This window comes from Streptomyces sp. NPDC088354, from assembly GCF_044753585.1.
Classification (GTDB): Bacteria; Actinomycetota; Actinomycetes; order Streptomycetales; family Streptomycetaceae; genus Actinacidiphila.
This window is the reverse complement of record NZ_JBIVNJ010000047.1, coordinates 1-48,540: the sequence shown is the minus strand read 5'-3', so window position 1 is coordinate 48,540 and position 48,540 is coordinate 1. Positions and strand designations below refer to the sequence as shown.

The 48,540-nt window shown below is 69.6% G+C and carries 42 protein-coding genes and 3 pseudogenes; 11 read left to right on the top strand and 34 right to left on the bottom strand.

Features of this window, described 5'->3' with window-relative positions; all coding sequences use genetic code 11:
* Positions 1-512: 512 nt before the first annotated feature.
* From ACIP98_RS37225 to ACIP98_RS37170, 12 genes are all read right to left on the bottom strand, one after another.
* Positions 513-1,544, bottom strand: coding sequence for a hypothetical protein (locus tag ACIP98_RS37225; RefSeq protein WP_401980658.1), 1,032 nt, complete (start codon positions 1,542-1,544; stop codon positions 513-515).
* Between the two features lie 143 nt (positions 1,545-1,687).
* Positions 1,688-2,083, bottom strand: a complete 396-nt coding sequence (locus ACIP98_RS37220; protein WP_401980655.1) for a DUF5958 family protein — start codon at positions 2,081-2,083, stop codon at positions 1,688-1,690.
* Positions 2,080-2,736 (bottom strand): Fic family protein, encoded by a 657-nt coding sequence (locus ACIP98_RS37215; RefSeq protein ID WP_401980653.1) that lies wholly within the window; start codon positions 2,734-2,736, stop codon positions 2,080-2,082. The genes ACIP98_RS37220 and ACIP98_RS37215 overlap by 4 nt, the downstream gene beginning before the upstream one ends.
* On the bottom strand, positions 2,733-3,404 hold the full coding sequence (locus ACIP98_RS37210; protein ID WP_401980651.1) for a hypothetical protein: 672 nt from the start codon (positions 3,402-3,404) through the stop codon (positions 2,733-2,735). The genes ACIP98_RS37215 and ACIP98_RS37210 overlap by 4 nt, the downstream gene beginning before the upstream one ends.
* Before the next feature lie 143 nt (positions 3,405-3,547).
* On the bottom strand, positions 3,548-6,010 hold the full coding sequence (locus ACIP98_RS37205; protein ID WP_401980649.1) for a Helicase associated domain protein: 2,463 nt from the start codon (positions 6,008-6,010) through the stop codon (positions 3,548-3,550).
* A gap of 105 nt (positions 6,011-6,115) precedes the next feature.
* A complete protein-coding gene (locus ACIP98_RS37200; protein ID WP_401980647.1) occupies positions 6,116-6,940 on the bottom strand; it encodes a HEAT repeat domain-containing protein in 825 nt (274 codons plus the stop codon).
* Between the two features lie 110 nt (positions 6,941-7,050).
* Positions 7,051-7,413, bottom strand: a complete 363-nt coding sequence (locus ACIP98_RS37195) for a hypothetical protein (protein ID WP_401980645.1) — start codon at positions 7,411-7,413, stop codon at positions 7,051-7,053.
* 16 nt (positions 7,414-7,429) lie between these two features.
* On the bottom strand, positions 7,430-8,032 hold the full coding sequence (locus tag ACIP98_RS37190; RefSeq protein ID WP_401980643.1) for a hypothetical protein: 603 nt from the start codon (positions 8,030-8,032) through the stop codon (positions 7,430-7,432).
* 463 nt (positions 8,033-8,495) lie between these two features.
* Positions 8,496-9,716, bottom strand: coding sequence for a hypothetical protein (locus ACIP98_RS37185; RefSeq protein WP_401980642.1), 1,221 nt, complete (start codon positions 9,714-9,716; stop codon positions 8,496-8,498).
* Between the two features lie 555 nt (positions 9,717-10,271).
* Positions 10,272-11,489 (bottom strand): hypothetical protein, encoded by a 1,218-nt coding sequence (locus ACIP98_RS37180; protein ID WP_401980641.1) that lies wholly within the window; start codon positions 11,487-11,489, stop codon positions 10,272-10,274.
* 2 nt (positions 11,490-11,491) lie between these two features.
* Complete coding sequence (locus ACIP98_RS37175; protein ID WP_401980639.1) at positions 11,492-12,274, bottom strand: AAA family ATPase; 783 nt, start codon at positions 12,272-12,274, stop codon at positions 11,492-11,494.
* A gap of 6 nt (positions 12,275-12,280) precedes the next feature.
* Positions 12,281-13,708: a Mu transposase C-terminal domain-containing protein gene (locus tag ACIP98_RS37170; RefSeq protein ID WP_401980637.1), complete on the bottom strand. Its 1,428-nt coding sequence runs from the start codon at positions 13,706-13,708 to the stop codon at positions 12,281-12,283.
* Positions 13,709-14,203: 495 nt separating this feature from the next.
* Between ACIP98_RS37170 and ACIP98_RS37165 the strand changes: the two genes are divergently transcribed.
* Positions 14,204-14,749: a hypothetical protein gene (locus ACIP98_RS37165; RefSeq protein ID WP_401980634.1), complete on the top strand. Its 546-nt coding sequence runs from the start codon at positions 14,204-14,206 to the stop codon at positions 14,747-14,749.
* A 131-nt stretch (positions 14,750-14,880) separates the two neighbouring features.
* Here the strand turns inward: ACIP98_RS37165 and ACIP98_RS37160 are convergent, their stop codons facing one another.
* The 3 genes from ACIP98_RS37160 to ACIP98_RS37150 are packed head-to-tail and all read right to left on the bottom strand — an operon-like array spanning position 14,881 to position 16,153.
* Complete coding sequence (locus ACIP98_RS37160) at positions 14,881-15,498, bottom strand: hypothetical protein (protein ID WP_401980632.1); 618 nt, start codon at positions 15,496-15,498, stop codon at positions 14,881-14,883.
* Positions 15,495-15,713, bottom strand: a complete 219-nt coding sequence (locus ACIP98_RS37155; protein WP_401980629.1) for a nucleotidyltransferase domain-containing protein — start codon at positions 15,711-15,713, stop codon at positions 15,495-15,497. The genes ACIP98_RS37160 and ACIP98_RS37155 overlap by 4 nt, the downstream gene beginning before the upstream one ends.
* Positions 15,710-16,153, bottom strand: a complete 444-nt coding sequence (locus tag ACIP98_RS37150; protein ID WP_401980627.1) for a hypothetical protein — start codon at positions 16,151-16,153, stop codon at positions 15,710-15,712. Before ACIP98_RS37150 ends, ACIP98_RS37155 begins: the two co-directional genes overlap by 4 nt.
* Positions 16,154-16,364: 211 nt before the next feature.
* Between ACIP98_RS37150 and ACIP98_RS37145 the strand changes: the two genes are divergently transcribed.
* Entirely contained in the window at positions 16,365-18,863 is a 2,499-nt protein-coding gene (locus ACIP98_RS37145) for a Helicase associated domain protein (protein ID WP_401980625.1), read from the top strand.
* A gap of 87 nt (positions 18,864-18,950) precedes the next feature.
* On the opposite strand, the gene ACIP98_RS37140 is transcribed toward ACIP98_RS37145, so the two are convergent.
* The gene (locus tag ACIP98_RS37140; protein WP_401980624.1) at positions 18,951-20,216 is read right to left on the bottom strand and encodes an MFS transporter; all 1,266 of its coding nucleotides are present in this window, start codon (positions 20,214-20,216) and stop codon (positions 18,951-18,953) included.
* 59 nt (positions 20,217-20,275) lie between these two features.
* On the opposite strand from ACIP98_RS37140, the gene ACIP98_RS37135 reads away from it, so the two are divergent.
* Positions 20,276-21,280 (top strand): winged helix-turn-helix domain-containing protein, encoded by a 1,005-nt coding sequence (locus ACIP98_RS37135; protein ID WP_401980623.1) that lies wholly within the window; start codon positions 20,276-20,278, stop codon positions 21,278-21,280.
* A 139-nt stretch (positions 21,281-21,419) separates the two neighbouring features.
* On the opposite strand, the gene ACIP98_RS37130 is transcribed toward ACIP98_RS37135, so the two are convergent.
* From ACIP98_RS37130 to ACIP98_RS37105, 6 genes and pseudogenes are all read right to left on the bottom strand, one after another.
* Positions 21,420-22,094, bottom strand: coding sequence for a hypothetical protein (locus ACIP98_RS37130; RefSeq protein WP_401980620.1), 675 nt, complete (start codon positions 22,092-22,094; stop codon positions 21,420-21,422).
* Between the two features lie 662 nt (positions 22,095-22,756).
* Complete coding sequence (locus ACIP98_RS37125; RefSeq protein ID WP_401980619.1) at positions 22,757-24,166, bottom strand: replication-relaxation family protein; 1,410 nt, start codon at positions 24,164-24,166, stop codon at positions 22,757-22,759.
* A gap of 279 nt (positions 24,167-24,445) precedes the next feature.
* Complete coding sequence (locus ACIP98_RS37120) at positions 24,446-24,775, bottom strand: hypothetical protein (protein ID WP_401980661.1); 330 nt, start codon at positions 24,773-24,775, stop codon at positions 24,446-24,448.
* A gap of 41 nt (positions 24,776-24,816) precedes the next feature.
* A pseudogene (locus ACIP98_RS37115) lies at positions 24,817-25,626 on the bottom strand (replication-relaxation family protein); the annotation flags it as partial.
* Between the two features lie 839 nt (positions 25,627-26,465).
* Complete coding sequence (locus tag ACIP98_RS37110) at positions 26,466-26,924, bottom strand: type II toxin-antitoxin system VapC family toxin (protein WP_319666051.1); 459 nt, start codon at positions 26,922-26,924, stop codon at positions 26,466-26,468.
* Entirely contained in the window at positions 26,914-27,183 is a 270-nt protein-coding gene (locus tag ACIP98_RS37105; protein ID WP_319666050.1) for a type II toxin-antitoxin system prevent-host-death family antitoxin, read from the bottom strand. Before ACIP98_RS37105 ends, ACIP98_RS37110 begins: the two co-directional genes overlap by 11 nt.
* A gap of 162 nt (positions 27,184-27,345) precedes the next feature.
* On the opposite strand from ACIP98_RS37105, the gene ACIP98_RS37100 reads away from it, so the two are divergent.
* Entirely contained in the window at positions 27,346-28,485 is a 1,140-nt protein-coding gene (locus tag ACIP98_RS37100; RefSeq protein ID WP_401980616.1) for a Fic family protein, read from the top strand.
* Positions 28,486-28,606: 121 nt separating this feature from the next.
* On the opposite strand, the gene ACIP98_RS37095 is transcribed toward ACIP98_RS37100, so the two are convergent.
* The 3 genes from ACIP98_RS37095 to ACIP98_RS37085 all read right to left on the bottom strand — a co-directional run bounded on the left by ACIP98_RS37095 (position 28,607) and on the right by ACIP98_RS37085 (position 31,716).
* Positions 28,607-29,278, bottom strand: coding sequence for a DUF6193 family natural product biosynthesis protein (locus ACIP98_RS37095; protein WP_401980615.1), 672 nt, complete (start codon positions 29,276-29,278; stop codon positions 28,607-28,609).
* A gap of 1,298 nt (positions 29,279-30,576) precedes the next feature.
* Positions 30,577-31,230 (bottom strand): hypothetical protein, encoded by a 654-nt coding sequence (locus ACIP98_RS37090; protein WP_401980612.1) that lies wholly within the window; start codon positions 31,228-31,230, stop codon positions 30,577-30,579.
* 36 nt (positions 31,231-31,266) lie between these two features.
* Entirely contained in the window at positions 31,267-31,716 is a 450-nt protein-coding gene (locus tag ACIP98_RS37085) for a DUF6193 family natural product biosynthesis protein (RefSeq protein ID WP_401980610.1), read from the bottom strand.
* A 1,072-nt stretch (positions 31,717-32,788) separates the two neighbouring features.
* Here ACIP98_RS37085 and ACIP98_RS37080 point away from each other — a divergent pair.
* Positions 32,789-34,087, top strand: a complete 1,299-nt coding sequence (locus ACIP98_RS37080; protein WP_401980608.1) for a hypothetical protein — start codon at positions 32,789-32,791, stop codon at positions 34,085-34,087.
* Positions 34,088-34,220: 133 nt separating this feature from the next.
* On the opposite strand, the gene ACIP98_RS37075 is transcribed toward ACIP98_RS37080, so the two are convergent.
* The 8 genes and pseudogenes from ACIP98_RS37075 to ACIP98_RS37040 form a co-directional block, all read right to left on the bottom strand.
* Positions 34,221-34,754, bottom strand: a complete 534-nt coding sequence (locus ACIP98_RS37075; RefSeq protein ID WP_401980605.1) for a GNAT family N-acetyltransferase — start codon at positions 34,752-34,754, stop codon at positions 34,221-34,223.
* A gap of 700 nt (positions 34,755-35,454) precedes the next feature.
* A pseudogene (locus ACIP98_RS37070) lies at positions 35,455-35,990 on the bottom strand (flavoprotein).
* A gap of 386 nt (positions 35,991-36,376) precedes the next feature.
* Positions 36,377-36,967: a DUF308 domain-containing protein gene (locus ACIP98_RS37065; RefSeq protein ID WP_401980603.1), complete on the bottom strand. Its 591-nt coding sequence runs from the start codon at positions 36,965-36,967 to the stop codon at positions 36,377-36,379.
* A 44-nt stretch (positions 36,968-37,011) separates the two neighbouring features.
* Positions 37,012-38,631, bottom strand: coding sequence for a tannase/feruloyl esterase family alpha/beta hydrolase (locus ACIP98_RS37060; protein WP_401980601.1), 1,620 nt, complete (start codon positions 38,629-38,631; stop codon positions 37,012-37,014).
* 508 nt (positions 38,632-39,139) lie between these two features.
* Positions 39,140-39,814, bottom strand: a complete 675-nt coding sequence (locus ACIP98_RS37055) for a TetR family transcriptional regulator (protein WP_401980599.1) — start codon at positions 39,812-39,814, stop codon at positions 39,140-39,142.
* Between the two features lie 93 nt (positions 39,815-39,907).
* Entirely contained in the window at positions 39,908-40,726 is an 819-nt protein-coding gene (locus ACIP98_RS37050; protein WP_319665821.1) for an oxidoreductase, read from the bottom strand.
* A gap of 57 nt (positions 40,727-40,783) precedes the next feature.
* On the bottom strand, positions 40,784-41,536 hold the full coding sequence (locus tag ACIP98_RS37045) for an SDR family NAD(P)-dependent oxidoreductase (protein ID WP_401980596.1): 753 nt from the start codon (positions 41,534-41,536) through the stop codon (positions 40,784-40,786).
* A gap of 69 nt (positions 41,537-41,605) precedes the next feature.
* Positions 41,606-42,652: an aldo/keto reductase gene (locus ACIP98_RS37040; RefSeq protein WP_401980595.1), complete on the bottom strand. Its 1,047-nt coding sequence runs from the start codon at positions 42,650-42,652 to the stop codon at positions 41,606-41,608.
* A gap of 496 nt (positions 42,653-43,148) precedes the next feature.
* Here ACIP98_RS37040 and ACIP98_RS37035 point away from each other — a divergent pair, with 496 nt between their 5' ends.
* A complete protein-coding gene (locus tag ACIP98_RS37035; protein WP_401980592.1) occupies positions 43,149-43,628 on the top strand; it encodes a hypothetical protein in 480 nt (159 codons plus the stop codon).
* A 478-nt stretch (positions 43,629-44,106) separates the two neighbouring features.
* Here the strand turns inward: ACIP98_RS37035 and ACIP98_RS37030 are convergent, their stop codons facing one another.
* On the bottom strand, positions 44,107-44,673 hold the full coding sequence (locus ACIP98_RS37030) for a Uma2 family endonuclease (RefSeq protein WP_319665816.1): 567 nt from the start codon (positions 44,671-44,673) through the stop codon (positions 44,107-44,109).
* A gap of 276 nt (positions 44,674-44,949) precedes the next feature.
* Here ACIP98_RS37030 and ACIP98_RS37025 point away from each other — a divergent pair, with 276 nt between their 5' ends.
* From ACIP98_RS37025 to ACIP98_RS37005, 5 genes and pseudogenes are all read left to right on the top strand, one after another.
* Positions 44,950-45,480, top strand: a complete 531-nt coding sequence (locus tag ACIP98_RS37025; RefSeq protein WP_401980589.1) for a hypothetical protein — start codon at positions 44,950-44,952, stop codon at positions 45,478-45,480.
* A gap of 572 nt (positions 45,481-46,052) precedes the next feature.
* The gene (locus tag ACIP98_RS37020) at positions 46,053-46,565 is read left to right on the top strand and encodes a hypothetical protein (protein ID WP_401980587.1); all 513 of its coding nucleotides are present in this window, start codon (positions 46,053-46,055) and stop codon (positions 46,563-46,565) included.
* Between the two features lie 161 nt (positions 46,566-46,726).
* Positions 46,727-47,347, top strand: a complete 621-nt coding sequence (locus ACIP98_RS37015) for a hypothetical protein (RefSeq protein WP_401980584.1) — start codon at positions 46,727-46,729, stop codon at positions 47,345-47,347.
* 447 nt (positions 47,348-47,794) lie between these two features.
* Positions 47,795-48,040 carry a hypothetical protein gene (locus ACIP98_RS37010; protein WP_401980581.1) on the top strand — a complete coding sequence of 82 codons (246 nt, stop codon included), beginning with the start codon at positions 47,795-47,797 and terminating at the stop codon, positions 48,038-48,040.
* Between the two features lie 146 nt (positions 48,041-48,186).
* Positions 48,187-48,540 (top strand): annotated as a pseudogene (locus tag ACIP98_RS37005) (dehydrogenase); the annotation flags it as partial.

Here is a 48,540-nt window from a genome sequence, read left to right as displayed (position 1 = left end):
CCCGCGGAGCGGGTAGCACATCGCTGCGCGATGTGCAAGTGAAACCACCTCGCTTCGCTCGGTGGTGACGGACCGCTTCGCGGTCCGTGTACTCGCGGACTTCGTCCGCGAGTTGGGCCCGCTCTGCGGGGCTTGCCTCACTGTGTTCGGCCGGCTCTTCGAGCCGTGGTGGGCTTTCGCTTCGCTCCAGCCCACTTAGGGTCAGGTTCGCTTCGCTCTCCTGACTGGCCTTCGGCTTCGCCTGCGGCCTTGTGGCCCGCTGGCGCGGGCCAAGCTGGCTACGGGGAGCGGGCGGTGGGGTGCGTCTGTTTTCCGGGTGAGGCTATGGCTCTCCTGACGCCTCATCAGCATGGGATGTTCCCGATGTTCCGCTCGCGAGTACGAGTGCTTCCTTCGTTTAAAAGTTTCTGGGAATCCGAGTCTTCCCCTCCTCCCTGTAGAGGGGCTCCTGTGCCCGTTCCCGAGGCAATGCCAGCTGCTTCATACAAATGATTTGGGGTCTCGCAGTCCTATCACCCACCGTCGTAGATCTTGCGCAGCCACGGCTGCCGGACGGCGGGGAGTCGCGCAAGGGTGTAGCGGAACGGTGTCGAGTCGGGCCGGAACATCCCCCATGGGTGCATCGGGAGTGGATCGTCGCGCAGGACCCCGTCAGGCAGTCGGCCTGTCGCGGGCACGGGCAGTCCTTCGTTGGGGAAGGCCAGGTGCATCCACACCTCGGCCGCCAACGGCACGGCCCTCGCACTACCGGGCGGCTGCCACGCCTTCCCGGTCCGTGGATGCTGCGGAACCAGCAAGATGTCAGGGGTGGGTTCCGGAGCGGGCAGTCCGGGCCCGGCCAACGCCACCGTCTTCGCCGGTCGGCCCTGCCGGAGCAGCGCGTCGAGCGTGCGGCGGAACGTGTCCGCCACAGGGCCGTCCGGAACGGCCAGGGGGGCGCCGTCCGAGGCGGCTACCAGGTGGGCCAGTGTCACGCCGGCTGCTGCTGTCCATTGTGGGTTCCAGCCGCCGCAGGGGTCGATCGGTGGAGTGCCGGGTACCTCGGCTGCCAGCGCCCGCCAGTTCACTGTGTGTGGTGCGGCGTCCCGGGCTGGGGTGGGGCGGACGGCGCGCGGCGCGAACCGTACTTCCTGCCACAGTGAGCAGTCGTCGATGCGGGTCGCCACGGGCTGCCCGCACTGCTCACAGGCGAGATTCGGTCCGTCCCTTCCGTCCAGTCCGAAGCAGCAGCCATCGCAGCGCTCCGGGATCAGTACGGTGCCACGAGTGTCCCCGGGGGCAACGACGATCGCCCCCGGGTCACCGAAGGACAGCGCGGACACCGGCGCGAACACCCCTCGGGCTACTGCTTCTTCCTCGCTGATATCGGACCAGCGTCGCCATGGCGGCCCGGTCGGTTCCGGGTCGACGGCATACGTGCCCTGCTCCATGAGCGCCGGCAGGAAACCGTGCCCCAGCCTCAGGCGGCCATGCGCGGGGAACGCGACCTGCGACAACGGAACACTCAGCACAGCGTCACACTCGGCGCACACGAACACCGTCACACGCCCTCCCCCACCGCGGCGCCCAGCGCAGTATCCCGGCTCCACGGTCACCGGCCAACCGGTTTTCCGCCTGGTGGGGCTGATCCATTCTGGAGGAACCACTCGAGCTGGGAATTGCATTCAGGGGGTGCAGTGCTGGGCTGTTAGGCGACGGTCAGTCTGTGCCACCAGTGGCTGCAGCCGTCGAAGCAGAAGCGCTCACGGCGTCGCGCGTCGGCAATCGCGAGCACTGAGATCAGCAGCCTGAAGGCCTTGCGGCGTTCGTCGAGAGGCGCGAGGCCGGCGATCTTTCCTAGTTGCTCGTCGATCCGGCCTCGTGAGATCAGCACTGCGGGCGTATGCGTCGGGCGCAGCCCGGCACGACGGATGCTCTCCGGCGCGTCCTGGGCGACGACGCGCGCCTGGACGCAGTGATGGCGCAGGAACAGCAGCACCTCGGACTGCTCTTCTTGGCTGAGGCCGTTGAACCATTCGATGCCCTCTGACATCGGGCGCAGCCCCTGTGCGAGTTCGTTGAGCAGGACGTCGCGTTCGTTCATGTCTGCCTCCCGTGGGACGGACGCCGTTCCGCCGCGGTGATCAGGATTCCGAGCAGCACCGCCAGCTCGGCCGCGCCTTCGGCGTCGTCGGCCCAGCGGGTGGTCTGCAGTGGGTGGACCTGGTCGAGGAGGACGCCTTCGCGTGCCAGGACGAAGGCCAACGCCAGCATGGCCGCGCGGGCGTTGCCGTCTTCGAACGGATGGAAGAAGAGGATGTCGAGGTAGGTCCGGGCGGCGCGTGAGGGGAGGGGCAGATTCGGTTGAGCGCTTTCGGATAGACAGCGCTCGAACAGCGCCTGCGTATCGGGGGTGAGGCCGTAGCGCTCCTGTCCGCCCTTCGCGAAGGCCGGCATCGTGCGGAAGTCGACGAGGTCGTGGCCCAGTACGATCCGCTGCCACTTCGCCATGAGGGCGAAGGTCAGCGTCCTGCGCTGCTCTGCGTCGGCGAGGGCCAAGTCGAGGGCGGTCAGGACCCGGGCGGTTTCCTCGCTGTCACGGCCGCCTCGAGTTGCCATGAAGCAGTTGCGGAAGCTGTCCCGGGCCGGTGCTCCAGAGGCGGGGGATGCGCCGCGGCAGGATGGCCAGGAGATCTCCGGCCGGATGCGCAGCCAGTCGGCGAGGTTGTCCTTCGGTTGGCCGGGGCCGGAAGTCATCTGATGTCGCTCACGCCTGTGGCGAACCGCGAGCTCACCGCGTCGACCACCTGAGCGTCAGGTGCGATCCAACTGCCGAACCGGCCGCCGACCGCGTTCGTGACGATCTCCTCGGCCTGGGCCTCGTCGATGCCGTTGTAGGCGAGGAACCATCGGAGGACTTGCATGCAGTGCCCGTACCAGCCGCTCTCGGCCTGGGTGCGGTCAGCCACTACGGTGACCAGGCGGGTGCATGCTCGCTCCCAGTACCAGAGGTCCGTCGAGGTCACCGGGGTGTTCTTCGGCGGAGCCAGGTCCGCGAACCGTTCCGCCAGGTCCTTTAGCCAGCCGCGCCATTCCTGAAGGGCCGCAACAACCAGTGGGGCAGTCGCATCCGGGGTCGTCACGGAGTCGGATGAACAGCACCACGCCTCGACGACGCCTCCGTCGGCGTCGCCCTCACCGACCGACCAGTTCCATCCGCAAGCCCATCGGCCGTACCTGTCGGCCAGGAACTCGGTGACGGGATTCAACGTACGCCAGCGGTCCTCACGAGCGACTTCAGCGCTGGGCAGCAAGGGCGCGACGAGGCGCGCCAATTCCTCCGCCGCATCGTCGTCCATCTCGAACGGATGTCGAGCCGGATTCACATCTGCCCACGTCAAGGTATGTGCCCACAGTTCACTCACCGTCCCACTCTGCCTTGCTGGCCGCCCCGACTCCACTGCATATCGAGTGGCCGCCCCGTCAGCGGGTAACGATCTTCGGCTAACTGGGAAGCGATCTTCCACTGTCTCTGTCCCGCCTGGCCATCCCCATTCGTGAACACCCCTCAGGCGAACTGGCTGACGGGGGTCGTGTCGTCGGTCCAGTCGCCGTCGAACAGAGAGGCGATCAGGGCGGCGTGGTCGGCGGGGAGCTGGCCGGTGCGGTGCTTGGTGCGGGTCTTGGCGAGCCAGGGTCCGATTTTGACGGTGTCGCCGTCGACGAGGATCTCCTCGCGGGCGGTGGGGGGCCGGCCTTCCCGGGCGATGAACAGCTCGAGGAGCTGGACGGTCTGGGCGAAGGTGCGGCGGGCCTTGGAGGGCGTCTTGAGGGGGTTGGTGGCCGGGGTCAGGCCGAGGTCGGCCAGGAGCTGCTGCTGGCCGGGGTCGAGGGTGGTGAAGGTGGTGAGCTGGCGGTGGAGCCAGCGGCCGATCTTGACCGTGCCGATGACGGTGTCGGCTTGGAGATCGGCGGGGTTGTGGCCGGCGGCGAGGTGGGCGCGGAGCAGGTGGTATTTGCGGTGCCAGTCGGGGCCGTGGGGCAGGCGCCAGTGGGGGTCGATGGCGGCGAGGTCGGCGGCGCGGGCCGGGTCGAGCCGGCCGTTGGCGGCCAGCGAGCGCTGCTCGGCAAGGAACGTGCCGCCGGGGGCGGTGACGGGGACGGCGAGGTGGCCGTGCGCAGCGTGGTAGTCGGCGGCGGTGGTGAGCTGGGCGCGCCAGGTGGCGTCGTGTTTGTCCCAGATCATGTCGAGGGCGTCGAGTTCGGCGATCCAGGCGGCGTCGGCGGGGTCGTGGGGGTTGAGGCGGCCGGTGCGGCGGGCGTCGCGCATGCCGGTGATGAAGGCGCCCAGGTTGTAGCCGGTGGGGTCGGTGTAGTCGGTGGGGACGTCGAGGTGGGCGTGGTCGTCATGGAAGGCCTGGGCGGAGGCGAGGCCTTCACGGCGAGGGCGGGATTCGGCGGCGCGGGGGTCGAAGGAGACCAGATCCATGGCGCGGGCGATGCGTTCGGGCTGGACGGTGAAGTCGAAGTGCCAGCGGTGCGCGATCAGCTCGCGGGTCTCCTGCGGGAGGCGGTTGGTCTTGTTCGGGAGACGTTCGGCGATGCGATGGTCATGGCTGGCCAGCGCGGTGGCGATCGCCCAGACCGGCTCGTAGGGGGTGCCGAGGATGTCGGCCGGGTTCGCGGCCGGTGGGATGTAGGCGGGGATGACCAGGCTGGCTACCTTGCCGGCCTGGGCGGGCTGGCGCAGGGCGCGGCCGAGGGCCTGGACGACGCGGATGACGCTGCGGGAGACGTCGGCGAAGACCACCGCATCCACGCTGGGAATGTCGACGCCCTCGGCAACGACCTTGGCGTTCGCCAGGACCGCGCACGGGGCCTGCGCGAAGCGGGCGAAGACTGCGGCGCGCTCGGAGGGGGTGTGGTCTCCGTCGACATACAGCGTCAGCGGGTCCAGGTCCGGGCACAGCCCGGGAGCGGTGGTGCGCAGCAGGCGCAGGGTGTGGCCGAGCTCGCGCGTGAACCGCTTCGCATCGGCGACGAGCTGGAAGTACACCAGGACGCGCTTCAGGCCGTGTTCGGCCATGGTCTTCAGCACGGCCAGGTGCAGGGCAGTGGTACGCAGCGCATCCCCTCCCCCGGCCATGGGGGCGAGGCCGAGGCTGGGGGCGGTCGCCGTGGTGGGCAGGTTCAGTCGGGTCCGCAGCTCGTCGTCGCTGATGGTCGGCACAATCACCCGGTAGTCCGCCAGCACACCGTCAGAGACCGCCTGGGCCAGCGGATACTCGAAGATCTTCTTGCCGTAGACCGACTCGGAATCCATCGAATTCGCCGACGCATCCACATCCAGCTCCGCGGACCGGCGGCGGCGCGGACGGCGCACGTCCGCGGACTCCGCCAGATCCGGACCACCGAAAATCCGCGGCGTCGCGGTCATGTAGAGGCGGCGATCGGCCTTGATGCGGGTGTTGTCGTTGACGGCCGCCCACTTCTTGTCCGCACGGCCTGCGATGCGGTGCGCCTCGTCCATGACCGCCAGATCAAACGGCGGCACCGCACGGCCAGAGTGCTGCGCCGCCTCGATCTTGTCCAAGGAGTCATAGGTACACAACACTGTCACCGCGTCCAGGACGCCCGTGCCGACCGCGGACAGCACCGCCGCCAGGCCGGCAGCGTCGCCGGTGGAGCCCACGTTCGCCTCGGCCAGACCTGGGTGGGCCCGGGTGTCCATCGAACACACCGCCACCATCGCCTCGGCCCGGCCGTCCCTCCGCCACGCCAGCGCCGTCTGCGCGATCAAATCCAGCGTCGGCACCACCACCAAGGTCAGCTGCGACCCGAGCGTGCCCGCCAGCCGGATACCGACCAGCGTCTTACCCGTCCCACACGCGGAGACGTACAAGCCCCGCGTGCCCGGACGGCGCAGATGCCGCACAGCACGCTCAAGACCAGCCTGCTGATCAGGGCGCAACACAACCCGCCCTGACGCAGGATCCGAGGCGGCGGGGACGGTGGGGATGGTGGTGCTCATACGAGGCATTCTCCCGGGCCTGCGGGTGAGGTGTCCGCGTACCCGTTGAGGTGCTTCCTGCGGCAGCGACGCGTCCCCTGGTGCACTCCGCCCGGCCGTGTCCGATCAGTCGGTGCCCGCTGCGCGCAGCCGCTGGAGGGCTGCCAGCGCCGTCTCGCGCACGTACGCGTCCGGGTCTTCGCCGAGCCGTTCGAGGACGGTCACCGTCCCGGGATCGGGACCCGCCTCCGGCTGGGGGAAGCGGTCCAGGGCGATAGCGACCCAGGCACGCACCCGCGCCTCGCGGTCGTCGGCGGCGGCGCGGATCGCCGGCAGGGTCTGCAGACGCCGGGCGTAGCCAAGACTGTCCAGCACGCAGATCCGCACCTGCGGGGAGGAGTCGCAGAGCAGGCCGGCCAGCACATCGGCCGCGCGTGGGTCGGTGCCAGAATGTCCGGCGAGCGTGCCCGCGGCCGCGGCGCGGACCTTCTCGTCCGCATCTGTTGCGGCGCGGGCCAGCCATGCGATGTCGGCGGGGTCGGGGATGTAGCCGAGCAGCCAGACAGCCGTGCGCCGCAGGTCCGGGTCCCGGTCCCCGGTCCACGCCAGCAACAACGCGCGTGCCGAGGCGGGATCCTCTCGGACGAGGACGGTCAGGTCCGTGGTGAGGGAGTCCTGGTCATCGCCCAGGTCGCGGGCGTAGGCGCGTAGCAGCGCCGGGAGGGAAGTGCGGCCTGCCGTGCGCACCAGGAGCCTGGCAAGCACGACGCGGGCGTACCAGTTCCCCGCATCCACCGCGGCCGCGAGGTGCGCCTCCAGCGCAGGGACGAGAGCGGTGTCGCGGGCGGCCACCAGCCGCTGCTCGACGACATGGAGGGCGTCCACGTCACCGTCGGGGTCCGCGAGCCCGACGGCCAATGCTTCCAAGGCGGCCGCAGTCGTCTCGCCCATCGTTTCCCCTCCCCGCACCGTGCGCTCCGCCGCACGGAGCCGAGCGTAGGTGAGGGGTCGCCGAGTGCGCCACGGCAGGAGGACCGGTCACAAGTTCGACCGCGTGCAGGTCAGGCGTGGCAGCGGAGCCGGACGAGGATCGTGTCGCCGGGCAGGCCCGCGAGGTACGCCTCGCTGCCCGGCCACACGGTGGGTTCCGGACGGTCATGAGGGCAATGGTCCGGGTGGCAGGAGGCGTGGACGGCGTGGCTGCCGCCTTCCAGCCACCAGCCGTCCACGGTGAGCACGTCCGTGTCCCTCGGATCCGGGGAGGTGAACCGACGGATGTACTCGGCGCGCGTTCCCTGGTAACCGATCACAGGATGCTCGTCGGGATCGTCGTGTCCGAAGAAGGCCAGAAAGCCCATGTGGAGGCTGAAGGGGTGGTCCAGGTACGCCGCGATCAGCGGCTGGGCCCGGTAGGCGGCGAGCATCTCGTCCCCCCACCGGTCACCCGAAAATGCCTGCGGATCGTTCCGCCAACGCTCCACGAAACTCGCCAGGGAAGCGGCCGGCGGGCAGGGTGACCAGGCTGTGCCACAGGTCCCAGGAGGCGGCGGCCGCGCGCTCGGACGCGAGGTGCGGCTGGGAGAAGTCCAGCAGGGCCCGCGGTCCCCCGGCACACACGCCCGGAATGCTCGGACGTAGCCCGCCGTCACGCCCGGGGTTGTCGTGAATGAGTCGCGGGTCGTCCCAGTAGCCGGGCGCGACAGCGAAACCCAGACCGTCGCTGCCGCCCTGGATACGGCGTTCGTCCCACATCCCACGCTCCACGGGATTGTCGTCCGTGTCGCTGTAGAAAGGCGCGACAGCCCGCGCAAGTGCCCCCTGGATGTCATCCGCCGCCTCGGCCGGCAGACACACCGTCACCCGAACCCCCGCCATCCCGACCCCTCTTCCTGCCATCCCGGCGACCAGCATGATCGCACGCGTCGCCAGCACCGTCTGTGGTTGCCGGCATGACGACCTGACCACACGCCGGGCATGGCCAAGGCTCTCCAGCGCGCAGACCCGCACCCACGGAGACAGATCCCAGAACAGACCGGCCAGCACGTCAGCCGCGCGTGGGTCGGTTCGGGAGTGACCACTCAACGTGCCTGCAGCAGCGTCGCAGACCTTCTCATCCGGGTCGGCTGCAGCGCGGGCTGGCTACGCACAGTGCGGGCCTATAGAGGGACCGCACTGCGATGCACACCTCGGCCTGGCGGCGTGCGGCTCCGTGTGTGGAAACCATGGTGCCAGCGGCTTTCCTGGCGCAGCAGAACCGTCACGACGATGAGGCTCGTTGTGTCGACTACGCAGGCGCAGTCATGGAGCTGGTAGATGCGGCGGCCGCCGGGGTGATGGGGGCCGCCTCCGTAGGTCTGTTCGGGCGAGATGACGCATCGCAGTACTTCGCTCTCGTCAAAGCCGAGTTCTCGGGCCCGGGCCAGAGCGTGGTGGGTCAGCGTGACTCCGGCCTCGGCCCGAAGTCGCGCCAATGCGCGCTCACGCCGGGCCTCTCGACGCAGAGTGGTCATCGTGCTGCCTCGCCGTCCAACAGCGCCTTGACCGCACTGACGCCCCATACCCCTACGCGCTTACTCGTCGGCTGAGCCTCCCGGTTGAGGTGGTGGGCGATCTCCCGCAGCAGCCGCTTCTCGTTGCGGAGTTGTCCGGCTGTCTTCCGGGCGTAGTCGAGGGAGCGTGTGGCTTCAATGACGGTGTAGCAGTCGTGGACACGAAGAGCGGCGTAGAGTTTGGTGCCCTCCCTGAGGATGCGTTCGTGGACGGGCTCGTCGCTGACTCGGCTCACCAACACGCCCTGTTCCAGGACCCGGACGCCAAAGTGCTGAAGCCACGCGTACGTGACCTGCCGTTCCGCAGAGCTCGCGAAAACTTTGGGGTCTGTCACAAACACGGTGCGGAACAAGCTGATAGCGCTGACGATCTCCAGCAGAGACCGAAGGTGTTGGCGACCGGTATCCACGGTGTAGTACATGGCCCATGTGTGCTGGCATTGAGCCGCAAGGTCCTGGGCCTTGGCCATGCCAGCGCCCTGTTCATCCAGACCGAGAACGGCCATGCAGTCCAAGTCAGGCAGAGGATCCGGCCGTCCGCCTCGTCGGCGCTGTACGCCATCGACCTCGAGCGGGGGATGATCGGCGTAAAGGTAGAGCTCCTCGTCGTTGACCCGCCGCTGGATGATCTGCTTGGAAAGCTCATGATCCCCCCTGCTGCTCTGCCAGTAGTACCCGGCGTCGCTCAGAGCTTCAGCAGTGTCGGACAGGGTCAGGCAAAAACCCACGTGCAGCTTGTGGGCCAGGCGTACGAGTTCGTTCCTGCTGCGTCCGTCCCCGAAGACCATGTCCTCGCGAAGGCCGGCAATGCGACGGGGCATGAGCTCCCTACGTGCGGCACACGTCTCCTGGACCCATTCCTGCACGACGCGGTTCTCAACCGGCATGTCACGGCCAGGCACGACGGTTTCGCCCGCCACCACGAGAGACTTCCCTGCGGACGAGACCTCGTCGGATACGAGCGCTCGGGTCACGTGATCACCCAAGTGCCCCCAGCCCGGGACCTTCACGGCCTCGACGAGATCCGCCCGCACGCAGAAGAGGGCCTCGTGAAGTGCCGGCCGGTCCCCTGCTCCTGCCGACCGGAGCGACACGGCCTCCGCGCGGTCCAGGGGACCGATACGAGGAGCCCTGGCCGAACCGTCAGCAAGGCAGTACCCGAGTTCCAAAGCAGCCATGTGTTCCCTCCCAGTTGAACTGCGGCTGGAGGTGACTATGCCGTGTCCCTGCGTCCCGGCAAGCAGCTATCTCCGGTGCAAATAGATTCCGCTCTAAGATTCCTCATCGATCTCAGCAGAATTCCTACGCGACACTGCGGACGGAGAGAAACGCCACTGCCGCAGCCGCCATCACCGAGTTGGTTACCCGTCACCGCAGTCGCCAGCACGCCAGCGGCGCGCAGCACGCCGGCTCGCTCTGTTCCACGATCGAGAACCGTGTCAGCGCTCCTGACTCCACTTTCGTACCGTCAGAGGTAGTCGAGAGGTCAGTCGCGTTGCGGTTCGTCCCTACGAGACGAGACCGGAGCAGCCGCAGGCGAACTCGGCGGCCACCTCGGCGAATGGCTGTGCCGGAGCACGCACACCCCGCAGCCGACCGCGCTAACAGGACTGGCTCACGGTCGCAGGCATCCGCCCAGCGGATCAAAGCGGCGAGCCAGCGAAGCCGCGTACCCGGAGACCTCCTCAGAGCTGCCGTAGGTCATGCCGGCAATGCGAATGAGAGCGGGGAATTCAGCGACCCAGTGGGCGGATCGGGCGTTGTCCGTAGTCCGGGGGTGGCCATCCCTTTTTGTATGCGGCGATGGTGCGTCGGGTGTGGGGTGGCGGGTGGGGGCAGCCGTGCATGAGGCCGGGTTCTCGCATGGTCCAGGGCAGGGCGTAGTGGGCGGGGCTGAACGGCCAGATCGTCTCTTGCTGCTTCGCCGGGCGGCGTGAGCCTTTGCGTCGTTTGGGGCGGGGTGGCTGGGGTGGGCGGAGCTTGCAGCTTTCGGCGAAGCGTGTCAGGTGGGGCAGGCCGGTGCTGCCCAGAGGGTCGGTGAACAGCGGCCCGCTGGTGCCGGTGGCGATGCGCCATGTGTACGCGGCGGCGAGCAGTAGGGGTTGTGCCCAGGTGGGGACGTGGTGGGTCATGCAGCCTTGGCGTAGTCCGTCGTCGTGGAGGGTGAGGGTGGAGGCGTCGGGGGCGAGGTCGTGGAGGTGGGCGGTGTCGAGCTGGGTGGTGGAGGTTGCGGTGAAGATGGCGGTGGCGAGGTGGGCCGCGAGGTGCGGGTGGGCGGTGGCGGAGTGCAGGCGGTGGGCGACTTCTGTCTCGGTGATGGCCGGCATGACGGGTGGGAAGTAGTCGCGGTCTGCCGCCATGGGCGGGGTGCACGGGCAGGGGTCGGTGGCGGAGTCGAAGGCGGTGAGCGTGGTCAGGGCCGGCAGGTTGAGCCATCGGCCTGCCAGGGGGCGCCGCAATCCGCCGACTGGCGGTGTCGCGGTGGGCGGTTCCGCGTCGGGCAGGAGGGCGGTGGCTTCCGCCATGCGGTACGGGAGACCGGCCAGCGGGCGTTCCAGAGACCTGGGCAGGTGCGGGGTGTGGCAGACCAGCGTCAGTCTCAGGCCGGTGCAGCGGCGTAGCTGGAGCAGGGCGTTCAGGCGGTGGGGGGTGAGGAAGTGGGCGCGCAGCAGTGTCAGGTGGGTGGTGTGGGTGGCGAGGATCCAGGCTGCGGCCAGGGTCCAGGCTGGGGCGGTGTCGAGCTGACGGTAGCCGGTCAGGGGCACGGGTTTGCCGAGGGCGGCCAGGACGTCGTAGGCGAGGGTGAGGGCGGAGTCGGTGCCGGGGGTGGGGTGGACGGTGAGTCTTCCGTCCGCGGGGGCATGGGCGGCCAGGGCGGCGCGGGTGTGGACCAGGTCGTCTCCGGGGTCGAGGACGACGGTGATCGGGGGCGGGTTGTCGCAGGTCAGCATGGTCAGGCGAACTGCCGCGTGTTCAGTTTGCTGTAGACCCAGCGCAGCAGCTCCTCGTCCACCGCTTTGCGTCCGGTCTCTTTCATGCCGGCGATGAGGTGGTGGGTGATCTTCGCCCAGGCGCGGAAGTTTCCGTGTGCGGCTTCCTGGTCGCAGACGGCGATGAGTTCGGTGTCCGCGTCGGCCCATACGGGGTGGAAGACGGGGATGACGGTGAGGACCTCGTCCAGGGTCATGCCGCCGATTTCCTGCCAGGCGTAGACGCGGGATTCCAGCATCGGTTCGCTCTGGAGCATCTCGAAGCAGCCGTTGCCGCCGGTGAAGACGATCGTCAGGTCCGAGTCGGTGTCGTCCCACAGGTAGCGCAGGTATTCGAAGCACAGTTTGGACAGCCACTGTGCCTCGTCGCAGACCAGCACGCGCGGTTCCTCGAGTGCGCCGCGCAGTATCCGGTCGAACTCGATCGCGTGGGAGGGCGGACGGCCCTGGAGCCCCAGGGCGTGGAAGAGCTCGTGGCGCAGGTCCCGGGTGGAGGGGCGGGCCCGGAACTGGATCCGTCGGGTGAGTGTCGGTGCGAGTTCGCGCAGGGAGGCGTTGACCGCGAAGGACTTGCCGTTGCCGGCCTGCCCGTGGATGCAGATCATCGCTTTCGCCTCGATCGCGGCCCGGATGTTCTCCCTTGCGGTGAGCAGTGCCCGGGTGGAGACGATCTGGGCGCCGGGCAGGCGCATGAAGTGGTCCTCGCGTTCCCTGGGCAGGCGCCCCTTGCGTTCAGCGGTGGCCATCTGGTGTCACTCCTTGCCGTCCGGGGCGGGTGCGGTGCCGGTCACGTCCGCCGTGGGGGCCGGCGCGGCCCCCGGGGCCGGGGTGCGCCGGGCACCAGGGGCGGCGGGTGCCGGGCGTGGGCGGGCCCAGGTGGCGGGCGGGTCCCGGGGAGGGATCAGGTCGGGCAGGGCGCGGGCTGCCAGGTCGGTCGCCTTCGCACGGGCGATCTCGGCCCGGGCCTGCTGCCCGGTCTCGTGGCGCCGCGGGCGCGGAGTGCCCGGCGTGGTCTGGGCCGTGTAGCGGGTCCGGCGCAGCTTCTCCGCCGCCTTCAGGTCGGCTTTCAAGGCGCGGGCTTTCTTCTCCCTGACCGAGGCCAGTTCTCTGCGCTGCTCCGGTGTCGCCTCCTGCGCGAGGTAGGCGGTGCCCAGATGGCGGCCGGGCTGGTCGGTGGAGAAGACCTCGATGTTCCCGTCGTAGTGCGGCAGGTACCGCAGCCGGACCCGTGTGCCGACGTGTCCGACCATCCACGGCGCGATGTAGCAGCGTCGCCGCCACCTGATCCCGTTCGTCGAGATCTTCCGCACCCTGCCGTCGTCCTCCAGCGCGAAGAACGCCAGCAGCTTCTCGTCCACGTCTTCCAGCGGGGCCAGGTCCGCCTCCCAGGCTGCCGCCGGCGTCAGCCCCGGTGGAAGGCCGGTGGGCCGGTGCTGCGTGTTCCACCACCTCACCCAGCCCAGCAGCACCTCGACGAAGTCCGCGAAGGACAGCAGATCCTCCACCTGGTCGGGACGGTGAGCGCCCACGGGGCGGGCACGGCGGGTGTAGCCGGGAAGAGAGACCAGGAACATCCCCTCCACCGCATCGTTCAGCTGCTCGATCGTGCCCTTGCGGTACGGCGTGTAGGCCGGCAGGTCCTCCACCGGGACCGCGAAGGCGCCCAGCGCCCGCGACACCGCCCGGCACAAGAACTCCTTCCCGCGGTCCACCCGCACCACGGCCGGCAGCCCACCCCACGGCCCATGGGGACCGGCGCGGCTGATCCCTGTCCGCAGCGCCGCCAGCACGGCGTCGCGGGCCGGCTCGTGCGGAGTGACGGCCACCCCCACGATCACCTTCGTCGCGACATCGATGAACCACGTCACCCACGGGCACACCGCCCGGCCCTCGACATCCACCCGTACCGGGACCCGCTTGTGATCCCCCTCCCAGCACGCATTGCGACGCACCAGCGGACGCTTCCCGTACACGTCATGACCACGCCGGCCCGCCTCCCCCGCCCGCAGGCCAGCCCGCTCCCCCGCCGACAGATCCAGGCGCACCGCGCGCTGCAATGTCCGCACAGACGGCACCGCCCCCGCCTCGCCGGCTTCCTCGGCCTCGGCGACCAGTTCCCGGTGGACCGCGGCCACGTTCCCGCCCCACACCGCCAACCGGGCACGCAGATCAGCAGTCACCTTCACCCTCGAGCGACCGCGAGGGGACAGACGTCCTTCCCTGCGGCCGACGGCAACCCAGTTCCACACCGTCCGCAAGGACACGCCCAAAGCCGAAGCGACCAGCCGGGCATGGCCGGTGGTCAGCTCTCCCCTGGCGTCCAGCGCCAGCAGCCGGGCCACCGCACCCTCACGACCCGACCCCGCCCACCGGCCGGGAGGATCATCGTCACAGGCCAGGACCTGACCGGACACTACTCATCCCCTCCCCGGCGAATCGAGGCACCGCCCCACGTGGGAGATGTCCACGACCCGCCGCATCCAGGCCAACACGCCGACCCCCGCCACACGATCGAAGGCAATCCAGAAGCTGGGGTTGCGCCACCGACGACGCGTATGCCCGTCGCGGCCAGGACGAATTCCCTCACGTACGGCCAGCCCGATTCCCCACGCGGCAGTCACACTCAGTAGCCTCAGTGCCGGCTCGCGGACCTGGCACATGAAGGAGTTGAGGTCGTGGCACGTACCTGGCTGTCCATCCGAGTGGAACTGGTCTCCGGACACGGAGCACATCTATGGCCACGCCCCGGCCGGGTCCTGGCCGCCGCACGCTCGCACTCCTTCGCTCAGTTCGCCACGGCCATCGATCTCGCCTTCGGCCGCTGGGACCTGGCCCACCTGCACCTGTTCACGCTCTCCGACGGCACCAGGGTCAGCCCCCAGGACTGGTGGGACGGCGACGCCCCGGACAACACCGTGGACGGCCACGCCACCAAGCTCAACAGACTGCAAGCCGGCGAGCAGTTCGCCTACGTCTTCGACATGGGCGACGACTGGGCCCACCTCTGCACGGTGGCGGACAAGCACATCGATCCGCTCGACGAACTCCGCGAGGTCCCCGACCACCCGGTTCCCTACTGGGGCTGGGGCAGCCTCCCCGACCAATACGCACGCCGCTGGGAAGGAGACGACGGCCAGTCACCGATCCCGAAACGGCCAAAGCGCGGGCTCAGCGACCTGCCACCGATCCTGCCGTGGTGGGGCGAGCACCGGCGAGGATGACCTCACGTTCCGTGCACAAAGTGGCCATCAGCAGGGGAAGGGCAGCGGTCACAGAGAGAAATTGAGATGGCCACGAGCGGGAAAAGCCAACCGGCCGCTGACACGTCTGCCCTGGAGGGACCTGGCGTCTGTCAGCGCGGAACGGGCCGGATGAACAGCGCGTCCATGGGCTTGGTCACGTGCGGGCGCATGACCTCCAGCCAGCTCACGCCAGCGTCGAGACGGCGCCCCATGTGCCAGAAGCTGTTCCAGCCGAGATCCACGAAACAGCGTTCGGGCTGGCGGCGGCCGAACAGCCTCTTACCGTGCAGAACGACCCCGCCCAGGTCGATGCCCTGATCCTCCAGCGTGGCCAGCGCGCATGCCGCGGCCCGGCGCAGCGGACTGGTCTCCACCCACCGGCGCCTCACATGAAGGGCGGCTTCCTCGTCGGCGGGGAACTCGTCGCGGAGCGTGAGCGGCGTCACCGTGATGCGCCCTGCCTCATGACGGTTGAACAGCTCGATCCTCGCCAGCCTCGGGACAAGGCTTTCCATGCCTTCGAACGCCGCCAGCATGTGATCTCGCGGAGCCCGGCCCGCCGAAGGATCCGCTTTCAAAGAGGCCAGGCGCTCCCGGGCCAGTGCGAAAGACTCGCCCTTGCGCCACAGCAAGAACAACTCGAATCCCTCGGCGCGCAACGAATCACGCCCCCGGAACTGGAAGGCGATACCTCGGGTGCGGCCACGCAAAGCCTGGCGCATGCTCACATACGCATCGCGACCGTTGATGCGTGCAGCGACTCACCCAGCCACCGCTTGTCCGTGCCGTGCTCCACCACGACATCGACGTCCCCCGGATCCAGCGCGCCCCGCGCGTACGACCCGAACACGTACACCTCGTCCACCAGACCCAGCGGCCAACCGCCCTGCTCAAGACGAGCAATCACGTCCTCGAGCAGCCGAGTCGCCCGCTCCCGCTTCACCCCGGCACGCTCTCGGCGAAGGCAGCACGGAACTCCTGTGTCGTCACGAACACAGAACCCGGCACCGACCTGCGCCTGCCGTCCTGCAGCGTCTGCGACATCACCTCAGCCATGGCTCTCATCCGCTCCATCCGGTAGTCCTCGACGACCCCGGCGAACTCCTCCGGGACCTCCCGCCGATCCACCACCCCCGCCACGGCAACCTGCGGGTAGGAACCACCGTAGGTCTGCAACCGCGACCAGCCCAACGACCGTGCCGCCTTACGCATCGCCGAACGAATCAGCCCGACTCCGCCCAACGCCTCCGCCTCGTCGGCGCCCAGCCGCAACTCGTACGACCCACCAAACCCGCCACCGCCAGCCGGACACGACCGTCGAAGCAACGGAACCAAAACACCCACAAGACGCTCATGCCGCGGATCACCCGCAAATGAAGCCACCCACCGAGCGTAACCAAACCCCCACTCCCCCGAACCCCAAACCACCCAACACGCCCCCACACAACCGTCATTCACCCCACCCGCGAAACGACAGCCCCCTTCACCAACCCCACGACACCCCCCACACCCACCACCCCAACCCGCACCAGTGAAAACACACGACGCAAACCAGTGAAAAACAACCGTCGCTCATCAATCCGAGAAAGCAGAAATGGATCCGCTGCCGCATCAGGTCGAGGCGTCTGATGCGGCTATGCGAGCCTTGGAATTGGCTCCGGGTCAGGAAATGCCTGCGCAGGGTCTGCGGGCCCAGGTCATTGCGGCGACCGGTTCGGGAAAGACGTTCATCGGTGTTCTGGCCGCGCGGAAATTGCGGGCGGGCCGGGTTTTGGTGCTGGTGCCCACGCTGGATTTGCTGACGCAGATGGCGGCCGCGTGGCGTGCCGGCGGCCGTAGCGGGGCGTTCTACGGGATCTGTTCGCTGCGGGCCGATGAGGCCCCGTTCGCGTGCACGACGGACGTGGACGAGCTGGTGGCGTGGACGCACGGGCTGGAGACCGTCACGGTGTTCGCCACGTACGCCTCGGTGGGCATGGGCGCCCTCCAACGGGCCCACGCAGCAGGCCTTTCACCCTGGTCACTGATCATCGTGGACGAGGCGCACCGTACGAGTGGTCGGGGTTCGAAGCCGTGGGCTGCGGTCCACGACAACGCGCGGATTCCTGCTGATCGGCGGTTGTACATGACGGCGACGCCGCGGGTGTGGGAGGCGCCCGAGGACGGCGGTGCGGGGCCGGTGCTGGTGGCGTCGATGGAGGACGATCCGGAGGGGTTGTTCGGGGCGGTCGCTTACAAGTTGACGCTGTCGCAGGCGCGGGATCGGGGGCTGGTCGCGGCGTATCAGGTGGTGTGTGTGGACGTCACCGATCCGGAGCTCCAGGCGGCGGTGCTGCTGGGGATGGAGTCGCGTTCCGACACCGTGCGCGGGTCGCGTCTTGCGGCGCTGCAGACGGCTGCGGTGAAGACCGCTGCCGTCCGTGGCCTGCGCCGCATGCTGACCTTCCACTACCGCACGAGTGAGGCGGAGGCGATGGCGGCCGGGGTGCCGGCAGTCGCCCGACGGTTGTGGGAGGACGACCCCGAGACCTATGCGGAGCCTGATCGGGTGTGGGCATCGTGGTTGTGCGGGGAGCACTCCCCCACCCACCGGCGCCAGACCCTGGCCACGTTCGCCGACCCCGTCGGGGAAGGCAATGCCGGGGAGCTGGTGCCGATGCGACTGCGGCTGCTGAGCAGCGTTCGCGTCCTCGGCGAGGGCGTCGACACCAAAAGCTGCGACAGCGTGTTCTTCGGGGACGTGCGCGGATCGGCCGTCGACATCCTCCAGATCGTCGGCCGCGCGCTGCGCATGCAGCCCGGAGAAGGCAAAGTCGCCAGCCTGGTCGTGCCGGTGTTCCTCGCCCCCGGTGAAGACCCCGACGCCATGCTCACCTCCAAGGGCTACAACAGCTTGGCCAAGGTCATGGCCGCACTGCGCTCGCACGACACCGAGACCATCGAACGCCTGGCGGAGCAGCAAGCCCCCAGCCGCGCCACGAAGACGCCGGCTGCTGAGAGCGCCGCAACCGGCGGTCCGGGTGGCCCGGGTGGAGAAGGCGAGCAGAGCGGGGAGAGCGGTCTGTCGGCTCCGGCGCAGGGCCTGTTGTCGTTCTCCACGCCGCGTGACCCGGCGATTCTGGCCCGGTTCATGAGCCTGCGTGTGATCCGGCCGGAGAACACCTATTGGCGTGCCGGGATTCAGGCAGCAACCCGGTATGTGAAAGAGAACGGGGATTTGAAAGTCCCCTACGCTTTCGTCACGCCGGAGGACTGGGACCCCGCTGGTTTTCCTCTGGGAACGTGGATCGCGGATCAGCGGAGGTTTTTCAATTCGGGTGGAATGAAGCCGAAGCGGGCCGCTGAATTGGATGAGCTGGGCATGGTGTGGTCGCACTGGGACGTCGCCTTCGCCGAGGGATTGTCAGCGGCGGCACAGTGGGCGGCGGAGCATGGTCATCTGCTGCCGCCCGCCACGGCGGTCTGGAACGACTACCCGGTAGGGGTCTGGCTGAAGAACCAGCGGACCGCCGGACGGCTCGCGAACACCATCGAGCAGCGGCGCGAGGAAGGGCTGCCGGTCGGCTCCACCGCCGGCGCCCTCACCGAAGAACGCCGGGACGCCCTGGAGGCCATCGACCCGTCCTGGTGCCCGTCCTGGCCCGTGGCCTGGCAGCGCAGCTACCGGCTGTGCCGCAGGATCATCGAGGACCGCCAGCCGCTCCCGACCGAGCCGGGACAGGTGAGCGTGCAGGGCGAAGACCTGGGCGCGTGGGTCCAGGCGCAGCGCATCGGGTGGGAGCAGCTGCTGCCCGCGCAGGCCTGGATGCTTCAGAACATGCTCCACCTCACCCCGGCGGACCCCTCGGAGAGGCCGCAGACGCCGCGTACACAGGCAGACAAGTGGGCGATCAACCTCCGAGCCGCCCGACAGTTCCACACCCGCGAGGGGGCCTTGCAGGTGCCCCGGAAGCACGTCGAGCAGCTCACCGAGCCCGACGGGACAGTCACGGACATCAAGCTGGGCCAGTTCCTCGACAACACCCGCCGCAGAGCCGACAAGCTCACCCAGGAACGACGGACCGAACTCGACGCACTCGGCATGCGCTGGTAGCAGCCGCAGCACGCAGGAAGGGCTGGGCAGGGACCCCAGCCCAGCCCTTGCGCTACGAGAGCGCTGCTGCCGGGCAATGGTGCGCACCTACGTACTGACGGGTTCAGGGGGCCTGGTGGCGGTGCCGCCATCGACGGGGTTGCTGGCGCCCTGTCCGTGGGGCAGGCGGCGTACGGCCTTGGAGGCCAGAGGGGTCACGACCGCCGCGGCGTAGACGACGCCGGCCGCCGCGGCCACGTGGAATCCTCCGAACCGGTCGGCGAGCGGGGCGACGCTCAACTGGCCTGCGGGGATGGCGATGTAGGACAGCAGGTCGTCGATGGACGACACGCGTGACAGCGCGTGTGACGGGACGTGTTCCTGTAGTGAGGTGTCCCAGGCGACGGACGCGATGGAGGATCCCAGTCCGGCGGTGAAGGCGGCGGCGATCAGCCAGGGGGCGTGCAGGTGGGCGCCCAGCGCCAGGAGTGGCAGTGCGCCCAGCACGCTCGCCAGCTGACCCAGTCGCAGTAGGTGCCGGACGGTCAGCCGGTACATCAGCGCGCTCATCACCAGCAAGCCCACGCCACGGGCACTGAGCACGAACCCCCAGGCCGCCTCGCCATCGACTTGGCGGGTGAGCACAGGGCCCAGGATCTGCCAGGAGCCGACCTGCACCCCATTGACCACGCAGAAGGCGAGCGACACCATCCAGACCCAACGGATGCGGCGGTAGGCGGCCCAGCCACCGCGGATGTCGGTGAACAGACCCGGGGAACGGCGGGCAGTCGGTGGAGCGCTGAGGGGGGACAGCCGGGTCAGGCATGCCGCTGCGCACAGGTAGGTCAGCGCGTCGAAGGCGATGGCCGGCCCCCCGCCCCCCGCAGCTACCAGCACGCCCGACAGGCTCGGCCCGAGGATCTTCGTGGTATTGCGTACGGAGCTCAGGAGCGCGTTCGCCTGGCGAAGCCGGTCTCCCGGGACGAGTTGGGGCACGATGCCGCGCAGGGCCGGGGTGGTGAACGCGGCCAGGACGCCGTTGCTGAAGCCCAGGGCGGCCACCGGCAGCAGGGCGTAGCGGCCGGTCAGTAGCAGGGCGGCGACGGCGCCCTGGGTGAGGGCGCAGCCCAGGTTCGCGGCCGTCAGTACCGTGCGGCGTGGGAGGCGGTCGGCGGTGGCTCCGCCGACCAGGAGGAACAGCAGGAGCGGCACCATGTAGGCGGTCAGGACGATGCCGAGGTCGCCGGGGCTTCCGGAGGCGTCCAGGATCGCGAAGGCCAGCGCGACCGGCGCCATCGAAGTACCGAGCTGGGACACCGATTGCGCGGTGAAGAACCAGCGGAAGTCCCGTTGCAGGAGGAGTGATGGGAGCACGGGCTGGAGTCTGGGGAAGGCGCAGGCGCGGGCGCTATCGTTTCGGCGGGAGGCGAAAGATGACGCTGCTGCGGCTGAGTTCCCTGGCCCTGTCGCGGTCCCGGTTCTCGTTGTCGCCGCTGGCGGAGACCCTGGCGTCGATCATGGTGCTGAATGCGTCGTACGCCGATCCGTGGCTGGCTCCCTGGCGTGACCGCCACCAAGCGGCGTTCCGGGCGGGGTTGGACGCTGACCCCTTCGCCCGCGGCCTCGTCGGGCTGCTGACCTCCACCACGTGGATGCCCGGCCACGTGGTGATCCCGCCCACTGCGGGCATGCACACCACCATCGACAGCGAACTCGCACAGACAGCCCGTATACCCGACAGCACCGTGCGCTGCGAACTGGAGAAATCGGCGGCACACAGCTCGAAGGAGCACGACCTTCGCTGGCTGGCCGGGCGCGCCTTGGCCGCCAGGACCGCCGCCCTGTTCCGGCACATCTGGACCGCCCACGTCGCCCCGGACTGGGCCCGTCGCCGGGCACTGCTGGAACGGGACGTCACCTACCGGGCCGGGCTCCTGGCCGCCTACGGCTGGCCCCGCGCCCTGCAGCAGATGAGCCGCCGCAGCGCCTGGGTCGGCACCGACGCCATCCGCTTCAGCGACCGTCCCTCCCCCGACCGCGTCGTCGGGCAGGACGGCATGCAGTTCGTCCCGATCGCCGCGATATCCGCAGGCACGTGGCTGTGCGAGAGGCCCCCGGCCTCCTATGCCCTGGTCTACCCGGCCCGCGGAACCGCCCCCACACAAGCCCACCCAGCACCTGGCCAGGCCCTGGGACGCCTGATCGGCAAGGGGCGCGCCGCCATCCTCCACGAACTCAGGCGCCCGGCGACCACCAGCGAACTCGCCGCCCACCTCGGCCTGTCCCTCGGGACCGTCGGAGACCACCTGGCCGTGCTCCGCAATGCAGACCTCGTCGACAAGACAAGGATCGGCAAACGCGTCGTCTACCACCGCACCAAAACCGGCAACATCCTCGCCGCCCCCGCGACAACCCGAGAGGCGAGCGCACCTGCATAAGGCCAGGCCGGGACTCCGCACGGGTAGTACCCCAGCCCGACCCTTGTAGGGCAGGGGACAGCCAGGCCCAGCCTGTCGAGTTGTTGAGTGCCCTCCTGGAGGTCAGCCTCTCCACGGCAAAACCGTGCTCATCTCATGGTCAGTGCCCGGGGAGGACGCCCATTTCCTGCATGAGCTTGATGATCGTCTGTGCTGTTTGATCGGGATCCATGACCATCTGCAGATGCTCGCCCTCGATCGTGGCGACCGGCCATCCCCAGAGCGCGGCCTGTCCACGTTCCGCCTTGTAGGTATCGCCATAAGCCAGGTAGGCGCCGGGAAGGTCTTCCCGGTTCGAACCGTCCATGGAGTCTTCGAAGTAGGCCAGCGGCAGCCGGCGCATCTCCTGTTCGGCCCGCGCACGCGTCTCTTCGTCGGGAAACAACGCTGCGATGTCGTCCTGCCACCACTGACTCCACGGGGGCAGCAGCCCGTTCTCGTCCGTCTTGTCGGCCAGGAACGCAAGGGATGCCGCTGAAGACATCGGGAAGGACGGCGCACGCTCCGGAAGCCGTGCATCAACGAACACAGCCGCCGCTACCCGGCGGTGCCGCGAAAGCGCCGGGACATACAGCCCGGCATTGCTGTGGGGGACGAGGACCCAATCGACGTCCTCGTCCAACGCCCCCAGGAACTGCTCCAGCACCTCACGAGCGCAGCGCGGGGCGGGTCCCCGGTGTGCGACGGAAACGGCCTCCACGCCGTTGCGGGCAAGCGCCTGGGCCACGGGCTGCCAGACAGACGGCCCCAGCAACGGACTGGCAAGCAATGCCACTCGCCCACCCGGCGCTCCTGCCCGACGCACCGCACCAACACCCGCCACCATCCGCTCCCCCTCGCTACAGGCCACGCTTGCGCTTCAGCCCCCAACCCTATGACTGCACAGACGCTCAGAGCCTTTGGGCGTGACGCTCGCACGGCTTGGTCGTTGAGCACCGCGACTGTAAGTGCACAGCGAGGCCCCCGGAACTTCTCCCCGTGGTTCCCGGGGGCCTCGCGTCTGTCCGGGGAGCCCCCGGGCCGCCCCCGCCCGGCACGCCGGCCCGCTCTTGTGGAGCCCAGACCTCTCCCAGACTGTTGCTGGGAGAGGTGTCGCCGTCCGGTACCGGCTTGCCCACGGGTTCTGACCAGCAGCAACACTCCTCAGCCGGAGACGGGCGTTCCTACCTTCGGCGCTACCTTCGGTGCACCTGTGCACGCTACGGTGCAGGCCACCGTCCAGGCACCGGTGGAAGCTACCCTCCGGGACAGTTGTCGGCAGGGGCCGGAGTCCTCACCCGGTCCTGTCCTCGCGTGCCCTGTCCACAGTTCTCGCGCGGCCCGGCGGCGGCCCTGCTCGGCGGTTGCAGCTTGACGCTCGGCGTGTTCACGAGCGTGCGCGCTGGGCAAGCCCCCGGTGATGGCGAGCTTGCCCCGCGCGCGTTCGGCTTGCCCGGGTCAGGTGCGGAAGCGGGCGAGCCAGCGGCCGGCCTTGCGGGCGGCTTCGGCAGCAGCTGCTGCCTCTTCCTGCTCGCGGCGTTCGCGTTCGTCCTGTTCGGCCTGGAGCGCGGCGATTCTGGCGTGGCTTTCGCATTCCTCGCACAGGCTCGGGTGCCAGTGGGTGTTGGCCTCGGGGGATCTGCGGGCGGCTTTCCAGCGGGTGTCGGGGAACTTCGCCCCGCACTGCGCGCAGGCCGGGCGCTTGGCTTCGCGCTCGGCTGCCTTCTTCTCGGCCTTGCGTTGCTGTTCGGCCTCGGCTGCGGCCTGGCGGGCGATCTGTGCCTCCCGGGCGCGGGCGTGGGCGGCGTCTTTGCGGGGGTTGCCGATCGCGTCGGTCAGGCTCTGCATGTCGGTCCGGCCGAAGCGCAGGAACACTGGCCCGGTGGGGCCGTGCTTGCGCAGGTTGTTCAGCCCGGTCGCGATGATCGGGATCTTGCCGTCGTAGGTGTGGAAGCCGTCCTCCCGGTGCCACGTGCCCTGCCACAGGTGGCGGGTCAGGTCGGTCAGGCGGGGGACGGTGAGGTCCGGGTTGCGGGCGCCGATGCGGTGGAAGACCAGCAGCACCGGCGGGTGCGGCATGTCGTACCCGAGTTGGCCGCCCGGGGCGGGCCAGCGGGTCCGCCACATCGGCCGCTCCTGCCCGTCGGTGTCCTTCACCTGCCGTTGGAAGAACCGCGCGTACTTCTCCAGCTTGTCCGCGAGTTCCTCGGCGCTCTCGTGACAGTTGTCGACCTCGACGAACAGCAGCGGCACCCCGTCCTGCCGGGCGGTCAGCACGAGGTCGGCCTGGGCGCCGCCCCGGCCCGGCGCGTTCCACGTGCCCGTGGCCGGCAGCGGGACCTCGGTGGCGTAGGAAGTAATGTTCCCGAGACCAGGCGGGGACTTGACGGCGGCCTGCGCCGCGGCGAGGGCTTCGGGCGGCTCACCGGCCAGTAGGGCCACGTCCGGCCTCGGGCGGAGCAGGGCGATGACGGTCTCGTTGACGGACATCGGGTGTGGTGCTCCGGTGCTGCCCGCGCCGCGGGCCGGGCCCCCCATCTCCCACAGTGGGCGCCGCAGCTCGTGGGAGGCGGCTTCCAGGCCCTTGACGGTCAGGTTGCGTAGGGTCTCCCCGCCCGTGGTGACCCCGCCGTTCTCGGACAGGCCCTGTTTGCGCAGATCAGACAGCGCCCCGGCGTGCGCGGCGGTGCGGGCGGTCTTCCGCATCGACGGGGTCTCCTTGTCCGTGTGCCGGAACGACAGGTGCGGCGCGGCGATCCGCTGGATCTGATCGGCCGTGGCGACCTTCAACACCCCCAGCACGCGCAGCACATCACCCCGCAGATCGTTCGAGGACCCCGCCGGGTTCGTCTTGCGTCTGCCCGCCATCAGCACCGCCCCCTTCCCGTCGCGGCCGGCCCCCGGCCGGACGCCCCACCATCCCTACGGCCCCAGCGGCCCGAGCGCCCCCTGCGGGGCCCCGGACCCCCGGGAGCCCCAAGGGTCTCCTCCTCCACTGACAATAAAAAGGTTGTGACAATCCCGGAACCGCCCGATTTCGGGGGCTGACCAGGGGTTTCCTCCCCTCCCAGGGTGCGGGGCACCCAAGTGGGCACCGAAGGAGAACCCCAAGCCGCCCGGCCAGGAACCGCGGCGGCCCCACAGCGATCACCATGGGTTGTCCAGGGCGGTGGTGAGCGCCTCGTGGACGCTGTGGCCGAAGCGCCACCACACCGGGCCGTACGGGCCATCAGCAGCCAGCCGGTCCAAGGTGGTGGCCAGGACGGGCACCGTGCGGTCGTAGCCGCGCCAGCCGTCCTGCTTGCCCGAAGCGTCGGTGTACGGGCCGGCCTGCCAGGTGCCCTGCCAGTAAGGGGCCGAGAGGCGGGCGACGTCGCTGATGCGGCGTTGCAGTACCTGGGGGTTGACCCGTCGGGTGAAGACGATCGCCACCGGCGGGTAGCCCCGCGGCCGGAGTCCTCCCACCGTGTCGACCACAGCGGGACGGTGTCCCCTACGCCGTGGCCGTTCGCGGTGCGCTGGAAGAAGCGGTGGTAGCGGGCGATCTTGTCCGCCAGTACAGCTGCTGGTTCGGTGTGGTTGTCGACCTCCACGAACAGCACGGGCATCTGGTCCTGTGGTGCCGTCAGCACCGCGTCGGCCCGCAGGCTGCCCCTGCCGGGTGCTGTGAAGGTTCCGGTGACCGGGAGGATCACTTCGGTCGTCCAGCCGCGCAGGGTGCCCAGTCCGCGCGGCCGGTCGGTTACGAGCCGTAGCCGCGGCTGGAGTGGCGGGTCGGGCTCGGTGCCGGTGCCAGGACCCGCGCTTGGGGGTGTGGGGGCGGCCCCGGTGCCGGCTACGGGCCCGGCTTCGCCGGCGAGACGGGGGTGGCGGCGGGGGACGGGGTGGGTGGGCTGCGGTGGTGACTGGCGGAACGCGTCGATGGTGTCGGTCACTTTCAGCGCGTGCGCGGCGCCGGCTTTCGCAGCTTCCCGGGCGGTACCGCCCATCTCCCTGGGATATCGGCCGAGTTCGCCGGCGGCGGCCGCCAGCCCGGCCGTGGTCAAGTTCCACACGTGCTCGGCCACCGGCTTGCCCGACCGGCCGGGCCGGTTGGCCGACCCCACCGTCTCCACCAGCCCGGCCGCCTTCAGGTCCTTGCACGCGTTGCGGACCGTCTGCGCATCCGCCGTTCCCGGCAGCACCAGCTGTCGCAGCTGTCCGGCCGTTGCGACCTTCACCACCCCCAGCGCCAACAGCACCAGGCCCCGCACCCGGGCCGTCGACCCGTACGGCCACCGCCTGCTCCCTGTCACCCTGCTCCCCCTTCTCCCGCCGCCGCTTGACATCCCGACCGGCCGCCCGATGGAGGCCGCACCGGCTCCCCGGGCCGCCCGCGGGGCGGCGCGGCTGGCGGCCGCGCACGCACACCCCAGGGGGCCGGGCGGGCACCCAGGGCCCCATCGACAAGCCCCGCCACGACCACTCCACCACCCACCACTGACAGACAACGACACGAGCAAAGGGGCTGTCGCCGCCACCGCCGCCCGGCACATGCCCGCTGACCTGCACGAATACAGCACCGGGCAGGGAAGTTCACCGTAGGGGAAGGCGTAGGGGGCAATGTAGGGAAGAGTGCAGGGGCCGACAGACACTCCGGCCCGCCGCCCGGACACCCCCCGGGGCCCCCTCAACCGCGGCAGACCCACGGCAGGGACACGGCCACGGCGGCAGCCGGTCCGTGCAGGACCCGTGCTCCAGGTGCCCGAGGTGCAGTCGCGCAGCGGGCTCATGCCGCAGGTGTCAGTAGTGCTCGATCCCCCACAGCCGCATACAGAACCGACTGCATCTTCCGGCCCGTGACACGGGAGGACACAGGCGATCTCCACGACGGCAACGAGTCTGCGGCACGCACGGTCGCACCGGACAACACGCCCTTGACTCGCCCTCCCACGAGGAAACCCGCAAGCCCGTCGCGGCGTAAGATCCGCGTCAGGGGGGCGGCCGTGGAGCGGTGAGCTGCCGCCCGGCGCGGCGACCTGCGGTGGTGAGCAGACCAAACGCCGGACACCGAGGCTGCCGTTCCCGGCTGGGCATCATCGCACATGCGGCCACGGCGGCATCGCGCCCCTCCGGAGGAGGCTGAATGATCCGGGGCCTCGAACGACTGTGGTGGGCGTGCGGCCGTTCAGCGGTCGTGCAGTACCACGGGGCGGGTGACCGGAACGACGGTCAGCAGATCGTCCAAGCCCTTGAAGTCGTCCGGGTTGGTGGTGAACAACGGCAAGTCCTCAGCGATGGCGATCGCGGCAATCATCAAGTCGGCGACCCGACGCCGGGGTTTGCGGCCCGCCCCGATCACGGCGGCGCAGACCCTTCCGTAGATGCGCGCGGCCTCCGCATCGAAGGGAATGGGATCGAACTCGTTCTCCGCGCGCTGCAGCACGTCCATGCGTCGGCCGCGCTCGGCGTACTCGTCGTAGTCGTCCTGCTCGTTGTTCCTACGGACCTCGTGAGGGCCGGCCGACAACTCGGCCAGGGTAATGGCGCTGATCGCGACCTCGGCGGGCAGTTCTTCCGGGTCCACCCATCTGCGCAGGATCATGATGTTCGTGTCCAGCAGGCCTTGCTGATACTCAGCGGGCATAGGGATCACTCGGCTCCTGGTCCGCGGTGGCTTCCTGGTCGGCGCGAAACGCCTCCAGCGACACATCCGGGGCAGCCTTCGACATGGCAGTGAACTCGCCGCGGGGAACGAACCTGCGACGCCGCCGCAGCGGAACCAGCTCACCGATACGGTGACCGTCCCGCGTGACGACGAATGCCTGGCCGTCTTGGACAGCGTCCATGATCTCTTTTGACCTGGTACGCAGATCGCGCTGGGTGATCTCCGGCTGTGCTGTCATATCCCTACCGTACCCACCCAGTGCTACCTGGTGCCACCTCATAGCACCACGCCCCGGAGCGGCAGCGCACCGGCAAGGCGTTGCGAAGGCGGGCACAGCGGCGTCGTTGTGCGGGCGCCCCGCGGCCATGACGCAATGATTGCATCACTCTATTATTCCTTTATGTTGTATCCCACGCCCTCCCTCACCGGTGAAGACCAGCGAGTGCTCGGCGACATCGACCAGATGCGCTCGGCCCTGCGCCACCAGGTCCGCTCCACGACCAAATGGACTCAAGGGCTGCGCAAGTTCCTCACCGCCGACGCCGTGGCAGCATCCAACTCCATCGAGGGTTTCAAGGTCGCCACCGTGGATGTGGAAGACCTGATGGAGGGTGAGCGGGACGTCGAGGTGTCCGAGGAGAACCGACAGGAGACCCTCGCCCACCAGCGCATGACGACCTACATCCAAACGCTGCACGACTCTGGCGACTTCACCTACAGCAAGAGTTTCCTCAACGCCCTGCACTGGATGCTCCAAGGGCACCGCCACAGTCCGCGCAAACCCGCCGGACAGTGGCGTCGCGGCCCCGGCTACGTCACCGACGCCCGCGACCCGAGCATCGCCGCCTACACCGCCCCCGACGCCGAGGCAGTCCCCGCGCTCATGCAGGAACTGGTCGACTGGCTGGGCACCGACGACGCCAGCCACCCCCTGGTCCGGGCAGCCATGGCGCACCTGCATCTGGTGTCCATCCACCCATGGGCCGACGGCAACGGCCGGATGTCCCGCTCACTGCAGACCCTGATGATCGCGCGAGAAGGCGTCCTGGCTCCGGAGTTCTCCTCCATCGAGGCATGGCTCGGGCGGCCGGGCAACACCTGGGAGTACTACCGGGAACTCGCCCGGCGCGGCGCCCACTACCTGCCCGACCAGGACGTCGCCGGCTGGATCCGCTTCAACCTGACCGCCTATCACCAGCAGGCCCAGACCGTACAGGGCCGGCTGACCCGGGCCGGAAAAGTCTGGGAAGCACTCGCCGATTTCGCCCGGCACACCGGCCTCGACGAACGCACCATCACCGCCCTCCACGACGTCGCCATGGCCGGACGGGTACGCCGCTCCCGCTACGAAAGCGCCGAAGGCCTCAGCCTGCAACAGGCCCAGCGCGACCTGCGCGACCTGGTCACCGCCCAGGTCCTCACCCCCGTCGGCCGCACCCGAGCCCGCTACTACACCGCCGGCGACCGTTTCCCGCAACAAGCACTGGACATCTCCGCCACCCCCATGACCCTCACCGACCCCTACACCCCAACCGGCTGAACCGCCGGGAACCCGTCCCGCCGATCACGTCCCTGGTGTGATGCGTGCAGGCTCCCGGCGAAGCCCGCTGCAGCCAGGAGGCTGCCGCAGCCGTGGCGCACGGCTCGACCGCCGGACAGGTTCATCCGCCGAGCGCGACTGGAGCCAGACCGTCAGGCAGGTGGTGCACGGCCAGCGCCACAGCCTCCCGGGCCGTGGTGAAGACGCCCAGGTCCTGGCCGATGATGCCCCTGCCCACTCCGTACGTGCCATCGCCGTACGCGCTCAGGCACGGTCCGACAACCGTCAGCCGCGGGCGGGTCGTGGCCGACAAGCGCAGCGCCCAGTGGCTGGTGAACGGATAGAGCGCGCGCAGGGCCGGCCCGGCGTACGCCGCCTCGATCAGGGCCTGGTACGTCTCGCGCCAGACGTACTCCATTTCAGCCGCCTCCCGGCGCAGACTCCTCCACTGCGATTCCGTCCATCGCACCGGATCGCGGTCGGGCACCTCGAGCCACCCGGTCAGGTACACAAAGGGTGCCGCCCGACAGATCTCGTCCAGGGCCGCCCCGCCCGTGCCACGCCCGGGCGGCACGAGCCATCGACGCCAGGTCGCTCCGTCCGTCGTGCCGTCGATCAAGGGCAGGCCCTGGAACGATTCCGCGCCCCGGAGCGACCACCGGCGCTCCCAGGACCGGGCACTGATCTCCAGCGGTTCACGGTCCGGCACAGTGCTCGACACCACCGCATGGAGCAGATCCGAGAACCGGACGGGAACAACGCCGAGACGGCCTTCCGCCGCAGCCCGCAGCACTGCGGCAAGGCTCCAGTCGGCGGCCGTCCTCGGCGACCAGGATCAGGCGGCCGTCGGGCCTGGCCCCAGTCGCACTGATCTTCGCCCGGCCCGAGAAGTCGGCTTCCTGACGGAGGCGGTCGTCAGGAGTACGGAAAGCCGTGGGGCCGGGAAACTCGGACCCCACGGCTTTCCGTTCGATCGACCAGCGAAGCCGAAGCGCGTTACGCCGTGGGAGCGCAGATCACGTATGCCGTGTATTCACCGCCGCTAACGCCGGCGCTGGCAAACCAGCCGTTCGCAAGCTCGCCCGTGTTCGACCCGCCTCCATTGGTGGTCGGGATAGACGTCGTCAGCGGGTTGTGCGCCCCCGTACCAAACGATGCCGCCACCGCCCAGCGCAACCTGCCCCGCTGGGCAACTGACAGTAGCGAAGATGGCGGGTGACCCCACGACCACACGGGCGTTGGCGACACCCGGGGGCCCAGCCGGACCCGCTGGCCCAGTCTGGCCTGCCGGCCCCTGCGAACCGGGATCGCCCTTCGGCCCCGCAGGACCCGTAGGCCCCTGCGGCCCGACAGGACCTGTAGGCCCGGACGGACCGTCTGCTCCGGCGTCACCCTGCGGCCCAGCAGGACCGGCAGGACCGGCAGGACCGGCGGGCCCCTGTGGCCCGGCAGGACCGGGCGGACCCACCGGCCCAGGCGGCCCAGGCGGTCCCGGAGGACCGGGACGGCCCGGACGACTCAGGCAGTAGCCCGCCGGGTACGGGAAGAAGCGGCACGGGTAGAGGGAACCGCTGTAGGCGTGAGGCTCCGCCGCACGTGGCGTGGGGCGACCCTCCGCGTACGCCTCACCTGTCACGACACTCGATGCCAAGGCCACGACGCTCGCGGACACCGCCCAAAGACGCAGACCGCCCCGGCGACGCCAAAGGGGCGCCCGAGACACGGCTATTCGAGACAACGCGTCACCTCCAGGAAGGAGCTCGCACCACACGGCAGCGTCGCCACCAGGAGAGAGGAGCTGTCATGGACAGCAGCGAGCCCACACCAAGAATCGCCCCGAGTCGTTCGGTGTGCACATTCAGTAGTGAGGGCGGGTGATATCCCCAGCGGTAGGCCATAGCCACCTCGTCGTAGCCAGAACGCCAAGAACCAGCCCCTGGCCCCCGGCGGCCGCATGTGGACCTTCGCCGCCCTCCGCCAAACCGCACCCCTGAGCCCGCTACGACCCCCACCGGGACGGCAGGTGACGCCATACCGCCGCTCTGCAACCTGAGGGGGACCCAAGCCGCGCCGTAACAGGACCAGCCGAACTCACCGCTCCTGTCTGGCTTCCAGCTCCTTCTGGCGAGCAGCTTCGACATACCGGGGCGCGAACTTCACGTCGTACGCCTCGGGTACGTCGTACGGCGACCGCCAGAAGTCCGGGACGAAGCTGTCGCCGTCCTCGTGGCACAGGTGGCATGCCGCGCACCACTCGGTACGCCAGCCGTAGGCCACGGCGCGGACCCCGTCGAACACCTCGTCGAGCGGGCCGTCCACCCGGTACCAGCGGTGGAGCTCCCTCGCGCCGCACTGCGGACAACGCGCCGCAAGGTCCGCGGCAGCCGGTTCGCCATCGAAGACGGCCCGCCAAGCGGCCATCAACTCAGGCGGGACGAGCCGCCAGCCACCCGGGCCGACCAGCTCGAACCCGTCGACCTCGAACAGGTCCAGGCCCATGGCCTCGACGGCGCCGAGCATCCGGCACTCGCCCGTCTCCAGATCGACCCGAACGGGGCCGATACCGATCACCATCCACGACGGGTCACCGGTCTCCAGACAGCGGCGATCCTGATAGCCGAAGTAGGCCACCGAACCCACCACCGCCACATGCCCCTCGATCGGCACCAACTGCACGCGGGCATTGAGCGGATCCTCCTCCACGAAGGCCCGGGCCAGCTCCGCCGCACGTCCAACGCTGATCATCAAACCATCCTTGCAGGCCCCAGCAGTGGCAAGACATCAGGCGTGACGCCCGTCAGATGAGGTCCAGAACCCTGACCGGCCGGCCCAGTGGCTGGTGAACGGGTAGAGAGCGCGCAGGGCCGGCTCGGCGTACGCCGCCTCGATCAGGGCCTGGTACGTCTCGCGCCAGACGTACTCCATTTCAGCCGCCTCCCGGCGCAGGCTCCTCCACTGCGATTCCGTCCATCGCACCGGATCGCGGTCGGGCACCTCGAGCCACCCGGTCAGGTGCACAAAGGGTGCCGCCCGACAGATGTCGTCCAGGGCCGCCCCGCCCGTGCCACGCCCGGGCGGCACGCGCGATCGCCGCCAGGTCGCTCCGTCCGTCGTGCCGTCGATCAAGGGCAGGCCCTGGAACGAGTCCGTGCCCCGGAGCGACCACCGGCGCTCCCAGGACCGGGCACTGATCTCCAGCGGTTCACGGTCCGGCACAGTGCTCGACACCACCGCATGGAGCAGATCCGAGAACCGGACGGGAACAACGCCGAGACGGCCTTCCGCCGCGGCCCTCGGCGCGGCGGCGAGACTGCCACGGGCCGCGACGTCCGGATACAGGACGGAGGGGTCAACAGGGTTCGGTACGGATCGATTGTTCCCGAACCCCCGTTGCCCGGAACGGCTGCCTCGGTCGCCGAGGAGACGACGGGACTGGCGCTGCGCGGCGGGGTTCACCGTCGCAGACGAGCGGTCCGCGCACAGATCCGCACCCGCCGTCTCGCCGCGCCGGAGCGACGCCTCGGGCCTGTCACGGCCAGTGGTCCGGCAGGCAATCGACAGCCGCGGGCCGCCATGTCGCGGCGCCCGGCTCAAGGTGAGGGGCAGGCCGGGGAGCGGTGAGTTCCCGCCCGGCGCGGTGACCTGCGGTGGTGAGTGGACCCGGCTTCCTCACCGGTGACGTGCCGTCACTCACCGACTGCAGGTGATGCCGAATTGTGATCTGTCACCCCCCTTTTCGGTGAGCGAATCGGTGAGTGCCACCGGGCTTCATGGATGACACCCACCCACGTCGATGCGCCCGGGAGCCCGCATGGCCGCCGCTTCACGTCTGCCCGCCACCGTCACCGAAGCCCGCACCACCGGCACGGGCATACCCAGCCCGTACCGAAGGCCACTGGCGCTCGCCGTGCGGTCCGTGTTCGAACCGGACACCGGACCCGCCCGCACCCCACGCCGCAGACCCTCGCGGGGCAGACGCCTGCCCGTCGACGGCTCGTGCGAGCCTGGCCCGTCCGCACAACGGGACCGGCCCCTGTTGGCTCGCGATGCCCGGCCGGGACGAATTCCCGCGGCCCAGCAGGGCGCGGCTCCCACCGACCTCGAGCAGCGCGAGCTGACAGGCCCAGCCGCCGCGGGTCGTCACCCGGCGGGCACCACCGCCCGGACAACGGACGCCGGCGCAGGCGGCCGGACGGCGGCACAACACCGCGCCCCCGGGCGCGCACCACGGACACTTCCCCCACCGGGGACGGACGCCCCAGACACCCGATACGGCCACACCCGCGGGAACAGGTGACGGCCCGTGAGGAAACTACCCGCCCGGCCCCCACGGTTCGTCGCCGTGGACAACCGCGCCGTGGACGACCAGCGCCTGAGCGTCCTGGACGTCGGACTGCTCACCATGGCGCTGCGCCTGCCCGACAGGGCGGACTTCACCATCGCCGCCCTCGCCCACACCCGCAAACCCGGCCGCGAAGCCCTCACCAAAGCCATGCGGAACCTCGTCGCCTGCGGCTACATCGTCAAACTCAAAATCCAGGACGCCACCGACGGCACATGGCGCACCGAATTCTCCGTCTCCGGCCTGCCCCACCGCCGAGAAGACGTCCACCACCTCCTGGCCCACGCGACCGGAACACGGGCCGTGCGCGTCGAACCGGCCTGGCTCGACCCCCGCAACCGCCACATCCCCCCACCCGAGCCCGCCCCACCAGCACCAGCCTCGCCGGAACCGGCCCCCACCCACTCCCCCACCGCACGATCGGCCCCCCACCCGGCCACGACGGACCTGCCTGCCCCGGACTCCGCCAGCGACACCACCGAAGACGCGCAGGCCGGGCCGAGTGACGGGTTCCCGGCAGTCGGTGAACCGGCAGTCGGTGAACCGACGATCGGTGAACCGGCCGCCGGTCAGCCGACCACCGGAAACCCGTCGGCTGAAGAACCAAGACTGAACAAGCAAGACAGAACAAACTCCTCTCTCTCCTCCCCACCCACCGCGCCCCGGCACCCGACCGCCCCGGCACCGAAGAGACAGACCATCCCGACCGGACAAGCACCCCCAACCGGCCCGCCGTCCCAGCCTCCGCACCCCACCGGCGACAACACCGGCAACGCCGCCGGCAACGCGCCCGCAGCAGCCCGATCAGCACCCGGCAGCCCACAAGCAGCCGCTCCCGCCCCACACAGTCACACCCCCGGCACCGCCGACCCCGGCACGCCCACACCAGCAGGGACACCACCCGGCACCCCACACGCAGCAGCCGCCGCCCGGATCGCCGACGCCTGGACCACCGCCCGCCACCGCCACCACCACCCCGTCCCCGCCCTCGCCCCCGGCCGCATCGCCCACACCGCCCAAGTGCTCCTGGCCACCGGCATCCCAGAGCAGCTCCTGACCCAGGCAGCCACCGCCATGGCCCGCAAACCCACCTGGTACGACCTCAAACGCCACCTCGAACACTGGACACCCCCCACCACCCCCCAACCCACCACACACCCCCCACAACCCACCCACTGCACAGAATGCGACCACGGCTGGACCACCGACCCCGACGGCCGCGCCCGCAAATGCCCCTGCCGCACCCGGCACTCCCCGTGAACCGCTTATCGAGCAGTAACGACATCACCCGTCAATGAGTACGGGAGGCCCCCTCAACCACGGTCGGATGATGTTCATGAGTTCGGGAGACACCAGGTCTCTTGCCTGGACAGCACCGATTGGTCCGGTCGTATCAGAGCCGCCTCGTCGTGAACAGGGTGGTCCCGTGCACCGCGTCGACTTCCTTCCGATCGGTCTCGGTGAACCCGACCTTGGCCAGCACTCGGCGAGAAGCGGTGTTCCAGTCCCAGACCGTGGCCCACAGACGTTCGTACCCAGATGATCTCGCCCATTCCAGAACCGCCAGCGAGGCTTCGGTCGCGTATCCCTGACGCCAGACTCGGCGGAGCAGCTCGAATGCCAGTTCCGGTTCCCCTACCGACCCTCGCCCGCTGTCGACCAGCCCGCAGTAGCCGATGACGTCACCAAAAGCCTTCCGTTCGACCGCCAGCAACCCGGTCGACCACACCTTGTGGGTGCGGATCGAATCCTCGAGCTCTGCGACCGTGGGGTGTCCGTCGGCGCCGATTCGGCGGTGCGGCGGTACTCGTGGGTCACGTTCGGTCCACAGCTCACGCTGGACGACGGCCTCGGCTGCCCGCCAAGGTCTGAGCAGCAGGCGACTCGTCTCGAGGACAACCTCGCTGCCTGGCACGCCAACAGTCATGGCAGCAACCGTCTCACGGGCGAACGCGCAGTCGTGCCATGGGGCGCCGTCGGGCCTGCCGATCGTGGACGCTCGAAACGCGGGACAACCGAGGTCCATCCCTGAGCGCCGTCCTGGACCTGTGCACGCTCGGCTGTACTCGGCCGTCCCCAGTCGGGCACGTTGGCGTGCACGCCGACATCCCGCTTCACGAACAGGGCAGTGCCGTCACTTCTCCTCAAGATCTCCGAGCTCATTGACCACTAGCTGCCTCCGAAAACCGTCGACAAACGCTGTCCCCCGGACATCAACGAAGCCACCGTCAACGCCCCCTGGGCCCACCACACACCAGCAGCCACCGGCAATACGGCCCCGCACACAGCCGCCGCAGCCCCCGGGCCCACGAACGAACAGGACCCGCTGCACCGCCGGCAAACCCGCCCATCCGCAAGAAGACACGCCCAACCCCCTCGCGCAACACACCTTAACGAGCATCGCCGTGCGCAACGCAGCGCAGCGGGACCGCGCTCACCATGCGCAATCCCGAGGCCCCAGCCGCCCCGCCCAATGCGCATCGCAGGACACCCCCCTACACCGCAACACACAAACCCCCGACCCGGGCCGCCCCGGGCGCCGACCCGTCGTTACGGGCCGCCCAGTCAGCCGGCCCGGCGACCGCGAACGTGGCCGGGACCAGCAGTGCCACACCCGATGGGAACGGTCATCCCCCGACCAAAGCCTCCGCGGTATCCAGCGCCCGGTCCCAGGGACAGCCGACGGGCTTTCCGGTCCCGGGCCGGTTCGGGGCGAAGCCGCCGTCGCCGTACAACACACTCACACCCATCGCCCGCAACCTCGCGACGCTCTCACCGAACTGAAGATGCCGCGCACAGGCGGCATTCACACAAGGCACCGCCACCATCGGGATACCCCTGCCGATGCCTTCGGCAGCCACCCCCACCACAAAGTGGCGCGTGAGCCCCAACGCCCAGGAGTAAACCGAGTTGAACGTCGCCGGCACAAAGACAATGACCTCGGCCAGCGGCCAGACACCCGGCTCACCGGGCCGCCCTCGGACTGGCCACGCCGCCCGGTCAACGCCGCCAGCCCTTCCAGGCTGCCGTCCAGCCAGTCCGCCGCAGTCGGCGTGAGCCCCAGACACACGTCCCAGCCACGCCGCTGAGCATCGTCGATCACCCCAGCGATGTCGAAAACGGGCGGCGCGGCGCTGGCGAACAGGTACATGGTGCGCGTCATACCCCCCACCCCAACCCCCCGTGATCCATGACGCGCAACCGACTCTGCCCGAAGCGGTTGTCGGGGCGATCGCCGGTGCCACGGCGGATGCGGCGGGGACTGTTCCAGATGGCTGCCGGGTACAGAGGGCAAAGATGCCCAGAGGTGATCACGAGCACTCCGGTACACGCATTGCCGCCGCACGAAAGCTCGCCGGCCTGACCCAGCGAGGTCTCGCCCAGAGCATCGGCTACTCCTACAGTCTCGTTCATCAGGTCGAATCCGGTCACAAGCCCGCAGGCGGTGCTGCATATCCTGGGCAAGTGGGATTCACCGGCGTCACCACCGCAGACTCGTCGCCGGACCGCGCCGTGAGGCGCGAGCCGGGGACGGATGCGGTGGGACCGTCAGGCGGTTGGGGTGCGCAGTTGGCGGCTCTTCCAGCCCAGCAGCAGTGCCTGGAGTATGAACCACACCCCGCCGCCCGTGGCGTACGTCGACAGCACGTCGAGCGAGGGGCTGTCGCCCACGGCCTGGATGTTGTAGAAGACGCCGACCAGGAAGGACAGTCCGCCCGAGATCAGGGTCGGCCACTGGTTGCCCAGCTCGGGGCCGCGCCGCCGCAGGCCGACGACCGTTTGGGCTGCTCCGGAGACGACCGCCCAGGCGCCGAACACGTGGAGCACCGGCTCCACGCCGCCCGCTCCGGCGATGCCGACGGCGAGGGCGGCGAACGCGCTCAACACCCCGTTGAACGCTGTGACTCGGCGCTCGGAGCCGTCGGGGGTGGCGCGGTGGTCGATCAGCGAGGACACGGCGTCGATCAGCGGGTAGACGACCAGCAGTGTGATCGCCGGGGCGTCGACGGGGTCATGGGCACCGGCGAACACCAGGGCCCACACCACAGCCAGTACGCCGCGGCCCAGGTACAGCCTCAGCAGAGAGGAACGTTCTCCCGTCGCTCCCCGGGTCGGGGCGGTCGCCGTCTGCGTACTCATGGGGTTCGGCCTTTCTCGGATGGGTCGGATCGGTAGCGGCGAGGTCAGTGCCGGGGCGGGAGGAGGCACCGGAAGCTGGAGGCGACGTTCGGGTCTCCGTGCCCCTTGTAGCGGGACACCTCGGGGTAGCTGCACAGGTCACGGGTGACGCTCTGGCCGGAGGCGTCGACCAGGGCGGCGGGCAGGGTCTTGGGGGCCTTGCCGTGCTCGACCCAGGCGGTCAGCGCGGCAAGGCCGTCGGCCGAGCCGTCGGTGCCGTTCAGGCCGCAGTGGTTGGTGCCCGGGGCGAGGAAGAGGCGGTAGAAGTCGTCGACCCGCTCGGAGCCGCCCATCTTCCGCTCGACCTGCTTGCGGTACGCGACGGTGCCCTGGGTGGGGATGAACTGGTCCGCCTGACCGTGCCAGGTCAGCAGTTTGCCGCCGGACGCGCGGAAGCCGGACAGGTCGGGGTCGTCCGTGCCGATCACCTTGTCGTACTCGGCCTGGGACTGCTCGAACAACTGGGTGAACTGACGGTAGGTGATCTGCGAGAGGTCGAAGGAGGGATCCTTCTTCAGCCAGAGCCGGACCCACGCGGCGGGCACCGGGAAGGGGCTGCCCTCGACGGTGCCGTCGGGGCCGGTCGTGACGGCCGCGAGGCCCTTGAGGTCGGCCCCGATGGGGACGCCGTACCACAGCTTCTTGCCGGAGGCGGTGCGCGGGCCGTCCCAAATCTTGCGCACCACGGCCGCGTCGGCCGCCGTGACGGTCAACTCCACGCCGTCGCAGGCCACCTTGGTGCCGATCAGCCTGCGAGGGTCGAAGTCGCACCGCTCCGGGTCGTTGACCAGGCCGTCCCTGGCGCCGTCGAGCGAGTCGCACGCCTTGACGGCGGCATCGGTGAACGCGTCCAGCTCGCAGCCGGACGGGAAGGTCTTCTCATTGTTCATGACGACCTGCGGCCACAGGGTGGCGACCTCGAACTCGTCCCAGTTGACGGCGGGCGCGTCGGCGAGGATGCCGTCGTAGTCGTCGGGGTGTCGCTGGGCCTCCATGTAGCCCTGGCGTCCGCCGGTGGAGCAGCCGGTGAAGTAGGAGTAGGCGGCGTGCCTGCCGTAGACCGCGCCGACGACCTCCTTGCCGACGACCGCCGCCTCGTGCTGGGAACGGGAGGCGAAGTTCTTCAGCGGGGTGGTGCTGACCTCGCCGTCGCTGTTCAGCGCCCAGCTGACGTCGAGGGCGTCACCGACGCCGGCGTCCGTGGTGGTCGCCGCGTAGCCGTTCTTGACGGCGGTGCCCATGCCGACACCGTTGTCCCCGGCGAGGTAGGCGCTGCCGCCGAGCGCCTGGAAGCGGCCGTTCCAGCGCTTCTCGGGCAGCCAGGTGGTCACCGTGGCGTGGTCGCCCTCGCCCGGGTGGGTGAGGGTGACGGTCACCTTGCAGAAGGCCGGGACGCCGGTGACCTCGCCTCGCAGGACGCCGGTCCCCTTGATGGTGCCGCCCACGTCGCGGACCGCCGCCACGGCCTCCACCTCGGTCCCCGCAGGGGCGCGCACCGGCATGGAGGCGCAGTCGAACGGCTTGGCCGAAGCGGGAGTCGGGGTCTGTGCCGAAGCGGTCGGCAGGTACACCGCCGCGACCAGCGGCACTCCGGCCGCGATCGCGGTCAGAAGTTTCTTCTTCATCTTCATTGCTTTCACATCCGCTGAGTAGGTGGGCGCCCGACGCGGCGACACATGTGCGCATCACACGACGGGAAGGGCGAGGGCGGGTCCACGGGCGGGCTGCCCCGTGACCTCGGCAGGCGCCCCGAGACGGCTCGGGGCGTCGAGACCGATCCGAACGTATCACCGGTTGAGGTGGTGACGAAAGTGGGTGACGAAAGTGGGTGGGGTGCCAAAGGTGTGACCCACGGCCTCGATGCGATCCGTCCGGCGGCGCGCCGCACATCCGAGACCGGGTCAGGGGGTGGACCCGCCGGGGAGTAGCAGGTCAACTCGCCGGGCACGACCGGCGGGTGGGCCTCGCGGACGCTGGTGCGGTCGCCGCTGCGGCCCGGCCCGGGCAGGTCGCGGTCGAGGCGCATCCCGTGCCCCGGACACGCCCGCCCGACGGTTCGGCGCACGTCGAGACGGAGCTGCCGGAGCCGTTGACCCGGCTTGCCGGCCGATCCGCGCGGACCGGCCGCGGGCGTCAGCCCAGGGCCAGCAGACCGGTGACGGCGACGTGCAGGGTACGACCGAGCCGCTCGGCGAAGTCGACCCGCGTGTCGGCGAGTTCGGGGTCCCGCTGGGCCTCGGCGACCGCCTCCGAGGGGTGGGTGAACGGCCAGAGTCCGGCCGTGCACACGACGGTCAGGGAGACCAGCTCCCGGGCGGCCGCCGGCGTCAGTGCGGTGATGTTGCGCTGTACCAGATCCGCCAGTTTGCCCAGCAATCTGCCGTGGGCCAGCTTGAACTCGCGCGCCGACTCGGTGGAGAGGTTCCGCTCCAGTTCGGACCCCAGCGCGCTCAGCAGGTCGCACAGCAGGGACCGGCGGGCCAGGGACCGGGCCAGGGCGTCCGTCACGGCCTCCGGTGAGGCGTCAGCGTGAGCCCCCGCGGACGGGAGTTCGGCGGGCAGCTCCTCGATCCACTGCGCGAGGGACCGGTTGAGCAGCTCGAAGAAGACCGCTTCCCTGGTCTCGAAGTACCGCACGACGTTGGTCTTCGAAAGCCCGACCCGCCGGCTCAGCTCGCGCAGGCTGATCTCGCCGACCGGCATCTCCGCCAGGAGCTGTGTCGCGGCGTCGATGATGGCCTGCTTGCGGATCTCGCGCTGCTCGGCGCTTCGCGCCCGCTGGAATTGCGTCGACCGGTCGTCTGCCACTGTCACTTCCCCGGGAAGCCTTCGCGGCCCGCACTCGGCGCCGCCTGCCGTAAGCCTAAGCCCCGACCGGGCAGGCAGGTCCGATGCCGCGGGTCATACGGACTCGCTCACCTCACGCCACTTGGCGTCGGAGGCGGCGAGGGTCTCGGCCACGGCCCGGCCGACCCGGACCGCGTCCTTGCCGAGCAGCAGACGCAGCGGCGGCTCCTCGGACTCCGTGATGTCCAGCAGGATGTGTGCGACGCGTGCGGGGTCGCCGGTCTGGTTGCCGTCCGACGCCCGCTGGCGGGCGATCGCGGGTTCGACAACCGGCTTGTAGGGCTCGCTGACCGGCGGGGTGGCCATCGAGGAGCCTGCCCAGTCGGTGCGCATGGCGCCCGGCTCGGCGACGGTGACCTTGATGCCGAGGTGGGCCACCTCCTTGGCCAGGACCTCGGAGAAGCCGCCGACCGCCCACTTGGCCGCCTGGTAGGCGCCCAGGCCAGGGCCGCCCACGCGGCCGCCGACGGAGGAGATCTGGACGATGTGCCCCGAGCCCTGCTCGCGCATGACGGGCAGGGCGGCCCGGGTGACGTTGACGACGCCGTGGAGGTTCGCGTCGATCTGGTCGCGGAAGGCCTGCTCGGACATGTCCTCGACGGCAGCCATGTCGGCGTAGCCGGCGTTGTTCACGACGACGTCCAAGCGCCCGAAGGCCGCCACGGCCGTCTGCACGGCCCGCCGTGCGGCGGCGGCGTCGGTCACGTCGAGGGTGACCAGGCGGACCTTGTCGCCGTAGGTGTCGACGAGGTCGTTCAGGGACTCGACGCGCCGGGCGGTCGCGACCAGATTGTGGCCCGCCGCCAGGACCGCCTCGGCGATTGCGCGGCCCAGGCCGCGGGAGCTTCCGGTGATCAGCCAGGTCTTGCTCATGGTGGTACCTCTGTCTCTGTTGCTCGATGGGGAAAGGGGGGCGGGAGTCTTCGTGGTTCAGATCAGGAACCCGCCGTCGACCGCGAGGTGGGCGCCGGTGACGTAGGAGGCCTCGTCGGAGAGCAGGAAGGCGACGGCCTTGGCCACTTCCACCCCGGTGCCGAGCCGGCCGGCCGGGATGCCCTCGGCGATCTTCGCGACCTCGTCGGGGTTGCCCTGCTGGCGAGGCACTGGAACGACGCCGGGCTGGAGCTCGTTGATGCGGACACCGTGCCGTGCCCACTCGAAGGCCGCCGTGCGGGTCAGTCCGCGCATGCCGTGCTTGCTCGCGCTGTAGGCGGAGCGGGCGGACAGGCCGCGGTCGGCGAAGACGCTGGAGATGTTGACGATGGCGCCGCCACCGGCCTCCCGGATCGCCGGGATCTGGTACTTCATCCCGTAGAAGACGCCGGAGAGGTTGATTCCCACGGTCCTGTTCCATTCCTCCTCGGGGAGGTCGGGGACCTCGTGGAGGGCGCCGGAGGTGCCCGCGTTGTTCACGGCCAGGTGCAGGGCGCCGAAGTGGCCGACGGTCTCGGCGACAGCGTGCTTCACAGCGAGCGGGTCGCTGACGTCGGCCGGCAGGACGAGGGCCCTGCCGCCCGCTGCGGCGATCTGGCCGGCGAGCTCCTTCAGGGGTTCCTCCTGACGGCTCACGAGGGCGACGGCGGCCCCGCGGGCCGTGAGCAGCCGGGCGATGTCGGATCCGATGCCGCTGCCGGCGCCCGTCACGAAGGCGGTCCGGCCGGCGAATTGGTCGTCGAAGTTCATGATGTGTGCTCCTTGCCCAGGGGCGGCCGGTCGCGGCCGGGCCCCTGTGTGCGGTGTCCGGTGGGGACGTCAGCTTCCGGTGTCGTCCTGGAGGGTGTTGAGGGCTCCGTAGCGGGCGCCCTTGACCCGTACGGGGTCGAACACGGCGCCGAGGCCGGCCACGTCGTCGGCGCTGAGCCGGACCGAGGTGGCCGCGAGGTTCGCCCGGACGTTGTCCGGACGCTTGGAGCCGGGGATCGCGACGATGTCGTGGTGCTGGGCCAGCAGCCAGGCGAGGGCGATTTGGCCGGGGGTGGCGCCGGCACCTACGGCGAACCGCTCCAGCTCACGGACCAGCCGCAGGTTGCTCTCGAAGTTCTCGCCCTGGAACTTGGGCAGCGTCGAGCGGAAGTCGTCGCGGCCGAACTCGACTCCCCGGCGGAAGGCTCCGGTGAGCATGCCGCGGCCCAGCGGGCTGTAGGGCACCAGGGTGATGCCCAGACGGCGGCACTCCGGCAGCACCTCGGCCTCGACGCCGCGTTCCCAGAGCGAGTACTCGCTCTGCAGAGCGGAGACGGGGTGGACGGCGTGGGCCCGCCGCAGGATCTCCGTGCTCACCTCGCTCAGACCGATTCCCCGGACCTTGCCCTCGACGACAAGGTCGGCCATGGCGCCCACGGTGTCCTCGACGGGCACGGCCGGGTCCAGCCGGTGGTAGTAATACAGGTCGATCCGGTCCGTTCCGAGCCGTTTCAGGCTGGCCTCGCAGGCGGCCCTCACGTACTCGGGGCGGCCGTCGAAGAAGCTGCGGCCCTCGGGGGTGGGGCGCGCGGAGAACTTGGTCGCCACGACCGCCCGGTCCCGGCGGCCTTTGAGGGCCCGTCCCAGCAGTTCCTCGTTGTGCCCGAAGCCCGGCACCGGCCGGCCCGGGGTGGCACTGCTCGCCCCGTAGTAGTCCGAGGTGTCGAACAGCTCCACGCCCAGCTCGATCGCTTCCTGGATGGTGACGACTGAGGCGCCCGGGTCCGCCGCTCCGTAGAACTGCGACATCCCCATGAGTCCAAGGCCGACGGGCCGCACAGAGATGCCGGAGCTGCCCAGCGGCGTACGCGCTGCTGCTGTGGTGTCTTCGTTCACGCCCTGCCGCCTTCTGGTGAAGTCTGCCCCGCAGCCTTTTAAGAGGCCACTGGAACCTTATGCCTCCACAGTAAAGGTCCACTGGCCTCTTGTCTAGTTCTGGTGGCCCGGAGTGAGGTGCGCAACCCCGACCCGGGGTGTGTCGCTCGACCCCACCGGGCCGTGGCGAAGGAACGCCGACGGAGCCATCGGCCTATGGCGCCGCCTGGTCACCGACGGCCTGCATATCGCCTCGCGCGTGCCGCGGTGTGCGCGGCCGCATGCGCGGCGGTTACGGGTCTTGGCCATGTCCTGATGCCAAAGGCAGTTTCCGGCTGGGCGGTGGGTTACGCGTTCGCCGCAACGACCACCGGAGCGTGGTGGCTGGCTCGTCGCCAAGAGCGCAGTGCTCCAGCTGCAGGCGAGGGGTTGTTGGTCTTGTCGGGCGGGCATGGCTTCACATCAAGCGACACGACGGATCTGAGGGGGACGCCGTGGCCCGCAAGAAATCCCTGAGGTGAAGAAGGCGAAGGCCGCCGAGCACAAACGCCTGCAGCAGGAAGAGGCCCGCCGCGCACACGCTGCGGCACAGGAGCGACCGCAAAAGGAGCGGGCAGCGGCCAAGGAGGAACGGGATCAGGCGCAGCGGTGGGCGGCGGCGCAGCGGGAGAAGAAGCGGCAGGACGCGGAGCGCAAGCGGAAGGCAGAGCAGGTCGAGCAGGATCTGGCGCGCCGTCAGGAGGCCCGGGCGCGGCAGGCCGCGCAGAAGGAGAGGGAGCGCAAAAGTGACGGGGCGTCGTCGCTCCGCCGGCATGTTCCGCGCCGGGTCTTCCCACCCGGCGCCCCATCGCCCCGGCCCAGCGCAGCGCCCCCGCCGGCCACGCTCCACGCCGGCCCAAGACCCGGACGCACCCCGAGCAGGGAAGCCACCGCCAGCAGCCAGCCCACCCCACCACACAGATGTCAGAGTGCGCCGCTGGGCCGAATGGCCGCGTGACCAGCCAGAATGCGGAAGGCCGCGAGAAATCCGCCGCAGGTGATGGTGCAGGTAACAGCGCAGGCGTTGCCGCAGATGATGCCGCAGGTGATGGCGCAGGCGACTGCCCGCGGAAGGGGACCCTGGCCGTCGCCCGCGAGGCCATCTGAGCCGTCGCCCGCAGCCGCTACACCGCCCTGCTCACAGCCGCCAGGGTGAGGGCGGCGTGCGCTGTCTTGCGCACCGGGAGCTTCGGGCGGCCTGTGTCGGCGGTCACTGCTGTCATGCGCGGCCACCGCAGTGAGGCGAAGTCCGGACCGTACACTCCGGGGAAGCATGCTGTGACCTGGGAAAACGCGGGACAGTCGTGGGTGCGTGCGCCACGGCGCCGCAACGCCGTCGCGGACGGCGATCAGCGGCAGCCGTACCCCCCTACAGGTCTCATTCCTCCCCGCCCTCGCAGGTGGTGGCGAGACGTCCGAGCAGGGGTGGCTGTGCGTCAGATCGAGCTGAGGCTGATCTCAAGGGGGAACGGCACCGCGGCTTTCACGACGTCGGTGAAGACATCCCCGTCCCGGTAGACCCCGGCTGCCGGGTCGAGCACATAGGTGTACACCAGAGGAACCCCGTTGGCTGTCTGCTCCACACGCCAGTAGAAGGCGATCCCCGCCTTGGCGTACTGCTCCATCTTCACGATCCGGTCGGTGGTCTCCGAGCCGGGCGAGACCACCTCCACGACCAGGAGCACATGCTCCGGCCTCGTGGGCGTGATGTCGATCGTGTCCGCCCGGTAGACCACGACGTCGGGACGACGATTCGTGAGCGGAACATCCTGGAGACGGACATCGACGTCTGTGTCCGCGTTCCATTCCGCAGAAGCGGCGGCGTCCAGCGCATTGGCGAGGAGCCGCGCGAGCCGATTGTGACGCTTGGACGCGCTCGGACTCACCACGACCATCCCGTCAACGATCTCGATACCCCTGCACTGCTCCGCAGACCAGGAGTCGTACTGCGCCGCCGTGATCGGCGTGTGCATCCACTCCGGCGCGATCATGTCAGCGGTCACGGTATACCTCCCCTTGCCAGCAGCAATGGACCTACGCCTGCACGCTCAGTCTATGAGACCAGGCCACGCCTGTGTCCGTCAGCGCCGACACCACACTCCCACAACCCGACGCCGACACACGGACCCCATGAGCGGGGCAACGGGACCAGGAAACGACACAGCCCTCACAGACCCGCAGGCCATCGCCAGTCGCGACGTGGATCGCGCTCCCCGCAAGCGGAGTAATTGTCCATACCTGTGGATCAGTCTGCCGCAGTGCGTCAGGAGGCCCTCGCGTTGCTGACGAAGCTGGCCGACACCGGTGAGCGGATGACCTGGAGTGGCTATCAGGCGGCGTTTTGGGCGGTCCTGTTGTGCTTCTCCGGTGCCGAGAGTGATCGGCCGCTGTCCGGTGAGCCACATCCCCCCTTGGCGACGGCGCCCGGCCAATGGTCGCCCGATGCCAGGCGGCGCTACTTCGAGAGTCGTGACGCTCTCCGTGAGGAGGTCGACGCCCTTGCGCCGCGAGCCGGCGAGCATCCCGACCGGCATCTGGCCGAACTGGTCCGGCTGCACCGGGTCCTCACCGTCCGCTCCGCCCTGTACTGGCAACACCGCACCCATCTGTTCGCGGAGCGCGTGCGCGCCCTGTTCGACGACGGAGTCGGCCTGGCCCGTCAGCTGTCACGGCACGACCCTGAAGGCGGGACGCGAACACTCGCAAGGATCCTGATCGACCGCTCCACCTTCCACGTCGCCACACACGAGTTCGATGCCGCGCGGGACGACTTCGGTCAAGCTGTGAGCTACCTGGGGGAGCTCGACTGAGCTGACCCACAGACAACCGCGAAGGGAAGTGCCTCGTCACGGCGGTCTGACTTCTCTTGGGGGCTACGCTCAAGGCGGCACCTTCGTGTGAGGTCACGGACAAGGCGCGGCAGGGGATGCGGACGTGGAGCAGCCGACGCCCCCGCCAGGTCGGTCACTGCCGGTCGAACCCGGACAATGACCGCGGCACACCCCCGGGGCAGGGGTGGCCCGGTCGGTCGTCGCGGGGCCGGATGGCGCGATCAGGAGGGGCCGGTGTCCGCGCCGCCGGTGCTGAACGCGACAGTGCCCGTGGTCAGGTCCTCGGCCCCGACCACCCCCGCACCCTCGCCACCCGCCACCCGCCACCCGCCACATTGTGGCGAGGGGAAGCGGGGGATGCAGCCGGCGCCGCCACCTGCCCTAACCGAACTACCGAGGGAACCCTCGTGAGCGCGAGCGGCCAGGTGGGGCACGGGACGGCGCACAGCCCCCTTCTGTACGTGGCCTGTATGTAGTAGGAAATTGGGGGGCCAGCCGTGCAGAGGCTGGTCCTCACAGCAGGCCCTTCACAGGCGTAGAGAGGATCGACGGTGACCTCTGACCACGACCTGCTGTGGCGTCGCTGCGTTCACCTGGGCCATGTCCTGCTGCCGCTGGTGGACCAGGAACCGTGGCGTCAGGCTCGCCGCCACGAGACCCTGCAGAGGTGGGGCATCAGCACGGTGGAAGGCGAGCAGCTGATCGAGATCTTCGCAGCTCTGGCCGCCCATGCTGCCGCCACCGAAGCTTCCCTGTCCGCTGTCGAATTCGGTTCTTTGCCCCTCAAGGCCGTGGCCGACGCGGCGATCGGCAAGAGCGACATCGAACTGCTTGCCGGGGTCCCGGCCGCCTTCGCCGACGGCACCCGTGACGGACAGATGGTCGGTGTCTTCCGCCTGTACGTCTACAGGGGCGGACCGTACAGCCACCGGCTCTTCCGACTGAGCAGGGAACTGCACCACGCGTTGATCACCCTCGCCGAACGCGCACCGACGCCATCCACCACCTGCGGGGACCTTTTCCGCCGGTGGGACACCGAGGTCGGCCTGCCGCAGGCGGACTGAGACGCACAGCACGCAGCCCGCGTGGCCGGCGCCGACCAGGCAGACCAACGCGGGTTATGCACAAATTTCGTGAGAGCGGCCGCGGAGCCAGCTGTGAGCGTGTTCCGGAACATTGGCGTTGAAGTACCGCAGGACGCGATCGAACAGAGGAGCCGTGACAGATGATCGCCATCATGGCCCTCTACCAACGCCTGGTGAAGGTCCAAGCTCCGCTGCTTCCTGCCCACATCCGCCAGGAAGCAGCGGAGCTGCCCTCGCCTGCCCACTGGGCCCTGGCGCTGGCCGATATCGCCGCCACGGACTCCTACCCCGTCAACCGGGATCCGTCGATCACCCAGGAGCTGCGGTTCGCGTTCATCGCGCACTTGCTGGACTTCATCGACCAGGAAGTCAGACTTCGCCACCCGCATCTCCTCGCCCGTAAATACCTGGCCTACGCCCGACTCGCGATCGAGGACGACCTCGAGAACGTGCCCGAGGACCTCACCCTCGACTCCGCCGTCGCACGCGCGCTGTCCTGCTTCCCCCTCACCCGCACCCAGGCCCTGAAAGTCGCCGAAGTGGCTTCCAGGAACAGCGATTGTCGACGGGTTCCGGGTTCTGGCACAGATCTTGGGGAACGGTCGCAGAGGGTGACGGGACGTTCGATTGCAGGAGAGGGCTACGAGCCCGGGCCCGTCAGCGTTCACGCATTCTGGTCCACCACCAGCCCGACATTGCCCACTCGATGTTGTTGGGCTCGGGCAGGGTACGGCGCTCGAATTCCTCATCAATGCGCGTGATCAGTCGACCCAAGTCCCGTTTGGCGCCGGGAGGAAGGTGCAGCATCGCCCGCTCCAGGTCATCACGGGCATCTTCCACCTCTATACCGGGCGAACAGACCTCGGAGGCGTTCAGATACCGTCCGGGCTGCTTAAAAGCCCACACGAAACGAGAGAGCGCATGAGCGACCGCGTCTTGTGTGTGGGTCTTTCCGCGGGCTCGGCAGCGGTCGTAGCAGGCGCGTGAAACAGGGTCGTGCAGGGCGGCGACTGCCGACGGGAACTCCTTGCAAGTTCGTTGGGCCGACCTTCCCACATCTTAGACGAACGTCCGTCCAGAAAGCGACCTGGTGCTCTGGACAGCACCCTCTGGGCGCCGGAGGCAGCGGTGGAGTGGGAGGTGGTCCATTCTGGACGGCCGGTCGTCCAAGAGGGGCTTGTTCGCGCGGTCAGTGGAGCGGCCAGGGCGTGGCCGCCGACGTCGCCCAGGGCTTCGGAGCCGGAGTCCCTTGCAGCAGCTGGTCGGCGGTCAATGGCGCCCCGGTCCGCGTGGTTGAGCTGTTCGCGGGCCCCGGCGGCTGGTCGGAGGGCATAGCGAAGGTGCTCGGCAGCAAGGTCGACGCGGTCGGCGTGGACATCTCCGAGGACGCCTGGGAGACCGCCGAGTCTGCGCCGACATCACTACCAGTTCCAGGGCGTGTGTTAGCGTTCTGAACGGTTCACGTGTGACAACGATGTCAGCTCCGGGTGCGCGGACGCGACCGTCCGCGACGGAAAGCCGCTGCTCTGAGGAGCCGGTGCCCCAGAAGCCCGACGTGGCACGCCCGTACTCCGAGTTCCACAGAAAAGCACTGCGAATCATGCGAGAAAGCCGCGCGGTCTGGCTCCCCTATCGGTCCGGCGAATTTCCCGGCCCTCTGCCCGACGGTCTGTCATACCACTTCTGGGACGGCCTGTCGGCCTTCCCGTCCGATCCCCGGGACGTGCGCTTCGTCGTCGTCCCGCCCGTTCCTGCCAAGCAACACGAGATCCTGGACCGGCTGCTGCACCGCGCCGAGCGGCTCGAGGTCCTTCAGGTCCTCAGCTCCGGGCACGACTACCTCGACCCCTTCCTCGGCCTGCTTCCCTCCCGCACGCGCGTCGCCACGGCGAACGGCGTGCACGGCGAGCCCACTGCCGAGCTGGCGGTGACACTGCTCCTGGCCGCCGAGCGC

Bases quoted from the DNA above. Each gene is read 5' to 3' on its own strand.
- ACIP98_RS37220 (WP_401980655.1), bottom strand. From the start codon at position 2,083: ATGAACGAACGCGACGTCCTGCTCAACGAACTCGCACAGGGGCTGCGC.
- ACIP98_RS37215 (WP_401980653.1), bottom strand. From the start codon at position 2,736: ATGACTTCCGGCCCCGGCCAACCGAAGGACAACCTCGCCGACTGGCTG.
- ACIP98_RS37205 (WP_401980649.1), bottom strand. From the start codon at position 6,010: ATGAGCACCACCATCCCCACCGTCCCCGCCGCCTCGGATCCTGCGTCA.
- ACIP98_RS37200 (WP_401980647.1), bottom strand. From the start codon at position 6,940: ATGGGCGAGACGACTGCGGCCGCCTTGGAAGCATTGGCCGTCGGGCTC.
- ACIP98_RS37195 (WP_401980645.1), bottom strand. From the start codon at position 7,413: ATGCTCGCCGCCTACCGGGCCCAGCCGCTGATCGCGGCGTACCTGGAC.
- ACIP98_RS37185 (WP_401980642.1), bottom strand. From the start codon at position 9,716: ATGGCTGCTTTGGAACTCGGGTACTGCCTTGCTGACGGTTCGGCCAGG.
- ACIP98_RS37180 (WP_401980641.1), bottom strand. From the start codon at position 11,489: ATGCTGACCTGCGACAACCCGCCCCCGATCACCGTCGTCCTCGACCCC.
- ACIP98_RS37175 (WP_401980639.1), bottom strand. From the start codon at position 12,274: ATGGCCACCGCTGAACGCAAGGGGCGCCTGCCCAGGGAACGCGAGGAC.
- ACIP98_RS37145 (WP_401980625.1), top strand. From the start codon at position 16,365: ATGGATCCGCTGCCGCATCAGGTCGAGGCGTCTGATGCGGCTATGCGA.
- ACIP98_RS37135 (WP_401980623.1), top strand. From the start codon at position 20,276: ATGACGCTGCTGCGGCTGAGTTCCCTGGCCCTGTCGCGGTCCCGGTTC.
- ACIP98_RS37125 (WP_401980619.1), bottom strand. From the start codon at position 24,166: ATGGCGGGCAGACGCAAGACGAACCCGGCGGGGTCCTCGAACGATCTG.
- ACIP98_RS37110 (WP_319666051.1), bottom strand. From the start codon at position 26,924: ATGCCCGCTGAGTATCAGCAAGGCCTGCTGGACACGAACATCATGATC.
- ACIP98_RS37105 (WP_319666050.1), bottom strand. From the start codon at position 27,183: ATGACAGCACAGCCGGAGATCACCCAGCGCGATCTGCGTACCAGGTCA.
- ACIP98_RS37100 (WP_401980616.1), top strand. From the start codon at position 27,346: ATGTTGTATCCCACGCCCTCCCTCACCGGTGAAGACCAGCGAGTGCTC.
- ACIP98_RS37090 (WP_401980612.1), bottom strand. From the start codon at position 31,230: ATGATCAGCGTTGGACGTGCGGCGGAGCTGGCCCGGGCCTTCGTGGAG.
- ACIP98_RS37075 (WP_401980605.1), bottom strand. From the start codon at position 34,754: ATGACTGTTGGCGTGCCAGGCAGCGAGGTTGTCCTCGAGACGAGTCGC.
- ACIP98_RS37065 (WP_401980603.1), bottom strand. From the start codon at position 36,967: ATGAGTACGCAGACGGCGACCGCCCCGACCCGGGGAGCGACGGGAGAA.
- ACIP98_RS37060 (WP_401980601.1), bottom strand. From the start codon at position 38,631: ATGAAGAAGAAACTTCTGACCGCGATCGCGGCCGGAGTGCCGCTGGTC.
- ACIP98_RS37050 (WP_319665821.1), bottom strand. From the start codon at position 40,726: ATGAGCAAGACCTGGCTGATCACCGGAAGCTCCCGCGGCCTGGGCCGC.
- ACIP98_RS37045 (WP_401980596.1), bottom strand. From the start codon at position 41,536: ATGAACTTCGACGACCAATTCGCCGGCCGGACCGCCTTCGTGACGGGC.
- ACIP98_RS37015 (WP_401980584.1), top strand. From the start codon at position 46,727: ATGATCGCCATCATGGCCCTCTACCAACGCCTGGTGAAGGTCCAAGCT.